The sequence below is a fragment of the Streptomyces sp. NPDC048297 genome (assembly GCF_043201585.1).
In the GTDB taxonomy this organism is placed as follows: domain Bacteria; phylum Actinomycetota; class Actinomycetes; order Streptomycetales; family Streptomycetaceae; genus Streptomyces.
Genome location: NZ_JBICZA010000003.1, coordinates 265,296 through 322,966, shown reverse-complemented (window position 1 = coordinate 322,966; position 57,671 = coordinate 265,296). Strand labels below are relative to the sequence as shown.

Here is a 57,671-nt window from a genome sequence, read left to right as displayed (position 1 = left end):
TGCTGCGCTGCTGGGTCCGCGAGACCGACCTCGCCGCCCCGGCCACCGGCATGCTCCGCATCCCCTTGCCTTCCAGCGGCACCACGCTGCTCGCACCCCTCCGCCACTGGTCCCCGACGGGCTGGCACCGCTTCGGACCACCACGCCTCGCCGGCGCCCCCGAACAGTCGGCACCCCTCGACGCGGTCACCCTCGCCGCGCTGCTCGCCAGGGAGACGCCCGGAGCCGAGGACGCGGCGACCACGTTCCCGCAGTCCACCGGCGCCGACAGCACCGACCTCGTCGCGAGGGTCGCGGACTCGCAGCGCCGCACCGCGACCTTCCTCCGCGACCGCCGTGCGCACCCCGCCGATGGCCCGGACCTCTTTCTCGGCGCCGAACAGGCCCTCCTCCTCGGACACCCCCTGCACCCGACCCCGAAGAGCCGGGAAGGCCTGACCGACACCGAATTCCGGCACTACTCACCGGAGTTGCGCGGCTCCTTCCCTCTGCACTGGATGGCAATCGACCCCTCCCTTCTCGCTTCCGACTCGGCCTGGACCGAGCGTGGCCGCCCGGTCACCGCGGACCACCTCACCCGCCGGCTCGCCGGAACCGCACTGCCCCTGGCCGACGGGTACGCCGCCCTGCCCCTGCACCCCTGGCAGGCCCGCGAGGTACGACACCGCCCGGCGGTCGCCCGCCTGCTCGACTCCGGCCTGGTGCGCGACCTCGGTCAACTGGGTGTTCCCTGGTACCCCACCTCCTCCGTACGAACCGTCCACCGAAGCGGCGCTCCCGCCATGCTCAAGCTGTCGCTGGGCCTGCGCATCACCAACTCCCGCCGCGAGAACCTGCGCAAGGAACTCCACCGCGGAGTCGAGGTCCACCGCCTGCTGCGCACCGGCCTGGCCAAGGAGTGGCAGGCCGTCCACCCCGGGTTCGACATCGTCCGCGACCCGGCGTGGCTCGCCGTCGACGATCCGGACGGCCTTCCCGTGCCCGGACTCGACGTGATGATCAGGCACAACCCGTTCGCCCCGGCCGACGACGTCAGCTGCGTCGCCGGGCTCGTCTCGCCCCGCCCGCTCACCGCCCAGGGCACCGACTCCGGTGCGGAACAGGAGCCTTGGCAGCTCCGGTCCCGATTGGCCCGACTCGTCGCGCACCTCGCCGCCCGCACCGGCAGGTCCGTCGGAGCCGTGGCCACGGAGTGGTTCCTGCGCTATCTCGAGCAGGTCGTCCGTCCCGTGCTGTGGCTCGACAGCGAGGCCGGAATCGCCCTTGAGGCCCATCAGCAGAACACGCTGCTCCTGCTCGACCGCGACGGCTGGCCCAACGGTGGCCGCTACCGGGACAACCAGGGCTACTACTTCCGCGAGTCCCGACGAGCCGACCTCGACGCCCGGCTGCCCGGGATCGGCGAGCACAGTGACACCTTCGTCTCCGACGAGGTCACGGACGAACGCTTCGCGTACTACCTCGCCATCAACAACGTGTTCGGCCTGATCGGCGCCTTCGGCTCCCAGCGCCTCGCCGACGAACGGCTGCTCCTCGCTGCCTTCCGTCACTTTCTCGCCGACGTCGCCACGGGACCCGCCCCGCTGCGCACCACCCTGCCGGCCCACCTGCTCGACTCACCCGTCCTGCGGTGCAAGGCCAACCTGCTGACCCGCTTGCACGGCCTCGACGAACTCGTCGGCCCGGTCGACACCCAGTCGGTCTACGTCACCATCGCCAACCCCCTTCTTCCCTGAACGAACCTCACCGTCGTCCACCGCCTTCCGCCGTCTTCCACTGCCTGAACACACCCGATCCACCTCGTCCCCCGAGGTAATCGATCCACCTTGCCTTCCGAGGTGCCTGATCCGCCTCAGTTCCTGAGGCGGATCGAGCGACCTCGCCGACCGAAGGAGCGCACCGTGCCTCCCACCGACGCGAGCGCCGACGTCGTCCCCGGCCCCGGCCTCGCCTTCGTCCACCCGGGCCGCGCCGACGCCCGCGAGAGCACGGGCACGAGCATGGGCACGGGTGACGCCACTGTCCTCGGGGACGGCGAGGACAGTGAGCGCACGCTGAACCTGCGCCTGCCCGAGGAGTTCGTCGCTCTCCTCGACGGTCGGGCGGTGCGGGACACGGCCGAGGTCGACGACCTCCTCGACCGCGTCCACACCTGGGGGCCGACCGCGACCCCCGTGGGCCGGTTCCAGGTGGAGCAGGTCCGCGTCGACCGGGACCTGCCGCTCATCCACCGGTGGATGAGCGACCCTGGCGTCGCCGCCTTCTGGGAACTGGACGGACCCCAGAGCACGACGGAGCGCCATGTGCGCGCCCAACTCGACGGCGACGGTCGCAGCGTGCCGTGTCTCGGCCTGTTGAACGGCATTCCCATGAGCTACTGGGAGATCTATCGGGCGGACCTCGACCCGCTGGCCCGCCACTACCCGGCCCGGCCCCACGACACCGGGATCCACCTCCTCGTCGGTGGCTCGGCCGACCGAGGACGGGGACTGGGCTCGACCTTGATCCGAGCCGTGGCCGACATGATCCTGGACCGGCGCTCCGCCTGTGCGCGAGTAGTAGCGGAGCCCGACCTGCGCAACACCCCCTCTGTCGCCGCTTTCCTGAACGCGGGTTTCCGGTTCGCGGCCGAGACCGACCTGCCCGGCAAGCGGGCCGCCCTCATGATCCGGGACCGATACCTGCGTGATGCTCTGTAGCTCTACGTGTTCGAGCGCTCACATGTTGTACGAATGGCGATCCGGTCCGGTTCCCGCTCCGACCGCCTTTTCGGAAAATTTCTCAGAAGTCGTGCCGTGTCCCCGTGGCCACCCCGCTCCGTCACCGGCCCGGCAACGGCGTTCACCCCACCCCGCCCAGGAGCCCCGGACGTGATCCCACCTGCCGCTCCCGCCGTGAGCGCCCGATTGTCAGTGCCGGGCCGTAGGGTGGTCGGGCTATGACGAAGCCCTCACTCCCCGAACTCCTGCATGCCGCCGTCGCAGCCGTCGGCGGTACGGAGCGCCCCGGCCAGGTCACGATGGCCGAAGCGGTCGCCGAAGCGATCGACGACGGATCCCACCTGCTGGTCCAGGCCGGCACCGGCACCGGAAAGTCGCTCGGCTATCTCGTGCCCGCACTCGCGCACGGGGAGCGTGTGGTCGTGGCCACGGCCACGCTCGCGTTGCAGCGCCAGCTCGTGGAGCGCGACCTGCCGCGCACGGTCGACGCCCTGCACCCGCTGCTGCGGCGCCGGCCCGAGTTCGCCATGCTCAAGGGCAGGTCGAACTATCTGTGCCTGCACCGCCTGCACGAAGGGGTCCCGCAGGACGAGGAGGACGGTCTCTTCGACCAGTTCGAGGCGGCAGCGCCCACCAGCAAGCTCGGTCAGGATCTGCTGCGGATGCGTGACTGGGCCGACGAGACCGAGACCGGCGACCGGGACGACCTCACCCCGGGCGTCTCCGACCGGGCCTGGGCGCAGGTGTCGGTGTCGTCGAGGGAGTGCCTGGGCGCGACGAAGTGCGCATACGGGGCCGAGTGCTTCGCGGAGATGGCGCGGGAGCGGGCCAAGCTCGCCGAGGTCGTCGTCACGAACCACGCCCTGCTGGCCATCGACGCCATCGAGGGAGCCCCGGTGCTGCCTCAGCACGAGGTGCTGATCGTGGACGAGGCGCACGAACTCGTCTCCCGGGTCACCGGTGTCGCCACCGGCGAACTCACGCCCGGCCAGGTCAACCGTACGGTGCGCCGGGCGGCGAAGCTCGTCAACGAGAAGGCCGCCGACCAGCTCCAGACCGCCGCCGAGGGCTTCGAGCGGCTGATGGAGTTGGCCCTTCCGGGGCGCCTGGAGGAGATCCCGGAGGATCTCGGCTACGCGCTGATGGCGTTGCGCGACGCGGCACGCACCGTGATCTCCGCGATCGGCGCGACGCGCGACAAGTCCGTCCAGGACGAGGATGCGGTCCGCAAGCAGGCGCTGGCTTCCGTGGAGACGGTCCACGACGTGGCGGAGCGGGTGCTCAACGGTTCGGAGTGGGACGTCGTCTGGTACGAGCGGCACGACCGCTTCGGTGCCTCTCTGCGCGTCGCCCCCATGTCGGTCTCCGGGCTGCTGCGGGAGAAGCTCTTCGCCGACCGGAGCGTCGTCCTCACCTCGGCCACACTCAAGCTGGGCGGTGACTTCAACGGCGTCGGCGCCTCTCTCGGGCTCGGTCCCGAGGGCATGGAGGGTGAGGATCTGCCGCAGTGGAAGGGCGTCGATGTCGGCTCGCCCTTCGACTACCCCAAGCAGGGCATCCTCTATGTCGCCAAGCACCTCGCGCGCCCCGCACGGGACGGCGATCGCGCCGACATGCTCGACGAGTTGACGGAGCTGATCCAGGCCGCCGGTGGCCGCACCCTCGGGCTGTTCTCGTCCATGCGGGCCGCCCAGCTCGCCGCGGAGGAACTGCGCTCGCGGATTCCCGAGTTCCCGATCCTTCTCCAGGGCGAGGAGACACTCGGCGAGTTGATCAAGAACTTCGCGGCCGACCCCGCCACGTGTCTGTTCGGCACGCTCTCGTTGTGGCAGGGCGTCGATGTGCCGGGTCCGAGCTGTCAGCTGGTCGTCATGGACAAGATCCCGTTCCCGCGTCCCGACGACCCCCTGATGAGCGCGCGTCAGAAGGCGGTGGAGGACGCGGGCGGCAACGGCTTCATGGCGGTCGCCGCCACCCACGCGGCCCTGCTCATGGCGCAGGGCGCCGGCCGTCTCGTGCGGGCTTCCGGGGACCGTGGGGTGGTCGCCGTACTGGACCAGCGACTCGCCACCGCGCGGTACGGCGGGTATCTGAAGGCGTCGCTGCCCGACTTCTGGTTCACCACGGACCGGAACCAGGTGCGCAAGTCGCTGGCGGCGATCGACGCGGCGGCGAAGCGGACAGAGGAGCAGGAGTAGGCCCTTGGCCCTGGGCTTGTGCGGCGGCTCCACACGGAGCCGCACGCGCATGACCCCGGAGCCGCACGTAGAGGACCCGGAGGCGTACGCGCATGACCCCGGAGCTGTACGTATAGGACCCGCAGCCGCGCGCGCAGGACCGCAGTGCCTGACGCACAGCACCCCGGAGCCGAACGCACAGGACCCCGGAACCGGCGCAGGGGTTCCGGGGTCCGGTCAGGGGGACGGGCCGAGGGGCCCGCCGCAGGCGTCAGACGCGCCGCAGCACGGCGACGACCTTGCCCAGGATGGTCGCGTCGTCACCGGGGATGGGTTCATAGGCGGAGTTGTGCGGGAGGAGCCAGACGTGGCCGTCCTCGCGCTTGAAGCGCTTGACCGTGGCTTCGCCGTCGAGCATGGCGGCCACGATGTCGCCGTTCTCGGCGACCGGCTGGCGGCGGACCGTGACCCAGTCGCCGTCACAGATCGCGGCTTCGATCATGGAGTCGCCGACGACCTTCAGCACGAACAGTTCGCCGTCACCGACGAGCTGACGGGGGAGGGGGAAGACGTCCTCGACCGACTCCTCGGCGAGGATCGGGCCACCGGCGGCGATGCGGCCGACCAGCGGGACGTACGACGCGGCGGGCTTGCCGGCCGTGTCCGTGGGCTGCACGGTCATGGCCTGGTCGGAACCGCGGACCTCGTACGCGCGCGGGCGGTGCGGGTCACGGCGCAGGAAGCCCTTGCGCTCCAGTGCCATCAGCTGATGCGCGACCGAGGACGTGCTGGACAGGCCGACGGCCTGGCCGATCTCCCGCATCGACGGCGGATAGCCGCGTCGCTGCACGGAGTCCCGGATGACTTCGATCACCCGGCGCTGGCGGTCGGTGAGCCCGGAGCTGTCCGCCCGGATGCCTGGAGGTCGGCCGGGTAGAGAGCGCTTGTGCGCCTCTGGATGCGTGCCTTCGTTCACGGCATGTACCGGCTCGACTCGGCCCTGGGAGCGGTCCTGGGCGCTGATGGTGGCGCTGTCTGCGGTGGTGGTCACGTCGGCCCCTCTCGATGGTCTCCCTGCTGGACAACGGTAGTTGCTTTCGAAAGGTTGCGCCAAACACACGTTCGAGTGAAAAAGTGCGATCCACCTGACGCGATCAAGTGTCCGGGTGTATGGCTACCGCGACCTCGGTCGGGTAAAAGCGCCCATCGTTGTACTCTTCCCTGCTGGGGTCGGCGACCTCGTGAGTCGGACCCCAGTGTGTCATCCGGAATCCCGCCGACCGGGATCCGGGCCCCTTCTGTGCCGGAGCCCCACGCGCCCTCCGTGTCGCGCCCACGGTATCTCCGTAAGTGCCCGAGCGGCACGGATATGCGTCCGCGTGTTCGTCCGCCGTGTTCGCCGGGTGCCCGGAGAGTGGCTCTTCGTAGCGACACGCGCCCCTTCCTCGGTGCATGCGCCAATCCCCACATCTAGTGGTTGGATGGCTACAGCAGCCCACAAGTTGTGGTTTCTCTCGGACCCCGGGTCTTCGGGGCCCCTACGATCGCCTATGCTTGGGGCTGCTTCGAGGGGCCTGTGAGGCCCGGCGAGGCCAATGAGTCTGCTGTGAGGAGGGTTGGAGATCATGCACTGCCCCTTCTGCAGGCATCCCGACAGCCGTGTGGTCGACAGTCGTACGACCGACGACGGCACGTCGATCCGCAGGCGCCGCCAGTGTCCCGACTGCTCCCGTCGTTTCACGACCGTGGAGACGTGCTCGCTCATGGTGGTCAAGCGGTCCGGCGTCACCGAACCGTTCAGTCGCACCAAGGTCATCAATGGCGTGCGCAAAGCGTGCCAGGGGCGGCCCGTCACCGAGGACGCGCTCGCCCAGCTCGGCCAGCGGGTCGAGGAGGCGGTGCGGGCCACCGGAAGCGCCGAGCTGACCACCCATGACGTGGGTCTGGCCATACTCGGCCCGTTGCAGGAGCTCGACCTCGTCGCCTATCTGCGCTTCGCCTCCGTCTACCGGGCGTTCGACTCGCTCGAGGACTTCGAGGCGGCCATCGGGGAACTGCGCGAAGCGACGGGCGGCCCCGCCGTGGACGACGAGGACGCGGGAGCGGGGAGCCAGGAAGACGAACGCGGCGCCGGTCGGACCGTCGAGGTCCCGGTGCCCGCCCACGCCGCCGACTGACCGGCAGACCGGAAACCAGGAGGAGAACCGGATTCCGGCCGAAGAGCGGCGGACGAAGACCTGTTGCGGGTGGCAGTTGAGGGTGCCCGCGACACAAGACAGAACACCGTGCCACGGGAACAAACGGGGCACTTCAGGGCGTTTTTGCCCGTAGAGGGAGGCGGCATGACAGAGACGGCGAGCGGTCCGGCACGAGGTTCCCGAGCCAAGGGGGCCAAGGCCAGCAAGGGACTGCGTATCGAGCGCATCCACACGACCCCCGGCGTGCACCCGTACGACGAGGTGGAGTGGGCGCATCGTGACGTCGTCATGACCAACTGGCGCGACGGCTCGGTCAATTTCGAGCAGCGTGGCGTCGAGTTCCCCGACTCCTGGTCGGTGAACGCGGTCAACATCGTCACCAGCAAGTACTTCCGTGGTGCCGTGGGCACCCCGCAGCGCGAGGTCAGCCTCAAGCAGCTGATCGACCGCATCGTGAAGACGTACCGGAAGGCCGGCGAGGACCACAAGTACTTCGCGTCTCCCGCCGACGCCGAGATCTTCGAGCACGAGCTGGCCTACGCCCTCCTGCACCAGATCTTCAGCTTCAACAGCCCCGTCTGGTTCAACGTCGGCACCCCGCAGCCCCAGCAGGTCTCCGCCTGCTTCATCCTGTCCGTCGACGACTCCATGGAGTCGATCCTCGACTGGTACAAGGAAGAGGGCATGATCTTCAAGGGCGGCTCCGGCGCCGGCCTGAACCTCTCCCGCATCCGCTCCTCCAAGGAGCTGCTCTCCTCCGGCGGCAACGCGTCCGGCCCCGTCTCCTTCATGCGCGGCGCCGACGCCTCCGCCGGCACCATCAAGTCCGGTGGCGCCACCCGCCGTGCCGCCAAGATGGTCGTCCTCGATGTCGACCACCCCGACATCGAGGACTTCATCGAGACCAAGGTCAAGGAAGAGGAGAAGATCCGCGTCCTGCGCGACGCGGGCTTCGACATGGACCTGGGCGGCGACGACATCACGTCGGTCCAGTACCAGAACGCCAACAACTCGGTCCGCGTGAACGACGAGTTCATGAAGTCGGTCGAGGCGGGCGGCAACTTCGGCCTGCGTGCCCGTATGTCCGGCGAGGTCATCGAGGAGGTCGACGCCAAGGCGCTCTTCCGCAAGATCGCCGAGGCCGCGTGGGCCTGCGCCGACCCGGGTATCCAGTACGACGACACCATCAACAACTGGCACACCTGCCCCGAGTCCGGCCGGATCACCGCGTCGAACCCGTGCAGCGAGTACATGCACCTGGACAACACGTCCTGCAACCTCGCCTCGCTGAACCTGATGAAGTTCCTCAAGGACAACGGCAAGGGCACCCAGTCCTTCGAGACCGAGCGCTTCCAGAAGGTCGTCGAGCTGGTCATCACCGCGATGGACATCTCGATCTGCTTCGCGGACTTCCCGACCCAGAAGATCGGCGAGAACACGCGCGCGTTCCGCCAGCTCGGCATCGGCTACGCCAACCTCGGCGCCCTGCTGATGGCCACCGGTCACGCGTACGACTCCGAGGGCGGCCGCGCCCTCGCCGGCGCCATCACCTCCCTGATGACGGGTACGGCCTACCGCCGCTCCGCCGAACTGGCCGCGGTCGTCGGCACCTACGACGGCTACGCCCGCAACGACGACGCCCACAAGCGCGTCATGAAGCAGCACGCCGACGCCAACGGCACCGCCGTACAGATGGACGACCTGGACACCCCGGTGTGGGCTGCCGCCACGGAGGCCTGGCAGGACGTCGTGCGCCTCGGCGAGCAGAACGGTTTCCGTAACTCCCAGGCGTCCGTCCTCGCCCCGACCGGCACCATCGGTCTGGCGATGTCCTGCGACACCACCGGTGTCGAGCCCGACCTCGCGCTGGTGAAGTTCAAGAAGCTCGTCGGCGGCGGCTCGATGCAGATCGTCAACGGCACCGTCCCGCAGGCCCTGCGCCGCCTGGGCTACCAGGAGGAGCAGATCGAGGCGATCGTCGCCCACATCGCCGAGAACGGCAATGTGATCGACGCCCCCGGCCTGAAGACCGAGCACTACGAGGTGTTCGACTGCGCCATGGGCGAGCGCGCCATCTCCCCGATGGGCCACGTCCGCATGATGGCAGCGATCCAGCCGTGGATCTCCGGCGCCATCTCCAAGACGGTCAACATGCCGGAGACGGCGACCGTCGAGGAGGTCGAGGAGATCTACTACGAGGCCTGGAAGCTCGGCGTCAAGGCGCTCGCGATCTACCGCGACAACTGCAAGGTCGGCCAGCCGCTCTCCGCCAAGAAGAAGGAGGACGAGAAGGCCGAGATCGCCGAGAAGGCCGAGGGCACGATCCGTACCGCGGTCGAGAAGGTGGTCGAGTACCGCCCCGTCCGCAAGCGTCTCCCCAAGGGCCGCCCCGGCATCACCACGTCCTTCACGGTCGGCGGGGCCGAGGGCTACATGACCGCCAACTCCTACCCGGACGACGGTCTCGGCGAGGTCTTCCTGAAGATGTCGAAGCAGGGCTCCACCCTCGCCGGCATGATGGACGCCTTCTCCATCGCGGTCTCGGTCGGCCTCCAGTACGGCGTGCCGCTGGAGACGTACGTCTCGAAGTTCACCAACATGCGCTTCGAGCCGGCCGGCATGACCGACGACCCGGACGTGCGGATGGCGCAGTCGATCGTCGACTACATCTTCCGCCGCCTGGCGCTGGACTTCCTGCCCTTCGAGACCCGCTCCGCGCTCGGCATCCACTCCGCCGAGGAGCGTCAGCGCCACCTGGAGACCGGTTCCTACGAGTCGGCCGATGACGAGGTCGACGTCGAGGGCCTGGCGCAGTCCGCGCCGCGCGCCCAGGAGCTGAAGGCCGTCGCCGCGCCGAAGGCCGTGGCCGAGGCGGTCGACCCCGCCCCGAAGCAGCAGGCGCACACCAGCGCCGAACTGGTGGAGATGCAGCTGGGCATCCAGGCGGACGCCCCGCTCTGCTTCTCCTGCGGCACCAAGATGCAGCGGGCCGGCTCCTGCTACATCTGCGAGGGCTGCGGCTCCACCAGCGGTTGCAGCTGATAGCAAGCAGTACCTGAAGTGAGTAAGGGGCGCCGGCAGTGGCCGGCGCCCCTTACTGCTGTCCGAGCGCGGGAGTCAGGGCCGGTGCTCCCTGCCCATCACGCGGGTGAACGTCGCCGGATCCTCGTCGAAGCCATGGACACCGGCGTGGAAGATCCACCCGCCGGACGCGTCGCGCACGAACTCGGCGATCGTCGCCGCCGTGGCCTCGGGGACCGAGCCGAAGTCGTCCTCGGCGAGGACGGTGTAGCCCTCGCGTATGCGCATGCCGGGATTGAGCACCTGGGCGAACGCCCTGTGCCCGCCTGCCTGCTGTATGACGGCACCGACCACCACGCGCGCGTACCGGCCGTCGAGCCGGTCGAGATCGAGCGTCATGACCTCGTCCCAGCCGAAGCCCTTGCCGTCGGTGCTGTCCCGGTTCAGGAAGATCGTGCCGTCCGGCGAGCGGCTGTCGAAGTGCACCAGATACGCCGGCGTCCCGTAGGCGTCGCCCGACACGAATGTCGCGGCGACGATGTCGAGATCGGTGGGCGCCTGGCCCGCCGGACTCGGATCCCACTTGAGTGCGACCTCGATCTTGCGGTTTCCCTTGCTGAAGCCGGTCACCGGGCTTCCCCTTCCCCCTTGAGGCACCGTATTCCCCAACTCCTGCGAAGTCAGGGCTTCTTGTCCATCGTGCCACGCCCGTAGGAGCATATGCGCGGGTGATCTCCACAGGAGCGTGACCGGCGCCACGCCCATGGCCTTACGATGGCGCGGTGCTGGTCAAGTGGATTCGCTGCACCGTGGTGGACCGCCGCGGCTTCGAGCGGGGGCAGCGGAAATGGGCGGGGCTTCTGGGGGAGCCGGGATTTCGGGGACAGGGCGGAGGGTGGAGCCGGCAGCGGCCGGGCGGGGCACACATCTTCGCCTTCTGGGAGAGTCGCGCCTTCTACGACTCCTTCATGGCCCGCTCCCACGACCGCCTGGCCGCTTCCCAGTCCGGCACGTTCAAGGACGCCCAGGTCAAACTGTTCGAGTACCGCTTCGACGTGAAGACCGGCTTCGAGCCCCGCTTCACCGACACCGACCTGATCCGCGTGGCCCTGTGCCGTGTGCACGAGGAACGCGTCGAACACTTCACCCTCATGCAGGAGAAGGTCTGGAACCCCGCGATGGCCGGGTCGCCGGGCATGATCCGCGGCATGTTCGCCGAAGCCCCCGAGCAGGAATTCATGATCCTTTCCATGTGGCGGTCGGCGGCCGAACACGGAAAGTACCGGACCGAGCGCGTGGAGCGACTGGCTCTACGGGCCCAGACGGAGGCCGACATCGCGGCACTCTCGGGCGACATCGTGGAGCTGGAGCCGTCCTGGACGGTCTGAGGCGCACTATTTGTGTGATCTACGCCGTATGGAGCCCGTACGAGTGCTCGATCGTGCCTCGCTCGATCTAGGGTTTCGGCATGGCACGACCACGGCGCATCGTCCTTGTCCGGCACGGCGAGTCAACGGGCAATGTCGATGACTCCGTATACGAGCGCGAGCCCGACCACGCACTCGCGCTCACCGAACGCGGCTGGCGGCAGTCCGAGGTGACGGGCAAGGGGCTCCGGGAGCTCTTCGGTCAGGAACGCGTGAGCGTCTACGTCTCCCCGTACCGCCGTACGCATGAGACCCTCCGCGCCTTCCACCTCGACCCCGACCTGATACGGGTGCGCGAGGAACCCCGGCTGCGCGAGCAGGACTGGGGCAACTGGCAGGAACGCGACGACGTGCGCCTGCAGAAGACGTACCGGGACGCGTACGGCCACTTCTTCTTCCGCTTCCCGCAGGGCGAGTCCGGCGCCGACGTGTACGACCGTGTCGGAGGGTTCCTGGAGAGTCTGTACCGCAGTTTCGAGGCCCCCGACCACCCGCCGAACGTGCTCCTGGTGACGCACGGGCTCGCGATGCGGTTGTTCTGCATGCGCTGGTTCCACTGGTCGGTGGCGGAGTTCGAATCGCTGTCGAACCCGGGGAACGGCGAAGTGCGCATGCTCGTTCTCGGAGAAGACGGCAAGTACACGCTCGACCGGCCCTTCGAGCGCTGGCGGGAACCGTTGCCGTACTGGGTGAACGGATAGAGTGGCAGGGCGATGACCGCTGACTCCTCTCTTCACGGGCGCCTGAGCCGCGCCCTGGCCAGTCTGCGCGGCCTGGCGGTGGGCGACGCGCTCGGCTCACAGTTCTTCGTTCCCGCGAACTACCAGCTGCTCAAGCGGCGCGAGCTGCCCGCGGGGCCCTGGCAGTGGACGGACGACACGGAGATGGCCTGCTCGGTGGTGACCGTCCTGGCCGCCCACCAGCGCATCGACCAGGACGCGCTGGCCCGCTCGTTCGCCGAGCACCACGACTTCGACCGGGGCTACGGACCCGCGGTCAACCGGCTGCTCCGCCTGGTCCGGGAAGGTGAGGACTGGCGCGAGCTGGCTGCCGGACTCTTCAAGGGACAGGGGTCCTGGGGCAACGGCGCCGCCATGCGCATCGCCCCCCTGGGTGCCTGGTACGCCGATGATCCCGAGCAGGCGACCCACCAGGCCGAGATCTCCGCGTACCCCACGCACCAGCACAGGGAAGCCGTCGTCGGCGCCATGGCCGTCGCCGCCGCGACCGCGCTGGCCGCCTCTCCGGACGGCCCGCCCAGCCCCGAGGCCCTGCTCGACGGCGTCGTCGCGCTCGTACCGAAGAGCGCTGTCGGCGCGGGGTTGCGGCGAGCACGGGACATGCTCGACTACGGCGACGCGGCCACGGTCGCGGCCGTCCTCGGCTGCGGTCGTCGTACGTCCGCCCACGACACCGTGCCGTTCGCCCTCTGGTCCGCCGCGCGGGCTCTGGGCGACTTCGAGTCGGCGTTCTGGACGACCGCCCAGGTGGGCGGTGACGTGGACACCACCTGCGCGATCGTGGGCGGCGTGCTCGCGTGTGTGAAGGCGGGAACGCCGCCGGTCGAGTGGCTGGAGCGGACCGAGGTACTGCCGGACTGGGTGCCTGCGGGGTCCTGACGGCCGGCAGCCGTGGGATCGACGGTGGTGGCTTCGGCGGTGCGGCGTGACTCCGCTTGGAAACTCTCCGTGTGGGTCGGGAACTCTGTGTGACCGCCGTCCGTTCCTCTGGTGTCCGGTGCCGTTGGCTGCGGGCGGCCGTAGGCGGTGGGCTGTCGAGTTGGCCAGGGGGCGTTCGTCGTTCCTCGGCGGTCGGCGGTCGGCGGTCGGCGGTCGGCGGTCGGCGGTCGGCGGTCGGTGGGCTGCGGGTTGGCGGCCGGGGTGAGGGTCCGAGGGGGTGTGGGTGTTGTCGGTCGTGGTGAATGTGCAGGTTGTGTCGGCCGTGGCGGCAATGGCGGCAATGGCGGCCGTGCTGGTTGCGCTGGGCCGGCCGGCGGTGTTGCGACGGGTGCGGGTGCGGGTGCGGGTGCGGGTGCGGGGGCGAGGGCCGGTGCCGGACTGGGTTCCTGTTGCCGTGGTGCGGCCGGCCGGTCCGCCGCGTGCGTCCTCAGGTGCTTGGCGGCGGTCCGGCCGGCCGTTGTTCGGGGCCGTGGCGGGAGGGTCAGCCGATCCCCGGCCCGGCGGAGCCGGCGAGCGCTTCGAGATCGCTCTTGCGGACCTTGATCACCAGCCAGGCGGTGAGGAAGGCCAGAGCGGCGATCGCCGCTGCGGGTACGAAGGCGGTGGAGATCCCGTGAGCGAGCACGTCGTGCCCCCAGGGCGCGGGCAGCTGCTTGGTCTTGGCGAACTCGGCCTGCTGCTCCGGCGAACCGTTCGCGAGGAACTTCGGCAGCTGTTTCTTCGCCTCGTCCTTGCTGGCGGAGCCGAAGACGGTCGTCAGGATGGACAGGCCGAGCGAACCGCCCACCTGCTGTGTGGCGTTGAGCAGCCCGGAAGCCGCGCCCGCTTCGTGCTGCGCGACACCGGAGACGGCTGTGACGGTCACGGTCACGAAGTTCAGGCCCATGCCGAAGCCGAACACCAGCATCGGGCCGAGGATGCCGCCGAGGTAGGAGCTGTCCGGCGTGATGAAGGTCTGCCAGACAAGTCCGACGACCACCAGCAGCGTGCCGGCCGTCATGAACGGCTTGGGCCCGAGCGTGGCCAGGAACCGCTGCGACAGACCGGCGCCGACCGCGATCGCGGCCGTCACGGGGAGAAAGGCGAGGCCGGCCTTGATGGGGCTGTAGCCGAGCACGTTCTGAACGAACAGAACGATGTAGAAGAACATGCCGAACATCGCCGCGGCCAGGCTGAGCATGATCACGTACGTGCCCGAGCGGTTGCGGTCGGCGAACATCTTGAGCGGCGTGATCGGTTCCCTGGCCCGCAACTCGGTGAGGACGAAGGCCGCCAGCAGGACCACCGCCGCCCCGAACGAGCCGAGGGTGATGCCGTCGCGCCAGCCCTTCTCCGAGGCGCGGATGAAGCCGTACACCAGCGAGGCCATGCCGGCCGTGGACGTCAGTGCGCCCACGATGTCGAACCGGCCCGGGTGTCGTTCGGACTCGCTGATGTAGAGCGGGGCGAGCACGGCGATCAGCAGACCGATGGGCACGTTGACGAAGAGCACCCACCGCCAGTCGAGCCAGTCCGTGAGCATGCCGCCCGCGAGCAGGCCGATGGCACCGCCGCCCGCGGACACGGCCGCGAACACGCCGAACGCACGGTTGCGCTCCGGCCCTTCGGGGAACGTGGTGGTGATCAGGGCCAGCGAGGTGGGCGACGCGATCGCGCCCCCTACGCCTTGGAGGGCGCGTGCGGCCAGCAACTGCCAGGGCTCCTGGGCGAGTCCGCCCAGGAGCGAGGCTATGGAGAACAGCAGGATGCCGGTGATGAACACCCTTCGGCGGCCGAGGATGTCACCGGCCCGGGCGCCCAGGAGCAGCAGACCGCCGAAGGTGAGCGTGTAGGCGCTGACCACCCAGGTGAGGTCCGTGGTGCTGAAACTGAGAGCTTCTTGAATGTGCGGGAGCGCGATGTTCACAATCGTCGCGTCGAGTACCACCATGAGTTGGCAGGCCGCGATCACGGTGAGGGCGATGCCGGGATGCCCCTCCCGGCGGGCCGCGCCCGGTTTTTGGTCCTGAAGCAGCTGAGAGGTTGTCACTATGGATCCCCCAGAAAGGTGTTAGTGAACGCTCGCGTTCACTGTCGTGTCAACGGTAGTGAGTCCCCAACAGTGAACGCAAGCGTTCACTTAAATCCTCGCCGCGCGTCGTGTCCCCCTCTGCTGCGACCCGGCGTGGCCCGCCCCGGAACCCCCGCTTCCCTTTGCTCGCTGGAGAAACACGGATGGATACCTCGCGCTGGTCGGCTGCTCCTGCCCGGACGGCCTCTCCCCGTCGGCGCGGTGCGGTGCTGGAACGCGCGATCCTGGACGCCGCCCTGGAACAGCTCAGTACGGTCGGCTGGAAGGGCCTGACGATGGAGGGTGTCGCGGCCGGCGCCCAGACCGGCAAGGCCGCGGTCTACCGCCGCTGGCCCTCGAAGGAGGACCTGGTCGCCGACGCGCTCGAGGCCGGACTGCCTCGCGTAGAGGGGGTGCCCGACCTAGGAAGTGTTCGCGAGGACCTGTTGGCCCTGTGCCGGGTGGCCCGCGACGCCATGTACTCGCGGCCCGGTTTCGCTCTGCGAGCGGTGATTCACGAATGCGACCCCATGCAGGCCGAGCGGTTCCATGGCGTGATCTTCGAGGGTGTGGTGGAGCCGACGATCAAGCTGATTCGTGAGGTCGTCACCCGTGGAATAGAGCGAGGGGAAGTGCGCCGTGATGCGGCCGACGGGTACGTCTTCGACGTCGTTCCGGCGATGATGATGTACCGGTCGAAGATGTGCACCAGTGAATGGAGCGACAAGGATCTCGAGGAGATGATCGACCGGCTGATGCTTCCGCTGCTGCGGCCGTACGAAGACTGACGGCCGACGACCGTCGTCGCCGACGCCGCTCGGGGGCCGGGGTGTCGCGCGGCGATCCCGTCGGCGTACGCTAAGGGCGCCATGCCGTACGAACCACCCACTCACACCGTCGAGCGCTCCCTTCGCGCCACGACCGGAGCGAAGGTCATTGCCGGTGTCGACGAGGTGGGGCGGGGCGCCTGGGCCGGACCGGTCACCGTCTGCGCGGCGATCACCGGACTGCGCCGGCCACCGCAGGGTCTGACCGACTCCAAGCTGCTGACGGTCAAGCGGCGTACGGAGTTGGCCGGGATACTGCGATCGTGGGTGACGGCCTACGCCCTGGGGCATGCTTCCCCGGAGGAGATCGACGACCTGGGGATGACCGCCGCGCTGCGGCTCGCCGCAGTCCGTGCCCTGGACGCCCTGCCTGTCCGCCCCGACGCCGTGATCCTCGACGGGAAGCACGACTATCTCGGCGCCCCGTGGAGAGTACGCACGGTGATCAAGGGTGACCGGTCATGCGTGGCCGTCGCCGCGGCGTCGGTGATCGCCAAAGTTCAGCGCGACAAAATGATGGCCGAACTGGGTGTCGACCATGCAGACTTCGGATTTGCGGACAACGCCGGGTATCCGTCGCCCGTGCACAAGGCCGCACTGGAGGAGCGGGGGCCCACCCCGTACCACCGCTTGTCGTGGGCGTATCTTGATGCGCTGCCCCAGTGGCGGCACCTCAAGAAGGTCCGCAGCTTGGCGGACGGAAGCGTTCCGGAGATCGAGGGTCAGCTCGCCTTCGACCTCTGACGGTTCCGCTCGCACTGATGTGCCCCCCCGCTCATCGGTGCCGCACCAACGTTTGATAAAAATCAGCTCATGCCTCTCATTCCCGAGGAGCCTCAGATTCACGAGAGTGCCCAGGGTCCCCGCGCCACTCCGGCCACCGGCCGCACCGCGCCGACCCCCCGCCCCGTACCCGGCCCCCGCCCCGCGGCTCCGCCCCGCCCCGGTCGTCCCGGCCCTCTGAGGCCCACGGCGCCGGTGCAGCGCACCCCGCGTGACGGGACTCCGGTCAAGCCAGGCCCCTCGGGCCCGGCCAAGTCCGCCGCCACCGCGACGAACCCGCAGATCCAGTTGATCCCGGCCTCCATCGAGGGCGCGCTCGACGCCGCTGAGGAAGCGGTGGACCTGCTCCTCGACTCGGGACGCGCCCCCGGTGACGTCCTGGTGCTCACCACCGGTACCCCGCACCCGTGGGCCGAGCACGAGCTGTCCTTCGGTGAAGCCTCCTACTGGGCGCAGCACGACGCCTGCGACGACATCTTCTACGCGGACGCTGCCGCGGCCTCCCGTGCCGCGTCTCGCCCCGTGGTCGTCGTGGCCGTCAACGGCGGCCCCTCCACCGCCGCCTCCGCCCTTCCGCTGGCCCACTCCCGGGCCGGAGCCCTGTTGATCGTCTGCGGTGACCCGCAGCAGATCAACTCGGTGCTGAGCGCCGGCGTCTGAGCCATGCCCCGCGTCTAGGGGCTGTCGGAGCGAAGAGGAAGCCGCCCCGACGGCATCGGCACGGTGCGGTCGTCGGCATGCCCGGACACCGGCGGTGGCCGGCCCTCCCGCAGGGCGGCCGCCGTACGGGCACCGGGCCTGAGCCGGCGACGCCGGCCGGGGCTTGGTGACCGCCCCGCGGTCACGCTCTGCGCTCGGGTCCAGGCCCCGCGAGCGGCCTGCCCCCGCGGATGGACGCCGAAGGCACGGTGACCGGGGGCGTGTTTGCGTACCGCTCGGCGCGCCAAAGGCCTCCCGGCGGGACGTCCCGGCACCGATAGGGGAGTGCTCGCACTGCCAGTGGGGCCGTGACGGCACCGGTACATGTGGCTGGGGCCGTCAGCCTCGTGCTGCACAGGGAGACGGTTCCCCGCCGGGGCGTCTCTGCCGACGGCAAGGGCTGACGGCGTGCTGCGTCGGCGCCGTCCTTGGAGCCGGACGCCTGCTCCTCAGCGGGCCGCCGCGCGGCGCAGGACCTCGGAGACCGGGCCCCCGGTGCGGGGCATCAGCGGCGGGACCTCCGCCAGGGCGAATGGTTCCGGCGCCGACCGGGAGTTCGGGCGACGGCCGCCGCGCCCCTCGCCGAGCACCTGCCAGCCCTCCTGCGTCAGCGTGATGTACGCGCCGCAGCGCAGCCCGTGCAGCGTGCAGGCGTCACGCAGCCCCCACATCCAGGCGCCGTCCTCCTCGGTCCAGCGCGCGTCGCCCTCGCGGCAGTAGAGCAGCACCGCCGTACGTACCGGGGTGCGTCGGCGCAGGTCGTGCGGGATGACGCGCCGCAGCTGGTCGAGGAGCGCGTTGCGGAACATCCAGCCGTCGGCCGCCGTGGGACGACGAGTGAACGACGCGCTGGCGAGCAGCCGCTCGTCCGGACCGAGGACGGCCACGATCGCCGTGGACACCTTGGGGTCATGGCGGGCGTGCAGCCCGCTGACGACCTCACGAGGGTTGCGCAGCAGAGGGATCCCGGCGTCGGCCCACTCCGCGGGCTCGAGCAGGCGAGTGGCGGAGGCGTCGGACGCGGGCGTCGACAACGGCGCCGCCGAGGACGAGGCGAATCCGAAGGTCACGTTCCTCCCTTCGGCTACGCGCCCACACTGCGGGCGAGGTCGGATGCGGGGGAGCGCGCACCGCAGCAGCAAAGCCCAACCGGATCACGAGCGCGCCGTGCGGGGAGCGGACTTCAATTCTTCCTGTCGAACTTGGATGCGGCAACGAGCAATTGGGGCCACCGACCGCCATCTGGCGGTTCGTGGCTTATATCCCTACCCACAGGGACCGGCGATGACCCCTGAGGTGTTCGACATCGACACCCCCGGACGCAGTAACCAGAGCAGCCGCGAGCCGACCTGAGTCGACCTGAGCCGACTCGGGGAATGCCGGCCCTGGACGGCCGGCACGAGGGGCATCACCCCGCGTGCCCCGGCCTTTTGGAGCAGGCGTGCGGCGACTGCCAGGGTCCATCGGGTCTCCGTGAAGTCGTCCACCACAGGACCGGGCCCGGGGCCTCGGCCGGCGCGGCGGCGAGAGCGGGCGGCACCGCCAAGGCGCCGTCGAGTGCCTTGAGCCGCTGGGCGCTGTTGCTGCGCGGCACTCGGTCCGCGTCGCCGGTGTACTCGATGGAGCCGAGGAGGAGAAGCCGGCCGACCTCGGCGATGCGGGTCCCCAGGGAATGGATCAGCCGGGGCCTCGAGCGGGATGCCAGGGTGACCATGCCCACCGGCCGGGCCTGGGCGTCCGTCACCCCCGGGGTCCAGCCGCCCGGACCCTTCGCCCAGTCCGCCGGCACGTCCACGACGGCTCGCGCCACGTCGTCCGGCACGTCCACGACGGCTCGCGCCACGTCGTCCGGCACGTCCACGGCGGCTCGCGCCACGTCGTCCGGCACGTCCACGGCGGCTCGCGCCACGTCGTCCGGCACGTCCACGGCGGCTCGCGCCACGTCGTCCGGCACCGGCGCGTCCGCTGCCTGGGGCGTAAGGAGGGGGCGCAGCCTGTTTCCCCAGCCGATGTCCGGGAGCCGGCCCAGGGCTCGCCCCGGCGATCCCTGTTCACCTGCCGGAATGCGGCCCTTGAGGTCGATACCGATCGCCGGGAGCCCGGTCGGCCACATGCGGCGGGGCTCCACCTCGACCCCGGCGCGTCCCAGGTCGACGCGCGGCGTCCACCGCCGTAGCGGACGTGTCGGCGGTGAAGCGCGGCCCCGCGCAGTTGTCACGGCGGCCGCAGGGTTTGGCGCCCTCGTCGTCCAGCTGCCGCCGGAGGAACTCCATCTGTCGGCGAGCCAGGCCATCCGGTGCGCGGCGTCGGGCAGACGCGGGACGCCGGGGCTCAGGCTCTCCCGGTCGAGCGGTCCGCGCAGGACCAGGGTGTCCGGGGAACCGCCGGTGTCGAGCTGCTCGGCGACGTCGGCGGTCACGCGTGCGTCGGCCGTTGCGGTGGTGGCCGGCACGGGGACACCGGGTGGGAGGTCCGCGAGCATGGTGCGCAGCCGCCGGTGGTCGGGGCGGAAGTCGTGACCCCGGTCCGAGATGCGGTGAGCCTCGTCCGCGACCAGCAGTCCGGTCGCCGAGGAGAGCTTGGGCAGCACCTGGTCACGGAAGTCGGGGTCGTTCAGCCGCTCCGGGCTGCAGAACCGGGAAGGCGTTCGGATTCCAGGCGGAAATATAGCCCTGAGCTGTGCAAACGCGCGGATGGGGGATGGTCGTGGCCGAGTGTTGGGCCCTAGCTGTCTTCGGGCAATGCCCGGTTCGCGGACCGTCCGCGGGCTCGCCGTCACGCTGGGTGAAGCGGCGGATTGGCCGATTGTCCTTGCCATCGGGTTGCATGGGGTGCATGGACAACCTGGAGCTCCGCACCGAAGCCGACACCATCCTCGCTGAGCTTGTCGGTGATCCGAGCGGCTCCGCGCGCCTGCGGGAGGATCAGTGGCAGGCGGTGGCGGCTCTGGTGGAGGAGCGTCGGCGTGCTCTTGTGGTGCAGCGCACCGGCTGGGGCAAGTCGGCGGTGTACTTCGTGGCCACTGCTCTGCTGCGTCGGCGTGGATCCGGCCCCACGGTGATCATCTCGCCGTTGCTGGCGCTGATGCGTAACCAGGTCGAGTCGGCGGCGCGGGCCGGTATCCATGCGCGCACCATCAACTCGGCCAACCCGGAGGAATGGGATGCCATCTACGGGGAGGTCGAGCGGGGCGAGACCGACGTTCTCCTCGTGAGTCCGGAGCGTCTTAATTCAGTCGATTTTCGCGATCAGGTGCTGCCCAGGCTCGCGGCCACCACCGGACTGCTGGTGGTCGACGAGGCCCACTGTATTTCTGACTGGGGGCATGACTTCCGGCCGGACTACCGACGGTTGCGGGCGATGCTGGCGGAGCTTCCCGCCGGGGTGCCCGTGCTGGCCACCACCGCGACGGCGAACGCCCGGGTCACCGCGGATGTGGCCGAGCAGCTGGGCACGGGTGCAGGCGAGGCCCTCGTGCTGCGCGGCCCGCTGGAGCGGGAAAGCCTGCGTCTGGGTGTGGTCCGGCTCCCGGACGCAGCGCACCGTCTGGGCTGGCTCGCCGAGCACCTGGACGACATGCAGGGCTCCGGCATCATCTACACGCTGACGGTGGCCGCGGCCGAGGAGGCCACGGCCTTCCTGCGTCAGCGCGGCTTCAACGTGGCCTCCTACACGGGGAAGACGGAGAACGCCGACCGGCTGCAGGCTGAGGCCGATCTGCAGGAGAACCGGGTCAAGGCGTTGGTCGCGACGTCCGCGCTGGGGATGGGCTTCGACAAGCCGGACCTCGGGTTCGTCGTACACCTCGGTTCGCCGTCCTCGCCGATCGCGTACTACCAGCAGGTCGGCCGCGCCGGCCGCGGGGTCGAGCACGCCGATGTGCTGCTGCTGCCGGGCAAGGAGGACGAGGCCATCTGGCGCTACTTCGCCGATACCGCCTTCCCGCCCGAGGCCCAGGTTCGCCAGACCCTCTCGGCCCTCGCCGACGCGGGACGGCCGCTCTCCGTGCCGGCCCTGGAGGCGGCAGTGGATCTTCGGCGCAGCCGGCTGGAGTCGATGCTGAAGGTGCTGGACGTCGACGGCGCGGTCAAGCGGGTGAAGGGCGGCTGGACGGCCACCGGAGCCGACTGGGTGTACGACGCCGAGCGCTACGCGTGGGTGGCCAAGCAGCGGGCCGCCGAGCAGCAGGCAATGCGCGATTACACGAGCACGTCCCAGTGCCGGATGGAGTTCCTGCGCCGGCAGTTGGACGACGAGGGGGCGGCCCGATGCGGCCGTTGCGACAACTGCGCGGGTCCCTGGGTCGATTCCACGGTCTCGGCGGAGGCGCTGACGGGGGCGACGAAGGAACTGGATCGCCCCGGGGTGGAGATCGAGCCGCGCCGGATGTGGCCGACGGGGATGCCCGCACTGGGCATCGACCTCAAGGGACGGATCCCCGTCAAGGAGCAGTGTTCCACCGGGCGTGCCCTGGGGCGGCTCTCGGACATCGGATGGGGCAACCGACTGCGCCCGCTACTGGCCGAGAACGCGCCCGACGGGCCGGTCCCCGACGACGTTCTGCATGCCGCGGTCGCGGTCCTTGCCGACTGGGCGCGCTCTGCGGGCGGCTGGGCGCCGAACGTTCCGGATGCCTCCGCCCGGCCGGTGGGAGTCGTCGCGGTGCCGTCACTGACTCGTCCGCAACTTGTCGCTTCCCTGGCCGAGGGAATCGCGACCATCGGTCGCCTCCCCTTCCTCGGCACCCTGGCGTACACCGGACCGGGTGGCCCGCACGTGGCACGTCGCAGCAACTCCGCTCAACGCCTCAGGGCGTTGTCCGGCGCCTTCACCATCTCTGAGGAACTGGCCGGGGCACTGGCCGGCTCCCGCGGTCCGGTGCTGCTCGTGGACGACTACACCGACTCTGGCTGGACCCTCGCGGTCGCTGCCCGCCTGCTCCGACAGGCAGGCAGCGAACAGGTCCTTCCGCTGGTCCTCGCTGCGGCAGGCTGAGCTTCCCCAAGCTGTGGGCGCGGCCGAACTCGGTGCCTCCGGCGGTGGCGCGGTTTCCTGGAGCGTGGGTCACGATCGATACGGCTTGTGACGTGTCGTCACCCACCTCCTGGTGAGCGGACTGTTCCTGCCGGGAAGCGGGAGCCCGGTCCCGACCGGCACCGCCGCCTTCCCTCCCGGACATCGGGTGTCCGATCAGCTTCAGAGCCGAGCTCAGGGGGCCAGAGTGAGGTCACCATGGTTGGACTTGGCGAGCGAGCGCCCGATGACCATGCGCTGAATCTGGTTCGTGCCTTCGAAGATCTGAGTCACCTTGGCCTCACGCATGTACCGTTCGACGGGGAACTCGCGTGTGTAGCCGACCCCGCCGAGCACCTGCACCGCATCGGTGGTGACACGCATCGCGTTGTCGGTCGCGACGAGCTTCGCGACCGACGCCTCACGACTGAACGGCAGTCCCGCGTCCTTCAACCGGGCCGCATGGAGGGTCGCAGCACGCGCTGAAAAGACCGCGGCCTCCATGTCGGCCAGCAGGAACGCGATTCCCTGGTGGTCGATGATGCGTGATCCGAACGTCTCCCGGTCGCGCGCATAGGCGATCGCGTGGTCCAGAGCGCCCTGGGCGAGACCGACTGCGACGGCCGCGATACCGAGACGGCCGGAATCCAGGCTCGCGAGAGCGATACGCAGGCCGCCGCCCTCAGCACCGATACGCCGCTCGACAGGGACACGGACGTCCCGGAGCACCATGGTCGCCGTCGTGGATCCGGTCAGCCCCATCTTCCGTTCGGGCACATCAGCGTTGAGGCCCTCGGAGTCAGCCGGGACGATGAAGCACGAGATACCCGTGCGCTCTTCCGAGGTGCGGGCCATGACCTTGTAGTAGTCCGCGTGGCCGCCATGTGTCGTCCAGGCTTTCGCGCCGTTCAGGACATAGTGATCGCCGTCCCGACGGGCCCAGGTCCGCATCGCCGCCGGGTCCGAGCCGGCGTGCGGCTCCGAGAGACAGTAGGCACCCAGCAGCTCGCCACCGAGCATCGCGGGCAGCCACTCCTGCTTCTGCTCCTCGGTACCCATCGTCGCCAGGCCGAAGCACGACAGCACGTGCACGGAGACACCTACACCGACCGAAGCCCACACGGCCGAGATCTCTTCGACAACCTGCAGATACACCTCGTAGGACAGACCGCTGCCACCGTACGCCTCGGAGTACGGCAGACCGAGCAGGCCGACGCGTCCGAGGAGCCTGAAGACGTCACGAGGGAATGCCTCGTTCGCCTCATCGGCATCCACCCGCGACGCGAGTTCATCGGCCGCCAGTTTCCGGACCAGCCTGATGAGGTCACGGGACTCCTCGTTCGGTAACAGTCGACGCGCGCTCATGGCACCTTCCAGCTGGCGGGGCGAAACATCGTTCAGGGAGATCTGCAGGCCAGGCACCGCAAGGAGCCCTTTACGGGCAAACGTCGAACTGCGGCAGTCCACCGTCGCCCTCGCACGCCGCCGAGATACGGGTCAGCTCCCGCTCGCACCTCGCCGGCAGGACCGTGAACCACTGAGCCGCAGCCGCAGCCGCAGCCGCAGCCCCAGCCCGAAACCGTTCCGCTTCGCTGTGACAGACCGCTTCCCGCACCCGCAACAGCCGCAGTACCTCATCACAGCTCATCCGACTCGCCTCTCACACCGGCTGATCACCCAGCTACCGCAACGAGACGGGTATGACACCGGACACGGCGGGGCCGCGTTCCTCCTTCCGGAGCCCGTCCGGCTCCCGCGGGAACTCACCCGCACCCGACCGTGTTCGTTCAGCGACGCCCCCCGCACAAGTACCGGGTGGACGAGATTACGGGTGGCATCCAGAAGTTCTTCGACAGCGTCCGGTGGTACCTGAACGTCAAGGTCATGGAGGTTCCCGCCGACGCCCTTCGGGTGATTCTGTATGCCGAGCGATGTTTCCAGGCGTGCTGCAACTGTCCGGCGGCACCTCGCCGCGTCAGTGAGCGGCAGGCCGGACAGGGGCCGGCCGACAGGGTGATGAGGTCGGGCTGCGGCCGCATCCTGACAAGAGCGAGATCGCGTACTGCCAGGACGAGAGGCGGCGCGGCTCATTCGGGCACTCGTCCTTCACCTTGCTGGGATTCACGTTCTGTCAGTGCCGGACCGAGGGCAGGGGGCCCGGAATCCATGCGGTTCCTTCCCCGGACCGGCAAGGGCGCCCAGAAGTTGATGGGTGGGACGGTTCGCAGTCGGAGGCCGCGTCGCCAGATCGGCCTCGTCTCCGTGGAGTTCGCCGGCCGGACCTACCCGTTCGTGGCGGTGGAAGCGGCGGTGGAAGCGGCCGTGGAAGGCGCGGCCGCAGTACTGCCGGTCGCTGATCGGGGTCCGCCCGGCGCGGGTCGTCAGGGGGTGGATTTCACCGTGGAGCACGCCGAACAGAGGCTCGCGCTCTTCGGCCTTTACGCCGGTCAGCGCGAAGGTGGCGGGCAGGGCGTGCAGGGCGTGCAGGGTGAACGGCGGGGGCAGGCCAGGCATCAGACGTGCATAGAGTTCGGCGTGGAGGGAGTCCAGGTCAGGCGTCACAGCCGACCTCTGGGCTCCCTCGCCTCATCTCATGCGTGCCAGCAAGCCCTTGGCATCATTCATCCAGTCGGACCGGGAGTTCACACGTGAGGCCTCAGAGCACCGACGTGCGCCAGATCGCCGAACCGCGCCGGACGGCCCACCAGAGCAGAACCGGCCACCGCGCCCCGAGCGTGCCTGCCCCAGCGCACTCATCCACCGCGTCCCTCCCCGACCAGCCCGACCAGCCCGACCAGCCCGGCCAGCACGACCCCCGCGCCCTGCGCGCCGCGCTCGCCGCCGCCACGGAGGACGCCGTCATCTACGACCTGGACGGCATCGGCCGCCAGTACGCTGCCCTGCGCGCGGAACTGCCCGGCGTCGCCGTCCGGTTCGCGATGAAGGCCTGCCCGGTGGACGAGGTGCTCGGCCACCTCGCCCGGCTCGGCTCCGGCTTCGACGCGGCGAGCCCGCAGGAGATCGCCCAGGCGCTGCGCACCGGGGTGGCCCCCGGGCTGATCCACTACGGCAACACCGTCAAGTCGGATCGCAACATCGCCGAGGCCTACCGACTGGGCGTGCGCGACTTCGCCACCGACTGCCTGGAGGATGTCGCCGCGATCGCCGAACGCGCCCCAGGATCCCGGGTGTTCTGCCGGATCGCGACCACCGGCGAGGGCGCGCTGTGGGGCCTGAGCCACAAGTTCGGCTGCTCGCCCGAGGACGCCCTGCGGGTGCTTGGCGCCGCCCGGAGCGCCGGACTGGTGCCCTCCGGCCTGTCGGTGCACGTCGGTTCCCAGCAGATGACCGCCGAGGCATGGGCCACGGCGATCGACTCGCTGACGGCAGTCCTGGAGGCGCTCAATCGGCGCGGCATCACGCCGGACCTGATCAACCTCGGCGGCGGACTGCCCGCCCTCGGCGTCCTCGACCGGAGCGGCCGGCCACTGGAACCGCCGCTGGACAAGATGTTCGTGGTGATCCGCGAGGGCATGGAACGGCTGCGCGCCGTCAACGCCGCCCCGCTCGACTTCCTGCTGGAGCCCGGCCGCCACCTGGTCGCGGACCACGGCGCGATCCGAGCCCACGTGGCGCGGCTCACTTCCCGACACCGGCTCGACGGCACCCGCGGGAACTGGCTCTACCTGAGCTGCGGCAAGTTCAACGGCCTGTACGAGATGGACCAGTTGCAGTACCGCCTGGAGTTCCCCACCCACACCGGCGGGCAGTTCGTCAACGCCGTGGTGGCCGGCCCGACCTGTGACAGCGACGACGCGTACGCCCAGGAGGACGGCCTGGTACGGGTCCCGCGCGCGATCGCCTCCGGCGACCCGGTGTGGGTCCACTCCTGCGGTGCGTACGCCGCCGCCTACGCCGCCCGGGGGTTCAACGGCTTCGCGCCGCTGCCGTACACCTGCGTCGGCGGCCCGGTTCTGGACGGAGGGGACGTATGACCGACACCCGGATCCGGCTGTTTCGCGAGGAGGACTGGGACGAGGTGGTCGCGTTGGAGGAACGCGCGTATGCCGCGAGCGGCCTGTCCGAGGGACGGGAGACCCTGCGCTCCCGGTATCACGCCTCGCCCTCGACCTGCTTCGTGCTGGAGCACGCGGGCGGCTTCGGCGGCTACCTGCTCGCATTGCCGTACCCGCTGTTCCGCTGCCCGGACCTGAGCATGGCCGAGGAAGTCGCGGCACAGGAGTGCAACCGGGGGAGCAATCTGCACACCCACGACTTGGTGATCGCCGAGCGGGCGCGCTCCCGAGGCCTGGCCCGCCGGATGCAGCGGCATCTGGAGGAGACCGGACGGGCGGCCCGCTACCAGACCCTCTCGCTGGTCGCCGTGCGCGGCTCCGAGGCGCTGTGGTCCCGGCTGGGCTTCCGGGCCAGGCCCGGGATCGGGCTGCCTGCGAGCTACGGCAACGAGGCGGTCTACATGGTGAAGCCGCTGGAACCCGCTGTTACCGATACGGCTTTCGGCACCTCGCCCCGAGCCGAAGTGGGCTGATGCAGACGTCCCGGTGCCCGATGTGTTCCGCCGCTCCCGGCTGGCCGTTGCACGGCGCCGGGTGCACGGCGCCGGGTGCACGAGGCTCTAGCGCACGAGGCTCTGGTGCACACCTACGATGTTCAGCTCGCGCAGGTGTCCTGCGGCCCATGTCGGTAGACGTGGCGCTCGACGGGGTCGACGCGTTCCTCTCGGCCTGCGACTCCACGCCGATCGCCCGGCCGCACAAGGCCGCTGCCATCCACTGCCATGCCACCGAGGGCCGCTCCTGGCGCCTCATGCTCGACGGCAACGGTGCCTGGCCCGCTCCTCACACCTCGGACGACGCCATGCCCGCGACCGCTTCGGCCACGGGAACGGCCGAGGAACCGCTCATCGCCGGGGATCCGGAGGAGTGGAGCTGAGTGCTCGTCAGTAGCGCCAGCGGACGGCTTCGATGACGTCGGTATCCGTGTGCTTCGCGAACAGCTCCGCCTCCGCCCGCCGGACGGCCAGCACGGTCTCGTACAACTCGGGACCGAGCGCCTGCCGCAGCAGTGCGGACTTCTCGTACGCGTCGATCGCCTCCGGCAGGCTGGCCGGGAGGCGCTCGGCGGCGCCGAGGGCGGCGGGGTCGCCCGGGGTCTCGGGCGGGAGGGGCAGACCGGACTCCAGGCCGGCGAGTCCGGCGGCCAGCACGCCGCCGATCTCCAGGTACGGGTTGGCGGCGGCGTCGAAGCACTTGAACTCGGCGTTGGCCTGCCCTGCGGTGGAGCCGGTGATCAGGCGCAGCGCCGCCTCACGGTTCTCCAGGCCCCAGCAGCGGTAGGCCCCGGCGAAGCGGGAGGGGACCAGCCGCAGGTAGGAGGCGACGCTGGGCGCGCCGAGGGCGAGCAGGGCGGGCAACTCGGCCAGTACGCCCGCGAGGAACTGCTCGGCGTCGGGGTGCAGCCCGTGACGGCCGGGACCGCCGTGCCCGAGGTTCTGGCCGTTTCGCCAGAGGCTGAGGTGCAGGTGGCCGCCGTTGCCGACCGAGCCCTCGGTGAAGACGGGGGCGTACGAGACCCGCAGGCCGTGCCGGGCGGAGACGGCCCGGATGGTGTGGCGCACCAGCATCGTGGTGTCGGCCGCCTCGACCGGCCCCTCGGCGGCGACCGAGACCTCGAACTGCCCGGCAGCGTACTCGGGGTGGAGTTGCAGCACGGCCAGTCCCTGGTCGGTGAGGGCGCGCAGCACCTCCCGCAGGTAGTCGGAGTGCTCGACGAAGCGGGTCATGCCGTACCCGGGAGCGCGCGTCGCGGGGGACCCGGCGGCGTCGGCCACCACCCACTCGACCTCGATCCCGGCTCGCACCGAAAGCCCGCGCCGCTCGACGGCCTCGGTCACCTGGCGGGCGAATCGGCGCTGGCAACCGGGGTGCGGGGTGCCGTCCTGGGCATAGCGGTCCGCCGGGGCCCAGGCCCAGCCGGGCTGGGCGGCCAGCGGGGTCAGCCGGTCGAGGTCGGGGACGAGCCGCAGGTCGCCCACCGGGCCCGTACTCGAAGGCGCAACGGTGAACGAGTCGTCCACCAGGGAGACGTCGAAGCAGGGCACCGCGCCCACGCCGTACTCGGCGGCGTGGGCGAGCTGGGCGAGCGGGACGGACTTCACCCGGGTGATTCCGGCGTTGTCGACCCAGCCGAACACCACCCCGTCGATTCCGTCGGAGGCGAGCTGGGATTCGGCCGTCCGGGCCTGGGCGGCCCGCTCAGCTCGGGGGTGAGAGGTGGCCATGCCGGCCATGCTGGCGTTCGCGGCAAGCGGCGCGCCAGCGGCCGGCGGGGAGTTCACCCGTTCGTGAACGGTCGGAGCTGCGAGGTGACGCAGGACGCGGACACGGGGAGTCCCCCGGGGAAAGCCTCCCCGATCGCTAGTAATAGGAAAATGAAATGAGAAAAAAACTTCGCTCGGTGGATGTGCCTACGGAAATCCGTAGCGGTCCGAACATGGATAGCACTCGCATGGGTGAAACCAGCCGAGACCGTTTGGCCTCGACGGTCATGACTCGACTACGGTGATCGAGGAGCGGACGGTTCACCCGATCGGCATCGACAAGGAATCCGGCCCGGCGGAAAGTCCGGCGCGGGACATCGAGAATTCCGGGAATTGGTGCTTCCGCCTCCCCTGCTGTGCGTGCTGCGGAGTTCGCAGTGCCCTGGGGCCAGTGTCATACATCTGCGTATAGAGGTTGGAGCATCATGCCGCCCGTCGTTCCGCCGTTTCTGATCGGTCTCATCGCTGCGCCGCTGGCCAAGCGACTCCTCAAGCCGCTGGTGCGCGGTGTCGTCACGACGTCTGTCGGACTTGTCATGGAGGTGAAGAAGGCGGCCCATGAGACCGGGGAGAACATCCACGATCTCGCGGTCGAGGTGGCCGCCGAAATGGTGGCGGCGCAGGTCGCCGCGGGTGAGGACAACCGACCCACCGACGGTGCGGCCTCGACCGGCGAGAAGGGCGAGGCCAGGACTCCGAAGATCCGCGCGACCGCCGCCGCGAAGGCGTAGTGGCGCCCTGATGCGCGGCCCGACCCGCCGCCTGGGCGTGTCTTCCTGCCGGCCTCGGAAGACGGGGCCTCGCGGCGGTCGACCGTGGGCCTTTCGGCCGCGCTTCTGCCCCCTTCGGACCTTCCGTTCCGTCGCAGTATTCCGTCGTGCGCCAAATTCCGCCGCGCCCCGCTGACGGACTACCCGTGACCTCTGTAAACAGGTGATCGTACGCATGTCATCGCTACTGGGTGCCGCAGCCGGATTCCGCTCCGTGGAATCGAACCCGCGCCCGCGCTCGGTCATTCCGGGCCGCCAGCGCTGGGACGTCAAGCTGGTGCTCGGACGGCCGCGGACGGCCGAGGTCCTCGCCGCCGCGCTGCGCCGCATTCCCGGGATCACCGAGGCCCACGCCAACCCGGTCACCGGCGGGGTGCTCGTCCGGCACGATGCGCGGGTGCACGCCACGGATGTCGGCCGGATCGTCCGCAGAGTCGTCACCCTGGTCGCGGAGGATCCGGCCGGAGCGGGACGCCCGGCACCGGCCCGACCCGTTGCGGCATCGGCCCCGCAGGTGGACCGCGGCCTGGTCGTGCGACCGGTGCTCGCCGTCGGCGGCGGGGTCGCGGCCGGGATCGCCCTGGTCAAGGGGTCGGCGCTGACCAGGCAGCTGGTGGCAGTGGGCGGGGTGGCCGTGGCCACCGCAGCCGTCGTCCGGAAGGCCTGGCGCGGATCGGTCGACGCGTCCCGGGACGCGGCCGGGCCCGGCGCCGAGCGCCACCCCCTGGTGGAGATCGTCGGACCGCACCGACGCCGTCTCTACGGGGCCGTTTCCCTGTCCGTCGCCTGCCAGGCCTCGGAGATGGCGCTCGGCACCCTCCTCGGCTGGACCGGACTGGTCCTCATCAAGGGCGAGGCGGCTCCGCTGGTCAGCCTCGGCCTGACCACCGCGTCCGCTCAACTCTTCGGTCTGGCGGGGCTGATGGCCGTCGCCTGTGCCGCCGTGGCGGGCCTGTCGTACGCCTCGAACCTCCAGTGGCGCCGGCTCGGCCAGGACATCGAGCACGACTGGCGCAACCGGACGTACGCCCATGTGCAACACCTCGAACTACGGCACCTGGAAGGCGAGCGGACCACCCGCATCGCCGGCGCGCTCACCGACGACGTCCGTCAGCTGGGCACCTTCTTCGCCACCTCGGCGGGCGACGTGCTGCAACTGGGCACCAGTCTCGCGTTGCTGGTGCCGCTGTTCCTGCTGCTGGCACCACAGATCGCCTGGATCGCGTTCCTGCCCATCCCGGTCATCGCCTGGCTGTCGCTCCACTACCAGGACGAAGTCACGGCCGACTACGCCGTCTCCGGCGAGCACCGGGCCAGGCTGCACAGCCAGCTGGTGAACACGCTGGAGGCCGGTGCCACCGTCAAGAGCTTCTGCACCGAGGACTACGAGGCCGAGCGCATCGACCGGCTGAGCGAGGAGGTCCAGGACAGCAGCCGGCGGACCGACCGGAGCACGATCCGCCACGCCGAGACGGTCCGGGTCTGTACGACCAGCTCGATGGCCGGAACCCTGCTGATCGGCGGCCGGGCGGTGCTCGACGGCAGCCTGCCGTTCGAGGTGTTCAGCCCGCTGATCGGGCTGCCCCAGATGGTGCTGCTGCGGATGAACCGGCTCGGCGGCATCGTCGACCAGTACCAGCGCACGATCACCGCATACGACCGGGTCCGGCGGCTGCGCGCTCTGCCCGCCGAGACCAACGGCACCGGCGGACCGCTCGACGTCGAAGAGGTGCGCGGGGAGATCGTCCTCGACGGCGTGACCTTCGCGTACCCCGACCGGCCTCCGGCGCTGGAGAACCTCTCGCTGACCATCCCCGCCGGGCAGGTCACCGCCCTCGTCGGCGCGACCGGCTCCGGCAAGACCACGATCGCCAAGCTGATGATGCGATTCCAGGACGCGGACACGGGCAGCGTGCTGCTCGACGGGCGGGACGTGCGCGGGCTGTCGCGGCACGATCTGCGCCACGCGATCGGGTTCGTCGCCCAGGACCCCTTCCTCTTCGACGGCACCATCGCCGACAACATCCGCTACGGCAGCTTCGGAGTCTCGGGCGAGGCCGTGGTCGAGGCGGCCATGAGGGCCGAGGCACACACCTTCGTCGCGGCGCTGCCGGACGGCTACGACACGGTGATCGGCGAACGCGGTGCCGCGCTCTCCGGCGGCCAGCGACAGAGGATCGCGCTGGCGCGCGCGATCCTCAAGGACGCGCCGGTCGTGATCCTCGACGAAGCCACCTCCGCCGTGGACAACGAGACCGAGGCCGCCATTCAGCGCACGCTCCGCGTCTTCGCGGCCGACCGGACGACGCTGATCATCGCCCACCGGCTCTCCACGGTCCGCCACGCCGACCGGATCTATGTCATGGACAAGGGCGGCGTCGTCGCCGAGCAGGGCACCCACGACGAACTCCTCGCCCGGCACGGACTCTACGCGTCCCTGTGGCAACTCCAGGCCGGCGAACCCGCCGCCTGACCGCAGCCGCCGCCCGCCGGCCGACCGCGTGACGACACCACTGTCGGCGCGGTCCGGCGCGCCTTGCCCCCACGCCTGCCCCCACCTTCGGCCCCACCTTCGGAGATACCCCCATGCCCCGTCGCGACGGTGACGCCCTTCCCCTGACAGCGGCCCAGCGCGAGATCTGGCTCGCCGAGCAGCGCTCCCGGACGCCGATTCCGGGCTACCGCGTCGGCGAATGCCTGGAGATCCACGGGCCGGTGGACCGTGAGCTGTTCGAGACCGCGCTGCGCCGGGTGGTCGACGAGGTCGACGCCCTGCACGTGACCTTCGTCGACGACGGGGAGGGCCCGCGCCAGGTCCTGAGGGAGAGCTGGGACTGGGCTCCGGCCCACCTCGACCTCAGCGAGGAGTCCGACCCCCGGGCGGCGGCCGTGGCATGGATGGAGCGGGACCTGCTGCGACCGCTGGACCTCGCCCGTGACCCGCTGTTCGGCCACGCGCTGATCAAGGCGTCGCCGACGGAGTACCTCTGGTACCTGAACTACCACCACGTGGTGCTGGACGCGATCAGCAGCTCCATGCTCCGGCAGCGGGTCGGCGAGGTGTACTCGGCACTGGCCGAGGGCGGCGCCGTGCCGCCCTGTCCGTTCGGCTCGCTGCGGGACCTGGTCGACAGCGACGCCGCCTACCGCGCCTCCACCGACTTCGCCACCGACCGCGCCTACTGGACCGGGCGCTTTGCCGACCTGCCCGCCCCGACCCGGCTCGCCGACACTCCCGCGACCGACCCGCACCGCGCTCTGAGGGTGGCCGAGGAGCGGGAACTGCGTCGCCCGGACGCCCTGCGGGCGGCGGCGGGACGTTCCGGCGTCAGGTGGTCCCGGCTGGTGGTCGCGGCGACGGCGCTCTACGCCCACCGGCTGACCGGCCATCAGGACGTCGTGCTCGCCCTGCCGGTCACCGCCCGTCGGGGCGCCGACCGCGACCTGACGGCGGTGCCGGGCACGATGTCCAACGTGGTGCCGCTGCGGCTGACGGTGCGGCCGGACATGCCGTGGCGCGAACTCGTCGCCCAGGCGGCCCGGGAGGTCGAGACGGCCGTCGCGCACGAGCGCTACCGCAGCGAGGACCTGCTGCGGGACCTCGGCGCCCCCGGCGGCATCGGGACGGCGTTCCCGCTGATCGTCAACATCATGGCCTTCAACTCCAGGCCGAGCTTCGCCGGGCACCCGGCCTCCGTGCACCACTTCGTGTCCGGGTCGACCACCGACCTCGCCGTCTGGGTCTTCGACTACCGGGACGGCAACCCGCCGCTGCTCCGGCTGCACGGCTCGCCGGAGGCGTACGGCCCCGACGACCTCGTCGGCCACCAGCAGCGGCTGCTCGCGCTGCTGGACACCCTCGCGGACTGCGACCAGGACGAGCCGGTGGGCCGGATCGGACTGCTCACCGCCGAGGAGCGCCGCGAGCTGGCGATGCTCGGCACCGGGCCGCTGGCGTCGACCCCGGCCGCGAGCCTGCCGGAGCTGTTCCGGGAGCACGTCCGGGCGACCCCGGACCTGGTCGCGCTGGTGTGCGGCGACGTCTCGCTGACGTACGCGGAACTGGACGCGCGGGCCAACCGGCTGGCGCACGCCCTGATCGCCCGGGGAGCGGGCCCGGAGCGGCTGGTGGCGGTGGCCCTGCCGCGTTCGGCGGAGCTGGTGGTGGCGATCCTCGCGGTGCTGAAGACCGGGGCGGCCTCCGTGCCGGTCGACCCCGAGTACCCGGCCGCCCGGATCGCGTACCTGCTCGACGACGCCCGGCCGGCCCTGCTGGTCACGGACTCCCGCAGCGTGGGTCGGCTGCCCGGGGCCGGGCCCGTCGACCGGCTGGTGCTCGACGACCCGGAGACGGCCGCCCTGGTGGCCGACCTCCCGGCGGCCGACCCGATGGTGGCCGTCGACCCGAGCCTCCCGGCGTACGTCATCTACACGTCCGGCTCCACCGGACGGCCCAAGGGCGTGCTGCCGACCCACGGCGGCCTGCTCGACCTGTTCACCGACCTCCGGCACGTGCACTTCGAGCCGGTGCTGAAGGAGCGGCAGCGGCTGCGGGTGGCGCTGACCACCTCGGTGTCCTTCGACGCCTCCTGGAACCAGCTGTCCGCCCTGTTCGGGGGCCACGAGTTGCACGTCCTGGAACACGCGACCTGGACCGACCCCGACGCCTTCGTCGATTACGCGGCGCGCTTCGGCCTCGACTACGTCGAAGCCCCCCCGTCCTACCTCCACGTGCTCGTCTCCCACGGGCTGCTGAGCGACCCGCGACGGCGCCCGGCACTGGTCGCCGCGGGCGGCGAGGCCGTACCGGAGCGGCTGTGGGAGCAGCTGCGGGCGGCGGAGGACGTGTCCTGCCTCAACCTCTACGGACCGTCCGAATGCACCGTCAACTCGGTGGTCGCGGCGGTGGAGTCGAGCCCCCGCCCGGTGATCGGCCGGCCGGTCACCAACGCCCGGCTGTACGTGCTCGACGGTGCCCTGCGGCCGCTGCCGGCCGGTGCGGCGGGCGAGCTGTACATCGCGGGCGCGGGGCTGGCGCGCGGCTATCTGAACCGGCCGGGGCTGACCGCGGAACGGTTCGTGGCGGACCCGTCCGGGCCGGCCGGCACGAGGATGTACCGCACCGGGGACCTGGTGCGCTGGGACGCGGACGGGAACCTGGAGTTCCTCGGCCGCACCGACGACCAGGTCAAGATCCGCGGCTTCCGGGTCGAGCTCGGCGAGATCGAGGCCGTCCTCGCCGAGCACCCGCAGGTCGCCCGGGCCGCCGTTGCGGTGCGCACCGAGGAGGAGGAATCCCGGCTGGTCGCATACGCGGTGCCCGAGCCCGGCGCCACCGTGACCGGCGCCGCCCTGCGCGACCACCTGCGTGACCGGCTGCCCCGGCAACTGGTGCCGGCCGCGTACGTGCTGCTGGACGCGCTGCCGCTGACCCCGAACGGCAAGCTCGACCGGCGGGCCCTCCCGGCGCCCGGGCGACAGCCCGCCGCACCGGGCCGCGCACCGCGCACCGCGACCGAGCACCTGCTCGTCGGCCTGTTCGCCGAGGTGCTCGGGGTGGCCGAGCCCGGACCGGACGACAGCTTCTTCGACCTCGGTGGGCACTCCCTGCTGGCCACCCGGCTGGTCGCCCGGGTCCGCTCGATCCTCGGCGTGGAGCTGCGGCTCGGCGACCTGTTCGACGCGCCGACGGTGGCGGAACTGGCGGCGGCCGTGGACGTCGCGGGCCGGGCGCGCCCCGCCCTGGGGCGGCGCGAGCGGCCCGACGCGATCCCGTTGTCCTTCGCGCAGCGCCGGTTGTGGTTCCTGCACCACATGGACGGCCCGAGCGCCACCTACAACATCCCGCTGACCCTACGGCTGTCCGGGGACCTGGACCAGCGAGCCCTGGAAGCCGCCCTGGCCGACGTGGTCGAGCGGCACGAGAGCCTGCGCACCGTCTTCCCGACGGTCGACGGCGTGCCGTGCCAGCGGGTGCTGGAACCGGAGGAGGCCCGGCCGCGGCTGCGGGTGACCGAGCTCGGTGAACGCGAGCTGCCGGAGCGGCTGGCGCAGGCGGCCCGGTACGGCTTCGATCTCGCCGAGGAGCCGCCGCTGCACGCCGAACTCTTCCAGCTGGCGGCCGAGGAGCACGTGCTGCTGCTGGTGGTGCACCACATCGCCGGCGACGGCTGGTCGATGGGGCCGCTCTCACGGGACCTCACGGCCGCCTACGCGGCCCGCGTCGAGGGCGCGAAGCCGGAGTGGTCGCCGCTGCCGGTCCAGTACGCCGACTACGCCCTCTGGCAGCGGGAACTTCTCGGCGAGGGCTCGGACCAGGACAGCCTGCTGAACAGCCAACTCGCTTATTGGCGCGAGAAGTTGACCGGCCTGCCGGAGCAGGTGGAGCTGCCGTTCGACCGGCCCCGGCCGGCCGCGATGTCCTACCGGGGCGCCCACCTGCCGGTGCGGATCGACGCCGAGCTGCACCAGGGCCTGCGGACGCTCGCCCGCGGTGGCGGGGCCAGCCTCTTCATGGTGCTCCAGGCCGGGCTGGCCGCCCTGCTGGGCAAGCTGGGCGCGGGCACCGACGTCCCCGTAGGCACGCCGATCGCCGGACGGACCGACGAGGCCGCGGACGACTTGGTCGGCTTCTTCGTCAACACCCTGGTGTTGCGTACCGACCTCTCCGGCGACCCGTCGTTCACCGAACTGCTGGGCAGGGTACGGACCGACGCGCTGGCCGCCTACGCGCACCAGGACGTGCCTTTCGAGCACCTGGTGGAGGCGCTGAACCCGGCCCGGTCGCTGGCGCACCACCCGCTGTTCCAGACCATGCTCGCGCTGCAGAACGCGCCCCTCGGCACGTTCGACCTGCCCCGGCTGCGGGTGGCGACCGACCTGGTCCACACCGGGACCGCCAAGTGCGACCTGACCTTCATCCTGGCCGAACAGCCCGGTGCGGACGGCCTGTCGGGCGTGGTGGAGTACAGCACCGACCTGTTCGACGAGGACACCGTGACCGGGATCGTCGAGCGGTGGACGCGGCTGCTGCGCGCCGTCGTCGCCGACCCCGGCCAAAGGATCGGACAGGTGGACGTGCTGTCCGCCGACGAACTCCGCGCGCTGCTCCCGGCGCCTGCCGACCGGAGCGAGGGACCGGCGGAGCACAGCCTGACCGTGCTGTTCGAGCGACAGGTACGGGCGACCCCAACCGCCGTCGCCCTCACGGACGGCGAAGTCACCCTGACGTACGCCGAGTTGAACGCCCGCGCGAACCGGCTCGCGCACGCCCTGATCGACCGGGGGGTGGGCCCGGAGCAGCGCGTGGCGTTGGCTCTGCCGCGCTCGGCGGAGCAGGTCGTGGCGGTCCTCGCCGTACTGAAGGCGGGCGGCGCCTACCTCCCCGTGGACCCGCGGTACCCGGCCGCCCGGATCGCCTACCTGCTCCAGGACGCCCGGCCCACGCTCCTCGTGACCACGAGCCGGACCGGCGACCTGCCGGGCGCGGAGCCGGTGGACCGGCTGCTGCTGGACGCCGCCGACCTGGACGGGCTGCCGGACACGGATCCGGAGGTCCCCCTCGCCCCGGACCAAGCCGCCTACGTCATCTACACCTCCGGCTCCACCGGCGACCCCAAGGGCGTGGTGGTCCCGCACCGGAACGTGGTGCGACTGTTCGGCGCCACCGAGAAGCTGTTCGGTTTCTGCGCCGAGGACGTCTGGACGCTCTTCCACTCCTACGCCTTCGACTTCTCGGTGTGGGAGCTGTGGGGCCCGCTCCTGCACGGCGGACGGCTGGTGGTCGTGGACCACGAGACCAGCCGCTCGCCCGGCCGCTTCCTGGAGCTCCTGGCCCGGGAACGGGTGACCGTGCTCAACCAGACGCCGTCCGCGTTCTACCAGCTGATGCAGGCGGATGCCCAGGCCCCGGAGACCGGCCGCTCGCTGGCACTGCGCACGGTGGTGTTCGGCGGTGAGGCGCTGGAGCACGCCCGGCTCGCGAGCTGGTACGAGCGGCACCCGGACGACGCGCCGCGGCTGGTCAACATGTACGGCATCACCGAGACCACGGTGCACGTCACGTACGCGGCTCTCGACCGGACCGCAGCCGCCGCCGGCCAGATCGGCGCGGCCATCGCGGACCTGCGGACGTACGTACTGGACGCCCACCTGCGGCCGGTGGCCCCGGGTGTGCCCGGCGAGCTGTACGTCGCGGGCGCCGGCCTGGCGCGCGGTTACCTGAACCGGTCCGCTCTGACCGCCGGGCGGTTCGTGGCCGACCCGTTCGGACCGCCGGGATCGCGGATGTACCGCAGCGGCGACGTGGTGCGCCGCGCGGCGGACGGCAGCCTGCGCTACGTCGGCCGGGCCGACCAGCAGGTGAAGGTGCGCGGATTCCGGATCGAACCCGGTGAGATCGAGACGGCGCTGGCCACGCACCCCGGCGTCGCCCAGGTCGCCGTCCTGGCCCGGCAGGACCGGGCCGACGACACCCGGCTGGTCGCGTATCTGGTGCCGGCCGCGGGTACCGCGCCGGCTCCGGCCGTACTGCGCGCACATCTGCGCGAGCGGCTGCCGGAGTACATGGTGCCGTCGGCGTTCGTCGTGCTGGACGCGCTGCCGCTGACCGCCAACGGCAAGCTGGACCACCGGGCCCTGCCCGCCCCCGACCTCGCCCCGGCGGCCACCGCCCGCGCGCCGCGCACCCCGCAGGAGCAGATCCTCTGCGAGCTGTTCGCCGAGGTCCTGGGTGTGGCGTCGGCCGGCGTCGAGGACGGCTTCTTCGACCTGGGCGGGCACTCGCTGCTGGCCACCCGCCTGGCCGCCCGGGTCCGCGCGACGCTCGGCGTGGAAATGCCGCTGCGCACCCTGTTCGAGGCGCCGACCCCGGCCGGCCTGGCCGCCGCCCTGGTGGCGGCCGGGCCGGCGCAGGCAGCCCTGGCACGGCGCGAGCGCCCCGACGTGATCCCGCTGTCGTTCGCGCAGCGCCGGCTGTGGTTCCTGCACCAGCTGGAGGGTGCCGGCGCGAACTACCACATCTCCCTGGCCTGGCGGCTGTCCGGCGATCTGGACCGGCGGGCCCTGGAGGCCGCCGTGGCGGACGTGGTGGCCCGGCACGAGAGCCTGCGCACCGTCTTCCCCGCGGTCGACGGGACGCCGTACCAGCGGGTGCTGGACGTCGAGGCGGCCCGCCCGCGGCTGCTCGTGAGCCGGACCACCGAGGCCGAGCTGCCGGCCGTCATGGCGCGAGTGAAGGACCGTCGGTTCGACCTGGCGGTCGATGTGCCGCTGCGTGCCGGGCTGTTCGAGCTGGCGTCGGACGAGCACGTGTTCCAGGTGGTGCTCCACCACATCGCCGGCGACGGCTGGTCGCTGGGCCCGCTCGCACAGGGGCTGACCACCGCCTACGCGGCGCGCTGCCGCGGCGAGGAGCCGCAGTGGGAGGAACTGCCGGTCCAGTACGCCGACTACACGCTGTGGCAGTACGAGCTGCTCGGCGACGCGGTCGACGGGGACAGCCTGTTCGCCCGCCAGGCGGCCTACTGGACCCGGCAGCTGGCCGATCTGCCCGAGCAGCTCCAGCTGCCCGGCGACCGGCCCCGCCCGGCACTCGCCTCGCACCGGGGCGGTTCCGTGCCCGCCGGGCTGGACGCCGAGCTGCACCGCGGGCTGCGCGAGCTCGCCCACGCCCACGGCACCAGTCTGTTCATGGTGCTCCAGGCCGGCCTCGCGGTGTTGTTGAGCAAGCTCGGCGCGGGCGACGACATCCCGGTCGGCAGCCCGGTCGCGGGCCGGACCGACCAGGCGCAGGACGAGCTGGTCGGCTACTTCGTCAACACCCTGGTGTTCCGTACCGACACCTCGGGCGATCCGACGTTCGCCGAACTGCTGGGCCGGGTACGGGAGACCGCGCTGGCCGGGTACGCGCACCAGGACCTGCCGTTCGAGTACCTGGTCGAGGCGCTGAACCCGGTCCGGTCGCTGGCGCATCACCCGCTGTTCCAGGTCATGCTGGTGCTGCAGAACGCACCCCGGGCCGACTTCGCGCCGCCCGGGCTGCGCGTCGGCGGCATGCCGTCGACGTCGTCCACCGCCAAGCTCGACCTGATCTTCACCATGTCCGAGCGGCACGCGCAGGACGGCTGCCCGGAGGGGATCGACGGGTCCGTCGAGTACGCCAGTGACCTGTACGACCCGGCCACCGTCGAGACGATGATCGAGCGGTGGGAGCGGCTGCTGCGTGCCGTGGTCGCCGACCCGCAGCGGCGGCTCAGCCGGATCGGCCTGCTCACCGCCGAGGAGCACGCCGAGCTGACCGCGCTGGGTACCGGCCCGGCGGCCCACGCTTTCACCGCGAGCCTGCCGGAGCTGTTCCGGGCTCAGGTGCGTGCGACTCCGGACGCCCTCGCGGTGGTGGGGCCGGAAGCATCACTGACGTACGCGGAGTTGGACGCGCGCGCGAACCGGCTGGCGCACGCGCTGATCGCGCGTGGGGCCGGGCCGGAGCGGCTGGTGGCGGTGGCGCTGCCGAGGTCGGCCGAGCTGGTGGTGGCCATCCTCGCGGTGCTGAAGACCGGCGCCGCGTACCTCCCGGTCGATCCGGAGTACCCGGCCGCCCGGATCGAATACATGCTCGACGACGCCCGGCCGGTTCTGATGGTGACCGACGCCCGCACCCGGGGCCGGTTGCCGGAGACCGGTTCCGCAGGGTGGCTGGTCGCCGACGACCCGGAGACGGCCACGCTGGTGGCCGGTTGCCCGGCGACGGACCCCGCGGTGGCCGTCGATCCGGGCCACCCGGTCTACGTCATCTACACGTCCGGCTCCACCGGCAGGCCCAAGGGCGTGGTGGCGACGCACGGCGGTCTGCGCAACCTGTTCGCCAACCAGTGTCCGCTGATGTTCCGGACGGGGGAGCGGACGCGGGTGGGGCTGACCACGTCCGTGTCGTTCGACGCCTCCTGCGACCAGATGTTCGCCCTGTACGCCGGCCACGAGCTGCACGTCCTGGACGAGGCGACCTGGACCGACCCGGAGGCCTACTTCGAGTACGCGGTGCGGGCCGGCCTTGACACTGTCGGCGGCACCCCGTCCTACCTGCAAGTTCTCGTCGAACACGGCCTGTTGGACGACCCGCGGTGGCGTCCGTCGCTGGTCGGGCTGGGCGGGGAGGTCGTACCGGAGCAGCTGTGGGAGCGGTTGCGGGCAGCCGACGGCGTGTTCTCCCTGAACTACTACGGGCCGGCCGAGTGCACGGTCGACTCGGTCGTCGCGCCGCTGGAGTCGAGCCCGCGCCAGGTGATCGGCCGCCCGCTCGGCGGTGTCCGGCTGCACGTGCTCGACGCCGCCTTGCAGCCGGTGCCCGCGGGTGTGCCGGGTGAGCTGTACATCGCCGGTGCGGGGCTGGCGCGCGGCTATCTGAACCGGCCGGGGCTGACCGCGGAACGGTTCGTGGCGGACCCGTCCGGGCCGGCCGGCACGAGGATGTACCGCACCGGCGACCTGGTGCGGTGGGGTGCGGACGGGAACCTGGAGTTCCTCGGCCGCACCGACGATCAGGTCAAGGTCCGGGGATTCAGGATCGAGCTCGGCGAGATCGAGGCGGCACTGGCGGAACTCCCGCAGGTCGCGCAGACCGCCGTGATCGTCCGGCAGGACCGGGCGCAGGACACCCGCCTGGTCGCCTACCTGGTGCCCGCCACCGGGGCGGAGCTTCGGCCGGAGGACCTGCGGGCGCACCTGCGCGAGCGGCTTCCGGACTACATGGTGCCGGCCGCGTTCGTCCTCCTCGACGCGCTGCCGCTGAACGCCAACGGCAAGCTGGACCGGCGCGCCCTGCCCGAGCCCGAGGTCACCGTGACGCGGTCCGGACGGGCACCGCGCACTCCCCAGGAACACGTGCTGGCCGGGTTGTTCGCCGAGGTGCTGGGGCTGCCTCAGGTCGGTGTCGACGACGACTTCTTCGACCTGGGCGGGCACTCCCTGCTGGCCACCCGGTTGGTGGCCCGGGTCCGTGCGGCCCTGGGTGTGGAACTCGCGCTGCGCACCCTGTTCCAGACCCCGACCGTGGCCGGGCTGGCCGCCGCTCTGGGCGGCGCGGACCGGGCCCGGCTCGCCCTGGAGCGGGCAGAGCGGCCCGAGCTGGTGCCGCTGTCGTCCGCCCAGCGCCGACTGTGGTTCCTCCGCCAACTGGAGGGCGCCGACTCGGTCTACAACATGCCGCTCGCATGGCGGCTCTCGGGACCACTGGAGCCGGCGGCCCTGGAGGCAGCGCTGGGCGACGTCGTCGACCGGCACGAAACCCTGCGCACGGTCTTCCCGGCCGCGGACGGCGTGCCCCACCAGCAGGTACTGGCCACCGGAGAGGCGCACCCGAGGCTGTCGGTCACCCCGGCCGACGAGACGAACCTGCCGGAACTGCTGGCGGGAGCCGCGGCGCGCGGGTTCGACCTCGCGGCCGAACCGCCGCTGCGCGCCGAGGTGTTCGAGGTTTCGGCGGACGACCACGTGCTGCTCCTGGTGATGCACCACATCGCCGGTGACGGCTGGTCGCTGGGCCCGCTGGCCGCCGACCTGGCCACCGCCTACGCGGCGCGCCGCCAGGGCGAGGAGCCGCAGTGGACGCCACCGCCCGTGCAGTACGCCGACTACACCCTGTGGCAGCACGAGCTGCTCGGCGACCCCGCCGACCAGGACAGCCTGTTCGCCCGTCAACAGGCCTACTGGACGGATCGGTTGGCAAACCTGCCGGAGCAGATCCGGCTCCCCGCCGACCGCCCTCGCCCCGCGAGCCCCTCCCACCGCGGCGGTCACCTCGCGATCGAACTGGACGCCGAACTGCACGCCGGGCTGCTCCGGCTGGGCAGGGAGCACGGCGCCAGCGTGTACATGGTGCTGCAGGCCGCCCTGGCATCGCTGCTGGACAAGCTCGGCGCCGGAACGGACATCCCGGTCGGCAGCCTGATCGCCGGCCGGACCGACCAGGCCCTGGACGACCTCGTCGGATTCTTCGTCAACACCCTGGTGCTCCGCACGGACACCAGTGGCGACCCGGCCTTCACCGAGCTGCTGGGCCGGGTCCGCGAGGGCGCGCTGGCCGCGTACGCGCACCAGGACCTGCCGTTCGAGCACGTCGTCGAGGCCCTCAACCCGGCCCGGTCGCTCGCCCGGCAGCCGCTGTTCCAGGTGCTGCTCGCGCTGCAGAACGTGCCCCGCACCGAGTTCGAGCTGAGCGGTCTGGACGCCGAGATCGTCCTGGTGCGGACGCCGACGACGATGTTCGACCTTGGCTTCCACCTGCTGGAGCGCGGCGGCACCGGCGGACCGGCCGAGGGCATCGTCGGGCGGGTCGAGTACAGCACCGACCTCTTCGACCCCGCCACGGTGGAGACACTGGTCGCCCGGTGGCTGCGGCTGCTGGCGTCGGTGGTCGCCGAGCCGGACCGGCCGCTGAGCCGGATCGACGTCCTCACCACCGAGGAACGGCACGAGCTGCTGGTCGCGCGCAACGACACCGCCCGCCCGGCTCCCGATGCGGGCCTGCCCGCTCTGTTCGAGGCGCAGGTCCGGACGACTCCCGAGGCCCCGGCGGTGGTGTTCGAGGACACCGTGCTGACCTACCGGGAGCTGAACCTCAGGGCCAACCGCCTGGCGCACGATCTGATCGCGCGCGGGGTGGGTCCGGAGCAGGTCGTCGCCCTGCGGCTGCCGCGCTCCGCCGAGCTGGTGGTCGCCGTCCTCGCGGTGCTCAAGACGGGCGCCGCCTACCTGCCCATCGACCCGGACTACCCGGCCGCGCGGATCGCGTACATGCTCGAGGACGCGCGCCCGGCGGTCGTGCTCGACGACCTCGCGGCCGTCACACCGGACGGGGAGCGGCCGGAGCACGATCCGGCCGTCACCGTGGACCCGCGACACCCGGCCTACGTCATCTACACCTCGGGCTCCACCGGCCGGCCCAAGGCCGTGGTGATGCCCGCCGCCGGGCTGCTGAACCTGCTGGCATGGCACCACGGAGCCGTCGGCGGCGAACCCGGCACGCGTACCGCGCAGTTCACCGCGATCGGCTTCGACGTCTCGGTGCAGGAGACCCTCTCCGCCCTGCTGTACGGCAAGACCCTTGTGATGCCGACCGAGGAACAGCGCCGCAGCGCCGAGCTGTTCGCCCGCTGGCTGGACCGGCACCGGGTCGAGGAGCTGTTCGCGCCCAACCTGGTGGTCGAGGCGCTGGCCGAGGCCGCCGAGGAGGCCGGCCTTGAACTGCCGAGCCTGCGGCTGGTCGCCCAGGCCGGTGAGGCGATGCGCCTCGGCGGTGCCGTACGCCGCTTCCACGCCCGCCGGCCGGGCCGGGTCCTGCACAACCACTACGGGCCCGCCGAGACCCATGTGATCACCGCCTACCCCCTGCCGGCCGACCCCGCCGACTGCCCGCTGCCGGTACCGATCGGCCGCCCGATCGCCAACTGCCAGGTGTACGTGCTGGACTCGGCACTGCGGCCCGTCGTCCCCGGCGTGCTGGGTGAGCTGTATCTCGCCGGTGCGGGACTCGCCCGCGGCTACCTGAACCGGCCCGGACTCACCGCCACGCGGTTCGTCGCCAACCCCCACGGTCCGGCCGGCTCGCTGATGTACCGCACCGGTGACCTGGTCCGCTGGGGCGCCGACGGAGAGCTGGAGTTCGCGGGCCGGGTGGACCACCAGGTGAAGATCCGCGGGTTCCGGGTCGAACCGGGCGAGATCGAGGCCGAGCTGGCCGCGCACCCGGGTGTCGCCCAGGTCGCGGTGCTCGCCCGCGAGGACCGGCTCGTCGCGTACGTCGTCCCCCTGGCCGGGACCGGCGCGACCCCGGCGGAGCTGGCGGCGTACCTGCGCGACCGGGTGCCGGACCACCTGGTCCCGTCCGCGTTCGTGCTGCTGGACGCGCTGCCGCTGACGCCGAACGGGAAGCTGGACCGGGCGGCGCTGCCCGCGCCGGAGCCGGGTGCGACCGTCGGCGGCGGCCGGGCGCCGCGTACGCCGCAGGAGCAGATCCTGTGCGAGCTGTTCGCCGAGGTGCTGGGCGTGCCACGGGTCGGGGTCGACGACGACTTCTTCGATCTCGGCGGGCACTCCCTGCTCGCCACCCGGCTGGTCTCGCGGGTCCGGGCGACCCTCGGCGTCGAGCTGGAACTGCGCGCCATGTTCCGGGCGCCGACACCCGCCGGGATCGCGGCCGGGCTGCACGACGCCGGCACCGCCCGGCAGGCCCTGGTACCCCAGCCCCGCCGCGAACCGATGCCGCTGTCGTTCGCCCAGCGCCGGCTCTGGTTCCTCCAGCAGTTCGGGGCGCCGAGCGCCACCTACCACATGCCGCTCGCCCTGCGGCTGTCCGGCGACCTCGACCGGGCCGCGCTGAGCGCCGCGCTCGCGGACGTGGTGGCCCGGCACGAGACCCTGCGTACGGTCTTCCCGCACACCGCCGGAGTCCCGTACCAGCGGGTGCTGGACACCACCGAGGCCGCCGTCCCGCTGACCGTACGCGCCGCCGGCGAGGCGGAGCTGCCCGGCCTGCTGCGCGAGGCGGCGGTGCGCGGCTTCGACCTGACCTCGGAGGTACCGCTGCGGGCGGAGCTGTTCGCCCTCGCGCCGGACGAGCACATGCTGCTGCTGGTGATGCACCACATCGTCGGGGACGGCTGGTCCATGGGCCCGCTGGCCCGCGACCTCGCCGCGGCCTACACCGCCCGGCAGGGCGGCCTGGCACCGAACTGGCCGCCGCTGCCGGTGACATACGGCGACTACACCCTGTGGCAGCACGAGATCCTCGGCGACGAGCACGACACCGACAGCGTGTTCGCCCGCCAGGTCGCCTACTGGACGCAAACGCTGGCCGGGCTGCCCGAGCAGCTGCAACTGCCTGCCGACCGGCCGCGCCCGGCCACCATGTCGTACGGCGGCGATCTGCTGGAACTCCGAATCGACGCCGAACTGCACGCGGCGCTGGCGGAGTTGGCCCGAAGGTCGGGCGTGACCCTGTTCATGGTGCTGCAGGCCGCGCTCGCCGCGCTGTACACGCGCTTGGGCGCGGGGGAGGACATCGCGATCGGGAGTCCGATCGCGGGGCGCACCGACGAGGCGCTGGACGATCTCGTCGGCTTCTTCATCAACACGCTGGTGCTGCGCACCGACACGAGCGGCGACCCGAGTTTCACCGAGCTGCTGGGGCGGGTGCGGGAGACGGCGCTGTCGGCGTACGCGCACCAGGACGTGCCGTTCGAACACCTGGTGGAGACGCTGAACCCGTCCCGCTCGCTGTCCCACCACCCGCTGTTCCAGACCGGGCTGGTCGTGCAGAACGCGCCGGGCGGTGACTTCGAGCTGCCGGGTCTGAAGGTCTCCGGGGTGAGCGTGCTCACCGGGACCGCGCGGCTCGACCTGACCTTCGGGTTCGCGGAGGAGCACGGGCTCGACGGCGCCGCGGCCGGGCTCAGCGGTGCGGTCGAGTACAGCACCGACCTGTTCGACCGCTCGACGGTCGAGACCCTGGTCGCCCGGTGGACCAGGCTGCTGACCGCGGTCGCCGCCGCGCCCGACCAGCCGATCGGCGGAATCGACCTGCTGTCCGCAGAGGAGCGCCGCGAGCTGCTGCCCGCCTTCGAGGACGAGGCGGCCGGGGTGGCCGGGGCGGCCGGGGCGAGCCTGCGGGAGCTGTTCGCGGCGCAGGTGACGGCGGTGCCGGACGCGGTCGCGCTGGTGTGTGGTGACATCGAGCTGACGTACCGTCAACTCAACACCCGGGTGAACCGGTTCGCGCATGCGCTGATCGCCCGGGGTGTCGGGCCGGAGCAGGTCGTGGCGGTGGCACTGCCGCGCTCGGTGGAGTCCGTGGTGGCCGTCCTGGGCGTGCTGAAGGCCGGGGCCGCGTACCTGCCCGTGGATCCGGCGTACCCGCAGGCCCGGATCGCGTACATGCTGGACGACGCCCGCCCGACCGTGGTCGTCGACGACCCGGCGACGGTGACCGATGGCGACTGGCCGGACAGCGATCCAGAGATCACACTCGACGTCCGGAATTCGGCCTACGTGATCTACACCTCGGGTTCGACCGGCCGCCCCAAGGGCGTCATGGTGAGCCACACCGGCGTGTCGGGCCTGGTGGCGGCGCAGGTCGACCGGCTCGGCGTGGCGCCCGGAAGCCGGGTTCTCCAGTTCGCCTCGCCCAGCTTCGACGCGTCCTTCTGGGACCTGTGCAGTGCCGTGCTCACCGGTGCTGCCCTCGTCCTGGCCCCGTCCGAGGCCCCGCTGGAGGCCCTGACGGACCGCCGGCTCGACGTCACCCATGTGACGCTTCCGCCCTCGGCCCTGGCCGCGCTGGAGAGCGCCGACCTCACGGCCGGCACCCTGGTGGTGGCGGGCGAGGCCTGCACGCCGGAGCTGGTGGCCCGGTGGGCGCCGGGCCGGCGCATGTTCAACGCGTACGGTCCGACGGAGACGACGGTGTGCGCGACCATGAGTGACCCGCTGTCCCCGGGGCCCGGTGTACCGCCGATCGGCCGGTCGTTCGCGGGCTTTTGGGTGTACGTCCTCGATGAGCGGCTGCGCATCGTGCCGCCGGGGGTGGCGGGGGAGTTGTACGTCGCCGGCCCCGGTCTGGCGCGCGGCTACCTGAACCGGTCCGGGCTGACGGCCGGGCGATTCGTCGCCTGCCCGTTCGGCCCGGCGGGCGCGCGGATGTACCGCACCGGAGACCTGGTGCGCCGACGCGACGACGGGGAGCTGGAGTACGTCGGGCGTGCCGACGACCAGGTGAAGGTGCGCGGCTTCCGCATCGAGCCCGGCGAGGTCGAGGCGGCGCTGACCGAGCACCCCGCCGTCGCCCAGGCCGCTGTGCTCGCCCGGGACGACCGGCTCATCGGCTACGTCACGGCCCGTCCTGAAACGGCCGTCCGCCCTGCGGAGCTGGCGGCGTACCTGCGTGACCGGCTGCCCGACTACCTCGTACCGGCTGTCTTCGTGGTGCTGGACGCGCTGCCGCTGACGCCGAACGGGAAGCTGGACAGGGCGGCGCTGCCCGCGCCGGAGCCGGGTGCGACCGTCGGCGGTGGCCGGGCGCCGCGTACGCCGCAGGAGCAGATCCTGTGCGAGCTGTTCGCCGAGGTGCTGGGTGTGCCACGGGTCGGTGTCGACGACGACTTCTTCGAGCTGGGCGGGCACTCCCTGCTCGCCACCCGGCTGGCCGCGCGGGTGCGTTCGGTGCTCGGAGTGGAGGTGGCGCTGCGCGCGCTGTTCCAGGCGCCCACCGTGGCGGGCCTGGCCGAGGCGCTGGCCGGGGCCGGTCACGCCCGCCCGGCGCTGACCACGCACGAGCGGCCGGAGGCGGTGCCGCTGTCCTTCGCCCAGCGCCGGCTCTGGTTCCTGCACCGCATGGACGCCACCGCCGCGACGTACCACATCCCGCTGGCGCTCCAGCTGACCGGAACGCTCGACCGGGCGGCGCTGGACGAGGCGCTGGCCGACGTGGTGGCCCGGCACGAGAGCCTGCGGACGGTCTTCCCGGAGGTCGACGGCGTACCCTGCCAGCGCGTCCTGGACCCGGCCGAGGCCCGGCCCCGGGCGCGGCTGACCGAGGTGCCCGAGGCCGAGCTGCCCGAGACCGAGCTGTCGGAGGCCGAACTGTTCGAGCGGCTCGCCGAGTGCGCCCGGCAGCCCTTCGACCTGGAGGCCGAAGTACCGCTGCGGGCAGAGCTGTTCGCCCTCGCGCCGGACGAGCACGTGCTGCTGCTGGTGATGCACCACATCGCCGGTGACGGCTGGTCCACCGGCCCGCTGGCCCGCGACCTGGCCGAGGCGTACGCCGCCCGGTGCGAGGGCCGCACGCCCAACTGGCTTGCCCTGCCGGTGCAGTACGCGGACTACACGTTGTGGCAGCGCGCCCTGCTCGGCGACGCGACAGATCCGGAAAGCCGGTTCGCCGAACAACTTGGCTACTGGAAGCGCCAGCTGGCCGACCTGCCGGAGCTGCTCCAGCTGCCCACCGACCGGCCGAGGCCCGCCGTCGCCGGCTGGCGCGGGGACCACGTCGGCCTTGAGCTGAGCCCCGAACTGCACACCGCCCTGGTGGAGTTGGCCCGAAGGTCGGGCGCGAGCCTGTTCATGGTGCTGCAGGCGGCGTTGGCGGCGCTGTACACGCGGTTGGGTGCGGGGACGGACATTCCGATCGGGAGTCCGATCGCGGGGCGTACCGACGAGGCGCTGGACGATCTGGTCGGGTTCTTCGTGAACACGCTGGTGTTGCGCACCGACACGAGCGGTGACCCGAGTTTCACCGAGCTGCTGGGGCGGGTGCGGGAGACGGCGCTGTCGGCGTACGCGCACCAGGACGTGCCGTTCGAGCACCTGGTGGAGGCGCTGAACCCGTCCCGCTCGCTGTCCCACCACCCGCTGTTCCAGACCATCCTGGCGGTGCAGAACGCTCCGATGGGCCGGTTCTCCCTGCCCGGCCTGGACGTCGCCACCTACGCGGTGGCCACCGGAACCGCCAAGTTCGACCTGGGTGTGAGCCTCGTCGAACAGTTCGGTCCGGACGGCAGCCCGGCGGGGATCACCGGCGCGGTGGAGTACGCCACCGACCTGTTCGACCGCTCGACGGTCGCAGCGCTCGCCAGGCGCTGGACGCGCCTCCTGGAGGCGGTCACCGCCGACCCGGACCGGTCGATCGGACGGATCGAGCTCCTCGACGCCGACGAGCGGCACCGTTTGCTGGAGCAGGGCGACGCGACTGCCCGGGAGGTGGCGGCCGTCCCGGTGCCGCAGGCGTTCGCGGCGCAGGTGGCGGCGACACCGGACGCGGTCGCGCTGGTGTGTGGTGACATCGAGCTGACGTACCGTCAACTCAACACCCGGGCGAACCGGTTCGCGCATGCGCTGATCGCCCGGGGCGTCGGGCCGGAGCAGGTCGTGGCGGTGGCCCTGCCGCGCTCGGTGGAGTCCGTGGTGGCCGTCCTGGGCGTGCTGAAGGCCGGGGCCGCGTACCTGCCCGTGGATCCGGCGTACCCGCAGGCCCGGATCGCGTACATGCTGGACGACGCCCGGCCGGCACTGATGGTCGACGACCCGGCGCTGGTGACCGAAGTGTCCGCGTGGCCGGAGACCGACCCCGAGGTCGCGCTCGACGTCCGGCATCCGGCCTACGTGATCTACACCTCGGGCTCGACCGGCCGCCCCAAGGGCGTCGTGGTCGGCCACGGCGGCGTCGCGAGCCTGGTCGCCGGACAGATCGAGCGCTTCGCGATCGAACCCGACAGCCGGGTGCTCCAGTTCGCCTCGCCCAGCTTCGACGCCTCGGTGTCGGAGATCTGCACCGCACTGCTGCGCGGCGCGGCCCTGGTGCTGCCCCCGACGGCGGACCCGGTCGCCGCGCTGACCGACCGGGACCTCGCGGTCACCCACGTGACCGTGCCCCCGTCCGTCCTCGCCGCCGTGCCGGTCGGCTCCGTGCATGTGTCGACACTGGTGGTGGCGGGCGAGGCGTGCCCGCCGGAGCTGGTGGAGCGCTGGGCGTCCGGGCGCCGGATGGTCAACGCGTACGGTCCGACCGAGACCACGGTGTGCGCGACCATGAGCGACCCGCTGTCCCCGGGGGCGGGCGTGCCCCCGATCGGCCGTCCGATCGCGGGCGCCCGGGTCTACGTGCTGGACGAGCGGCTGCGGCCGGTGCCGACGGGCGTGGCGGGGGAGCTGTACGTCGCGGGCGTGGGACTGGCACGCGGCTACCTGAACCGGCCGGGCCTGACGGCCGGACGGTTCGTCGCCTGCCCGTTCGGGACCGGTGAGCGCATGTACCGCACCGGAGACCTGGTGCGCTGGCGTGTCTGGGGGTCCCCCCGGCCGGAGGCTGGGGGAGAGCTGGAGTACGTCGGCCGTGCCGACGACCAGGTGAAGGTGCGCGGCTTCCGCATCGAGCCCGGCGAGGTCGAGGCGGCGCTGACCGAGCACCCCGCCGTCGCCCGGGCCGCCGTCCTCGCCCAGGACGACCGGCTCGTCGGCTACGTCGTCCCGCGCCAGGACGAGGCCCGGGACAGTGGCCTGGAAGCGGACCACGTGGGTGAGTGGCAGGACATCTACGACGCCCTGCCCATCACCTCTGAGGAAGCCGGCTTCGGCCAGAACTTCGTCGGCTGGAACAGCAGTTACGACGCGAGCCCGATCCCGGTCGAGCAGATGCGGGAGTGGCGGGACGCCACCGTGGCCCGCATCCTGGCCCTGCGCCCCCGCCGGGTGCTGGAGGTCGGCGTCGGCACCGGATTGCTGCTCTCGCGGATCGCACCGCACTGCGAGACCTACTGGGCGACGGACTTCTCGGCCACGGCGGTCGACGCGCTGACCGCGCAGGTCGCCCGGCAGGACGATCTGGCCGAGCGTGTCGTGCTGCAGACCCGCCCGGCGCACGACACCGAAGGCCTGCCGGCCGGGCGGTTCGACACCATCGTGATCAACTCGGTGGTGCAGTACTTCCCGTCCGCCGACTACCTCGCGGACGTGATCGGGAAGTTGACGCGGCTGCTCGCCCCCGGCGGCACGCTCTTCGTCGGCGACGTCCGTAACCTGCGGCTGCTGCGCCCGCTGGCCACCGCGGTCCAGCTGCACCGGACCGGTGCCGACGGCGACCTCGCAGCGGTGCGCCGCGCCGTGGAGCAGGCCGTCAGGGTGGAGAAGGAACTCCTGGTCGACCCGGACTTCTTCACCGTCCTCGGGGAACGCGGCACGGACATCGGCGCGGTGGCCGTGGAGGTCAAGCACGGCCGACACCACAACGAACTGACCCGCTACCGCTACGACGTGACGCTGCACAAGCCGCCGGTCGCACCGGTGGTTGCGAGCCGGTCCGTCGAGCTGGAGTGGGGGCGGCAGATCACCGGACTGGACGAGCTGCGCGTACTGCTCGCCCGGCCGCACGCGGACGTGCTGCGGATCACCGGGGTGCCGAACCTGCGCGTGGTGCGGGAGTCCGCCCTGGCCAGGGCCGTACAGAACGGCGACGGCTCGCTCGCCGAGCTGCTGGAGCGGCTGCACGCCCCGCAGGAGAGCGAACTCCCCGACCCGGAGGACTTCCGGGCCATCGGGCAGGAGTTCGACCGCTGGGTGGGCGTCACCTGGTCGGCCACGGTGGCCGACGCCGTGGACGTCGTCTTCGCCGACCCGCGGGCGCGGCACGGCCGCACGGTCGAGCCGTACCGGTCGGTCCGGACCGCCGGCAGGCCGCTGTCGTCGCTGACCAACCGCCCGACCGGCAGCCGGGGCACCGGCGCCCTCATCGGCGACCTCCGTGAATGGCTGCGCGGGCGACTGCCCGACTACCTGATCCCGTCGGCGTTCGTGGCGCTGGAGACGTTGCCGCTGACGGCCAGCGGCAAGCTGGACCGCCGAGCGCTGCCCGCGCCCGACCTCGGCCCGGCCGGAGCCGGGCGGGCGCCGCGCACCCCGCAGGAACAGCTCCTCGCCGAGCTGTTCGCCGAGGTGCTCGGCCTGGCCCAGGTCGGCGTCGAGGACAGCTTCTTCGACCTGGGCGGACACTCACTGCTGGCGACCCGCCTGGCCTCCCGCGTCCGGGCGACCCTGGGTGCGGAGCTCGAAGTCCGGACGCTGTTCGAGACGCCGACCGTGGCCGGACTGGCGGCCCGCCTCGACGGTTCCGGCACAGCACGGCCCACGCTGACCACGCGGCCGCGCCCCGGACACGTGGAGCTGTCCTTCGCCCAACGCCGCCTGTGGTTCCTGCACCGGATGGACGGACCGAGCGCCACCTACAACATGCCGCTCGCGCTGAGCCTGACCGGCGAACTCGACCGCCCGGCCCTGCACGCCGCGCTCGCGGACGTGATCGCCCGGCACGAGAGCCTGCGGACGGTCTTCCGCGAGACGGACGGCGTGCCGTACCAGGTGGTGCTGAGCGCTTCGCAGGCGTACCCGGAGCTGCCGGTGGCCGACCTCGACGAGAGCCGGCTGGCCGAGCGACTGGCGCGGACGGCCCGGCGGGGCTTCGACCTGGCGGCGCAGCCGCCGGTCCGGGCGGAGCTGTACGCGCTCGCGCCCGACCGGCACGTGCTGCTGGTCGTGGTGCACCACATCGCCGCCGACGGCTGGTCGATGGGGCCGCTCTCCGGCGACCTCGCGGCCGCCTACACGGCCCGCTGCCGTGGCGAGGAGCCGCAGTGGTCCCCGCTGCCGGTGCAGTACGCCGACTACACCTGCTGGCAACGCGACCTGCTCGGTGACACCGCCGACCCGACCAGCCTGTTCGCCCGGCAACTGGCCTACTGGAAGGACGAGCTGGCGGGAATTCCGCAGCAGGTGCAGCTGCCTGCCGACCGGCCCCGGCCACCGGTGGCCTCCCAGCTGGGCAGCCGGGTCGCGGTCCGGCTGGAGCCCGACCTGCACCAGGCACTGCGGGACCTGGCCGCCGCGCGCGGCGCCAGCATGTTCATGGTGCTCCAGGCCGGCCTTGCCGCGCTGCTCACCCGGCTCGGGGCCGGCACCGACATCCCGGTCGGCAGCCCGATCGCCGGCCGTACCGACCAGGCGCTGGACGACCTCGTCGGCTTCTTCGTCAACACCCTGGTGCTGCGCACCGACACGAGCGGCGATCCCGGCTTCGCCGAACTGCTCGGCCGGGTGCGGCAGAAGGCACTCGCCGCATACGACCATCAGGACGTGCCGTTCGAGTACCTGGTCGAGGTGGTCAACCCGGCCCGTTCGCTGTCGCACCATCCGCTGTTCCAGATCATGCTGGCCCTGCAGAACGCGCCGGTGGGCGAGTTCGCGCTGCCGGGCCTCACGACCGGCCACCTGGAGGCGTCGACCGGGACCTCGCGGGTCGACCTGACGTTCAGCCTGGCCGAGCAGTTCGGCCCGGACGGCGCCCCCGACGGCCTGGTCGGCGCGGTGGAGTACGCCACCGACCTGTTCGAACCGGCCACGGTGGAGCTGCTGTTCGAGCGCTGGGCACGGCTGCTGCGCGCGGCGGTCGCCGACCCCGGCCGGCCCATCAGCCGGATCGACATCATGTCGGGCGAGGAACGCCGCCGGCTGCTGTCCCAGGCCACCGGCGCCGCGTTCGAACTGCCCGAGGCCGCGCTGCCGGAGCTGTTCGCCCGCCAGGTGCGCGCCACCCCGGACGCGGTGGCCGTCGTGGCGGGCGCCACCGAGCTGACCTACCGGGAACTCGACCAGCGGTCCAACCGCCTCGCGCGGGCACTGATCCGCCAGGGCGTACGACCGGAGACACCGGTCGGGGTACTGCTGGACCGCTCGGCGGACCTCGTCGTGGCGCTCCTGGCGATCATCAAGGCGGGCGGCGCCTACGCGCCCCTCGACTCGCGCTTCCCGCAGTCCCGGATCGACCTGATCCTGAAGGAGGCCGGGGCCGCGCTGGTGGTCACCGAGGACGTGCTGACCGAGTTGATCGAGGGTGAGCCCGACTCGTCCGGCATCGAAGTACAGTGCGATCAGCGACAGTTGGCGTACGTGATGTACACCTCGGGCTCGACCGGCCGCCCGAAAGGCGTGGCCGTCACCCACCGCGACGTGGTGGGTCTCGCGCTCACCCCTGAGTACCACGGCGGCGGACACGAGCGGGTGCTGATGCACTCCCCGACCGCCTTCGACCTCTCGACCTACGAGCTGTGGGTGCCGCTGCTGGGCGGTGGCCGGATCGTGGTCGCACCGCCCGAGCGGCTCGACCTCGACCTGCTGCAGCACACGATCAGCACGCACGGGGTGACCGGACTGTGGCTGACGGCCGGCCTGTTCCGCCTGGTCGCCGAGGAGCGGCCGGGCCTGCTCGCCGGGGTGCGCGAGGTGTGGACCGGCGGTGACGTGGTCTCCCCGGCCGCCGTCGCCCGGGTGCTGGACGTCTGCCCCGGCGTCGAGGTGGTCAACGGCTACGGGCCCACCGAGGCCACGACCCTGGCCACCTGCCACCCGGTGCACAGCCTCCCCGGGAACGCCGCGACCGTGCCGATCGGCGGGCCGATGGCGAACATGCGCGCCTACGTGCTCGACGAGCACCTGCGGCCGGTGCCCACGGGCCTGGTCGGCGAGCTGTACCTCGCGGGGACGGGCGTGGCCCGCGGCTACCTCGGCCGACCCGGCCTCACGGCGGAGCGCTTCACCGCCGACCCGTACGGGCCGCCCGGGAGCCGGATGTACCGCACCGGCGACCTGGCGTGGTGGCCGGCCGGGGGAGGCGCACTGGAGTTCGCCGGACGGACCGACCACCAGGTCAAGCTCCGCGGCCTGCGGATCGAGCCCGGCGAGATCGAGGCGATCCTCGCGAGCTGCCCGGGTGTCGCCCAGGCGGCCGTCGTCGCCCGCGAGGACCGGCCCGGCGACAAGCGGCTCGTCGCCTATCTGGTGCCCGCCCCCGAGGGCGTGCCCGAGGCGGCCGAGCTCTCCGGACGACTGCGCCGGGAACTGCCCGACTACATGGTGCCGTCGGCGTTCGTCACCCTGGAGGCGCTGCCGTTGACCGCCAACGGCAAGCTGGACCGGGCCGCCCTCCCCGCCCCCGAGTACGGGGCACAGGGCACTGGACGCGGCCCCCGGACGCCGCGGGAGCAGCTGCTGTGCGACCTCTTCGCCGAGGTCCTGGGCCGGGAACAGGTGCACATCGACGACAACTTCTTCGATCTGGGCGGGCACTCGCTGCTGGCCGCCCGCCTGGCCTCCCGCGTCCGCGAGACCCTCGGCCTGGAGCTGGGCCTGCGCATGCTGTTCGAGGCGCCGACCGTGGCCGGTCTCACCGAGCGCCTGGTCATGGACAACCCCGACGACGCCTTGGACGTCGTACTGCCGCTGCGTTCGACCGGGACCGGCACCCCGCTGTTCTGCGTCCACCCCGGCGGCGGCATCAGCTGGTCCTACAGCGGGCTCCTGAACCACATCGGGTCCCGGCACCCGGTCTACGCGATCCAGGCGCGCGGCCTCGGCCGTCCCGAACCCCTGCCGACGTCCTTCGAGGAGATGGCGGCCGACTACGCCGACCAGATCCGCAAGATCCAGCCCGAGGGTCCGTACCTGCTGCTCGGCTGGTCCGCCGGCGGGCTGATCGCCCACGCGCTCGCCTGCGAGCTGCACAGGCGCGGCGAGCGGACCGCGCTGCTGGCCATCCTCGACGCCTACCCGGTGAAGGACGTGCGGTTCGAGGAGATGCCCGTGCCCACCGAGCGGGACGTGCTCGTCGGTGTGCTCGACGTCGACCCGGACGAACTGGGCGACCGGGAGCTGACCTACGCCGAGGTCGCCGAGGTCCTGAACCGGCGGGGCAGCGCGCTGCAGGGCCTGACGGAGCAGCAGATCGAGGTCATCGTCCACATCATGATCAACAACGCGAAGCTGGCGGTCGACTTCGTCCCCGCCCGGTTCGACGGCGACCTGCTGCTGTTCAACTCGACCATCGACCGCGACGGGGACGACGCCGGGCCCGCGACCTGGCGCCCGTACATCGCGGGCCGGATCGAATCGCACGAGATCACCACCCGGCACAACCGGATGACCGAAGCCGGCTCGCTGGCCCAGATCGGACCGATCCTGGCCGCCCGCCTCGCCGCGGCCACCGGGGACGCCACCGCCCGCCACCCCGCGGGCACCGATGACACCACCCTTTCCCACCAGGAGGACTGACCCATGACCAACCCGTTCGAGGACCAGGACGGCACCTTCCTCGTGCTCGTCAACGACGAGAACCAGCACTCGCTGTGGCCGCAGTTCGCGGACGTCCCCGACGGCTGGAACGTCGCCCACGGACCCGACACCCACGCCGCCTGCCTGGAGTACGTCGAGCGGTCCTGGACCGACATGCGGCCCAAGAGCCTCGCCGACGCCATGAACGCCCAGCAGTAGCGCGGCTCGCAGTGAACCTGACCGATACCGCCGACGAGGCCCGCGACAGCGCGGGCCTCGCCCGGTCCGACGACCTCGCCGCGGCCCTGCTCACGCCCGAGGCCCGCCGGGACCCGTACCCGTTCTACGCCCGCATGCGCCGCGAGGACCCGGTCCACCGCAGTGCCCAGGGCATCTGGTACCTCACCCGGTACGCCGACGTCGAGGCGGCACTGGGCGACCTGCGGCTCTCCAACGACCGCGACAGGATGACCCGCGCCTACAGCGCGCTCGGCGGCGACCTCAAGGCCTTCAGCCGGCTCACCGACCGGCTCGGCCGGGTGATGAGCAACACCGACCCGCCGGACCACGCCCGACTGCGCAAGCTGGCCAACCGGGCCTTCACCGCCCGGCGCGTCGAAGCCCTGCGCGACGGCATCCAGCGGATCGTCGACCGGCTCATCGACGAGGCGGTCGCCGCCGGGCCGACCATGGACCTGATCGAGGCGGTCGCCTCCCCGCTGCCGCTGTCCGTCGTCTGCGAGCTCTTCGCCATCCCGCCCGAGGACCTCCCGCAGGTCAAGACCTGGTTCCAGCGCTTCGGCCGGCTGAGCGAGGACATCGACAAGTCGGAGGCGGCGATCGAGCAGTACGAGGAGTACCTCGCCCGGCTCGTCCGTCGGCGCCGGGCCGACCCCGGCGACGACCTCATCAGCGCCCTGGTCGCCACCCAGGCCCAGGACGACCGGCTCACCGACTCCGAACTGCTGTCCACGTGCTTCGTCCTGATCACCGCCGGCGACGAGACCACCACCCACCTGGTCGGCAACGGCATGCTCGCCCTGCTGCGCCACCCCGGCCAACTGGCCCGGCTGCGCGCCGATCCGGCACTGCTCCGCACCGCCGTCGAGGAACTCGCCCGCTACGACACGCCGACCCAGGCGATCGTCCGGGTCGCCGCCGAGGACATCGAGATCGGCGGGCGGACGCTGCGCGAGGGCGAGCTGGCCTACCTGTTCCTCGCCGCGACCAACCGGGATCCCGAGCGCTTCGAGGACCCTGACCAGCTCGACCTGACCCGCCCCGGCAACCGGCACCTCAGCTTCGGCAACGGCCCGCACTTCTGCCT

At 71.7% G+C, this 57,671-nt stretch carries 27 protein-coding genes and 1 pseudogene (2 of these 28 cut by a window edge); 20 read left to right on the top strand and 8 right to left on the bottom strand.

What is annotated here, in order from left to right:
- The 3 genes from ACGFYV_RS05095 to ACGFYV_RS05085 all read left to right on the top strand — a co-directional run.
- Nucleotides 1-1,736 carry the 3' portion of an IucA/IucC family protein gene (locus tag ACGFYV_RS05095; RefSeq protein WP_393876962.1) on the top strand. The gene continues 229 nt to the left of window position 1, outside the view, so the window shows 1,736 of its 1,965 coding nt (coding positions 230-1,965); the start codon falls outside the window, past its left edge; it ends in the stop codon at nucleotides 1,734-1,736.
- 165 nt (nucleotides 1,737-1,901) lie between these two features.
- Complete coding sequence (locus ACGFYV_RS05090) at nucleotides 1,902-2,699, top strand: GNAT family N-acetyltransferase (protein WP_393876961.1); 798 nt, start codon at nucleotides 1,902-1,904, stop codon at nucleotides 2,697-2,699.
- 239 nt (nucleotides 2,700-2,938) lie between these two features.
- Entirely contained in the window at nucleotides 2,939-4,918 is a 1,980-nt protein-coding gene (locus ACGFYV_RS05085) for an ATP-dependent DNA helicase (RefSeq protein ID WP_393876960.1), read from the top strand.
- A 250-nt stretch (nucleotides 4,919-5,168) separates the two neighbouring features.
- Here the strand turns inward: ACGFYV_RS05085 and lexA are convergent, their stop codons facing one another.
- Nucleotides 5,169-5,948 (bottom strand): transcriptional repressor LexA, encoded by a 780-nt coding sequence (gene lexA / locus ACGFYV_RS05080; protein ID WP_393876959.1) that lies wholly within the window; start codon nucleotides 5,946-5,948, stop codon nucleotides 5,169-5,171.
- A 574-nt stretch (nucleotides 5,949-6,522) separates the two neighbouring features.
- Here lexA and nrdR point away from each other — a divergent pair.
- Nucleotides 6,523-7,074 (top strand): transcriptional regulator NrdR, encoded by a 552-nt coding sequence (gene nrdR / locus ACGFYV_RS05075; protein ID WP_393876958.1) that lies wholly within the window; start codon nucleotides 6,523-6,525, stop codon nucleotides 7,072-7,074.
- Nucleotides 7,075-7,239: 165 nt separating this feature from the next.
- Complete coding sequence (locus tag ACGFYV_RS05070; RefSeq protein ID WP_393876957.1) at nucleotides 7,240-10,137, top strand: vitamin B12-dependent ribonucleotide reductase; 2,898 nt, start codon at nucleotides 7,240-7,242, stop codon at nucleotides 10,135-10,137.
- 75 nt (nucleotides 10,138-10,212) lie between these two features.
- On the opposite strand, the gene ACGFYV_RS05065 is transcribed toward ACGFYV_RS05070, so the two are convergent.
- Nucleotides 10,213-10,746 (bottom strand): TerD family protein, encoded by a 534-nt coding sequence (locus tag ACGFYV_RS05065; RefSeq protein ID WP_393876956.1) that lies wholly within the window; start codon nucleotides 10,744-10,746, stop codon nucleotides 10,213-10,215.
- Between the two features lie 152 nt (nucleotides 10,747-10,898).
- Here ACGFYV_RS05065 and ACGFYV_RS05060 point away from each other — a divergent pair, with 152 nt between their 5' ends.
- The 3 genes from ACGFYV_RS05060 to ACGFYV_RS05050 all read left to right on the top strand — a co-directional run bounded on the left by ACGFYV_RS05060 (nucleotide 10,899) and on the right by ACGFYV_RS05050 (nucleotide 13,162).
- Nucleotides 10,899-11,504: a YdbC family protein gene (locus ACGFYV_RS05060; RefSeq protein WP_393876955.1), complete on the top strand. Its 606-nt coding sequence runs from the start codon at nucleotides 10,899-10,901 to the stop codon at nucleotides 11,502-11,504.
- Between the two features lie 80 nt (nucleotides 11,505-11,584).
- Nucleotides 11,585-12,244 carry a histidine phosphatase family protein gene (locus tag ACGFYV_RS05055; RefSeq protein WP_393876954.1) on the top strand — a complete coding sequence of 220 codons (660 nt, stop codon included), beginning with the start codon at nucleotides 11,585-11,587 and terminating at the stop codon, nucleotides 12,242-12,244.
- A gap of 12 nt (nucleotides 12,245-12,256) precedes the next feature.
- Nucleotides 12,257-13,162 carry an ADP-ribosylglycohydrolase family protein gene (locus ACGFYV_RS05050; RefSeq protein WP_393876953.1) on the top strand — a complete coding sequence of 302 codons (906 nt, stop codon included), beginning with the start codon at nucleotides 12,257-12,259 and terminating at the stop codon, nucleotides 13,160-13,162.
- A 541-nt stretch (nucleotides 13,163-13,703) separates the two neighbouring features.
- On the opposite strand, the gene ACGFYV_RS05045 is transcribed toward ACGFYV_RS05050, so the two are convergent.
- Complete coding sequence (locus ACGFYV_RS05045) at nucleotides 13,704-15,251, bottom strand: MFS transporter (RefSeq protein ID WP_393876952.1); 1,548 nt, start codon at nucleotides 15,249-15,251, stop codon at nucleotides 13,704-13,706.
- Nucleotides 15,252-15,436: 185 nt separating this feature from the next.
- On the opposite strand from ACGFYV_RS05045, the gene ACGFYV_RS05040 reads away from it, so the two are divergent.
- The 3 genes from ACGFYV_RS05040 to ACGFYV_RS05030 all read left to right on the top strand — a co-directional run bounded on the left by ACGFYV_RS05040 (nucleotide 15,437) and on the right by ACGFYV_RS05030 (nucleotide 17,542).
- Nucleotides 15,437-16,060 carry a TetR/AcrR family transcriptional regulator gene (locus tag ACGFYV_RS05040; protein ID WP_393876951.1) on the top strand — a complete coding sequence of 208 codons (624 nt, stop codon included), beginning with the start codon at nucleotides 15,437-15,439 and terminating at the stop codon, nucleotides 16,058-16,060.
- 81 nt (nucleotides 16,061-16,141) lie between these two features.
- A complete protein-coding gene (locus ACGFYV_RS05035) occupies nucleotides 16,142-16,843 on the top strand; it encodes a ribonuclease HII (RefSeq protein WP_393876950.1) in 702 nt (233 codons plus the stop codon).
- A 69-nt stretch (nucleotides 16,844-16,912) separates the two neighbouring features.
- Entirely contained in the window at nucleotides 16,913-17,542 is a 630-nt protein-coding gene (locus ACGFYV_RS05030; RefSeq protein WP_393876949.1) for a hypothetical protein, read from the top strand.
- A 488-nt stretch (nucleotides 17,543-18,030) separates the two neighbouring features.
- On the opposite strand, the gene ACGFYV_RS05025 is transcribed toward ACGFYV_RS05030, so the two are convergent.
- Complete coding sequence (locus ACGFYV_RS05025) at nucleotides 18,031-18,651, bottom strand: hypothetical protein (RefSeq protein WP_393876948.1); 621 nt, start codon at nucleotides 18,649-18,651, stop codon at nucleotides 18,031-18,033.
- A 312-nt stretch (nucleotides 18,652-18,963) separates the two neighbouring features.
- Nucleotides 18,964-20,210, bottom strand: a pseudogene (locus ACGFYV_RS05020) (hypothetical protein); the annotation flags it as partial.
- A gap of 206 nt (nucleotides 20,211-20,416) precedes the next feature.
- On the opposite strand from ACGFYV_RS05020, the gene ACGFYV_RS05015 reads away from it, so the two are divergent.
- The gene (locus ACGFYV_RS05015) at nucleotides 20,417-22,576 is read left to right on the top strand and encodes a RecQ family ATP-dependent DNA helicase (RefSeq protein WP_393876983.1); all 2,160 of its coding nucleotides are present in this window, start codon (nucleotides 20,417-20,419) and stop codon (nucleotides 22,574-22,576) included.
- Between the two features lie 213 nt (nucleotides 22,577-22,789).
- Here ACGFYV_RS05015 and ACGFYV_RS05010 read toward each other — a convergent pair whose 3' ends face one another.
- Entirely contained in the window at nucleotides 22,790-23,959 is a 1,170-nt protein-coding gene (locus tag ACGFYV_RS05010; RefSeq protein ID WP_393876982.1) for an acyl-CoA dehydrogenase family protein, read from the bottom strand.
- A 756-nt stretch (nucleotides 23,960-24,715) separates the two neighbouring features.
- A complete protein-coding gene (locus ACGFYV_RS05005; RefSeq protein ID WP_393876947.1) occupies nucleotides 24,716-25,156 on the bottom strand; it encodes a hypothetical protein in 441 nt (146 codons plus the stop codon).
- Between the two features lie 260 nt (nucleotides 25,157-25,416).
- Between ACGFYV_RS05005 and ACGFYV_RS05000 the strand changes: the two genes are divergently transcribed.
- The 3 genes from ACGFYV_RS05000 to ACGFYV_RS04990 all read left to right on the top strand — a co-directional run bounded on the left by ACGFYV_RS05000 (nucleotide 25,417) and on the right by ACGFYV_RS04990 (nucleotide 27,547).
- Nucleotides 25,417-26,589 carry a type III PLP-dependent enzyme gene (locus ACGFYV_RS05000; RefSeq protein WP_393876981.1) on the top strand — a complete coding sequence of 391 codons (1,173 nt, stop codon included), beginning with the start codon at nucleotides 25,417-25,419 and terminating at the stop codon, nucleotides 26,587-26,589.
- On the top strand, nucleotides 26,586-27,143 hold the full coding sequence (locus tag ACGFYV_RS04995; protein WP_393876946.1) for a GNAT family N-acetyltransferase: 558 nt from the start codon (nucleotides 26,586-26,588) through the stop codon (nucleotides 27,141-27,143). Before ACGFYV_RS05000 ends, ACGFYV_RS04995 begins: the two co-directional genes overlap by 4 nt.
- 149 nt (nucleotides 27,144-27,292) lie before the next feature.
- A complete protein-coding gene (locus ACGFYV_RS04990) occupies nucleotides 27,293-27,547 on the top strand; it encodes a hypothetical protein (RefSeq protein WP_393876945.1) in 255 nt (84 codons plus the stop codon).
- Between the two features lie 7 nt (nucleotides 27,548-27,554).
- On the opposite strand, the gene ACGFYV_RS04985 is transcribed toward ACGFYV_RS04990, so the two are convergent.
- Nucleotides 27,555-28,895 carry a glutamine synthetase gene (locus ACGFYV_RS04985; RefSeq protein WP_393876944.1) on the bottom strand — a complete coding sequence of 447 codons (1,341 nt, stop codon included), beginning with the start codon at nucleotides 28,893-28,895 and terminating at the stop codon, nucleotides 27,555-27,557.
- A gap of 464 nt (nucleotides 28,896-29,359) precedes the next feature.
- Here ACGFYV_RS04985 and ACGFYV_RS04980 point away from each other — a divergent pair, with 464 nt between their 5' ends.
- The 5 genes from ACGFYV_RS04980 to ACGFYV_RS04960 form a co-directional block, all read left to right on the top strand.
- Nucleotides 29,360-29,665, top strand: coding sequence for a DUF5132 domain-containing protein (locus tag ACGFYV_RS04980; protein WP_393876943.1), 306 nt, complete (start codon nucleotides 29,360-29,362; stop codon nucleotides 29,663-29,665).
- A 214-nt stretch (nucleotides 29,666-29,879) separates the two neighbouring features.
- The gene (locus ACGFYV_RS04975; protein WP_393876942.1) at nucleotides 29,880-32,177 is read left to right on the top strand and encodes an ATP-binding cassette domain-containing protein; all 2,298 of its coding nucleotides are present in this window, start codon (nucleotides 29,880-29,882) and stop codon (nucleotides 32,175-32,177) included.
- Between the two features lie 113 nt (nucleotides 32,178-32,290).
- Nucleotides 32,291-56,344: a non-ribosomal peptide synthase/polyketide synthase gene (locus tag ACGFYV_RS04970; protein WP_393876941.1), complete on the top strand. Its 24,054-nt coding sequence runs from the start codon at nucleotides 32,291-32,293 to the stop codon at nucleotides 56,342-56,344.
- A 3-nt stretch (nucleotides 56,345-56,347) separates the two neighbouring features.
- The gene (locus ACGFYV_RS04965) at nucleotides 56,348-56,563 is read left to right on the top strand and encodes an MbtH family protein (RefSeq protein WP_393876940.1); all 216 of its coding nucleotides are present in this window, start codon (nucleotides 56,348-56,350) and stop codon (nucleotides 56,561-56,563) included.
- A gap of 11 nt (nucleotides 56,564-56,574) precedes the next feature.
- A protein-coding gene (locus ACGFYV_RS04960) for a cytochrome P450 (RefSeq protein ID WP_393876939.1) crosses the window boundary here: on the top strand, nucleotides 56,575-57,671 show its 5' portion. Its footprint extends 151 nt past the window's final position; the window shows 1,097 of its 1,248 coding nt (coding positions 1-1,097); its start codon is at nucleotides 56,575-56,577; its stop codon lies off the right edge, out of view.

Bases quoted from the DNA above. Each gene is read 5' to 3' on its own strand.
- ACGFYV_RS05050 (WP_393876953.1), top strand. From the start codon at position 12,257: ATGACCGCTGACTCCTCTCTTCACGGGCGCCTGAGCCGCGCCCTGGCC.
- ACGFYV_RS04970 (WP_393876941.1), top strand. From the start codon at position 32,291: ATGCCCCGTCGCGACGGTGACGCCCTTCCCCTGACAGCGGCCCAGCGC.
- ACGFYV_RS05070 (WP_393876957.1), top strand. From the start codon at position 7,240: ATGACAGAGACGGCGAGCGGTCCGGCACGAGGTTCCCGAGCCAAGGGG.
- ACGFYV_RS05035 (WP_393876950.1), top strand. From the start codon at position 16,142: ATGCCGTACGAACCACCCACTCACACCGTCGAGCGCTCCCTTCGCGCC.
- ACGFYV_RS04965 (WP_393876940.1), top strand. From the start codon at position 56,348: ATGACCAACCCGTTCGAGGACCAGGACGGCACCTTCCTCGTGCTCGTC.
- ACGFYV_RS05085 (WP_393876960.1), top strand. From the start codon at position 2,939: ATGACGAAGCCCTCACTCCCCGAACTCCTGCATGCCGCCGTCGCAGCC.
- ACGFYV_RS05015 (WP_393876983.1), top strand. From the start codon at position 20,417: ATGGACAACCTGGAGCTCCGCACCGAAGCCGACACCATCCTCGCTGAG.
- ACGFYV_RS04975 (WP_393876942.1), top strand. From the start codon at position 29,880: ATGTCATCGCTACTGGGTGCCGCAGCCGGATTCCGCTCCGTGGAATCG.
- ACGFYV_RS04990 (WP_393876945.1), top strand. From the start codon at position 27,293: ATGTCGGTAGACGTGGCGCTCGACGGGGTCGACGCGTTCCTCTCGGCC.
- ACGFYV_RS04985 (WP_393876944.1), bottom strand. From the start codon at position 28,895: ATGGCCACCTCTCACCCCCGAGCTGAGCGGGCCGCCCAGGCCCGGACG.
- ACGFYV_RS05010 (WP_393876982.1), bottom strand. From the start codon at position 23,959: ATGAGCGCGCGTCGACTGTTACCGAACGAGGAGTCCCGTGACCTCATC.
- ACGFYV_RS04980 (WP_393876943.1), top strand. From the start codon at position 29,360: ATGCCGCCCGTCGTTCCGCCGTTTCTGATCGGTCTCATCGCTGCGCCG.
- ACGFYV_RS05040 (WP_393876951.1), top strand. From the start codon at position 15,437: ATGGATACCTCGCGCTGGTCGGCTGCTCCTGCCCGGACGGCCTCTCCC.
- ACGFYV_RS04995 (WP_393876946.1), top strand. From the start codon at position 26,586: ATGACCGACACCCGGATCCGGCTGTTTCGCGAGGAGGACTGGGACGAG.
- nrdR (WP_393876958.1), top strand. From the start codon at position 6,523: ATGCACTGCCCCTTCTGCAGGCATCCCGACAGCCGTGTGGTCGACAGT.
- ACGFYV_RS05030 (WP_393876949.1), top strand. From the start codon at position 16,913: ATGCCTCTCATTCCCGAGGAGCCTCAGATTCACGAGAGTGCCCAGGGT.
- ACGFYV_RS05055 (WP_393876954.1), top strand. From the start codon at position 11,585: ATGGCACGACCACGGCGCATCGTCCTTGTCCGGCACGGCGAGTCAACG.